The 57,671-nt window shown below is 39.3% G+C and carries 49 protein-coding genes (1 of these 49 running past the window's edge); 20 read left to right on the forward strand and 29 right to left on the reverse strand.

All coding sequences use genetic code 11. The features are described from left to right. The 16 genes from I6E82_RS04750 to I6E82_RS04825 all read right to left on the reverse strand — a co-directional run. Nucleotides 1-2,455, reverse strand: the 5' portion of a protein-coding gene (locus I6E82_RS04750) for a TonB-dependent receptor domain-containing protein (RefSeq protein WP_197116943.1). 248 nt of this gene lie to the left of the window's left edge; only the first 2,455 of its 2,703 coding nucleotides appear in the window; it begins with the start codon at nt 2,453-2,455; the stop codon falls past the left edge of the window. Nucleotides 2,456-2,519: 64 nt separating this feature from the next. Then, complete coding sequence (locus I6E82_RS04755; protein WP_197116944.1) at nt 2,520-6,608, reverse strand: hypothetical protein; 4,089 nt, start codon at nt 6,606-6,608, stop codon at nt 2,520-2,522. 284 nt (nt 6,609-6,892) lie between these two features. Continuing rightward, nucleotides 6,893-8,221: a tetratricopeptide repeat protein gene (locus I6E82_RS04760; RefSeq protein ID WP_197116945.1), complete on the reverse strand. Its 1,329-nt coding sequence runs from the start codon at nt 8,219-8,221 to the stop codon at nt 6,893-6,895. Nucleotides 8,222-8,266: 45 nt separating this feature from the next. Then, nucleotides 8,267-8,872, reverse strand: coding sequence for an energy transducer TonB (locus tag I6E82_RS04765; RefSeq protein ID WP_024591041.1), 606 nt, complete (start codon nt 8,870-8,872; stop codon nt 8,267-8,269). A gap of 9 nt (nt 8,873-8,881) precedes the next feature. Continuing rightward, entirely contained in the window at nt 8,882-9,292 is a 411-nt protein-coding gene (locus I6E82_RS04770; RefSeq protein WP_024591042.1) for an ExbD/TolR family protein, read from the reverse strand. Between the two features lie 54 nt (nt 9,293-9,346). Further along, the gene (locus I6E82_RS04775) at nt 9,347-9,874 is read right to left on the reverse strand and encodes a MotA/TolQ/ExbB proton channel family protein (protein WP_024591043.1); all 528 of its coding nucleotides are present in this window, start codon (nt 9,872-9,874) and stop codon (nt 9,347-9,349) included. Nucleotides 9,875-9,877: 3 nt separating this feature from the next. Then, complete coding sequence (locus tag I6E82_RS04780; RefSeq protein WP_101216932.1) at nt 9,878-11,257, reverse strand: MotA/TolQ/ExbB proton channel family protein; 1,380 nt, start codon at nt 11,255-11,257, stop codon at nt 9,878-9,880. A 10-nt stretch (nt 11,258-11,267) separates the two neighbouring features. Next, on the reverse strand, nt 11,268-12,020 hold the full coding sequence (locus I6E82_RS04785) for a DUF3450 domain-containing protein (protein WP_197100448.1): 753 nt from the start codon (nt 12,018-12,020) through the stop codon (nt 11,268-11,270). A gap of 241 nt (nt 12,021-12,261) precedes the next feature. Beyond that, nucleotides 12,262-12,876 carry a DsbA family protein gene (locus tag I6E82_RS04790; RefSeq protein WP_197116947.1) on the reverse strand — a complete coding sequence of 205 codons (615 nt, stop codon included), beginning with the start codon at nt 12,874-12,876 and terminating at the stop codon, nt 12,262-12,264. Nucleotides 12,877-12,889: 13 nt separating this feature from the next. Then, nucleotides 12,890-13,972 carry a GGDEF domain-containing protein gene (locus I6E82_RS04795; RefSeq protein ID WP_197116949.1) on the reverse strand — a complete coding sequence of 361 codons (1,083 nt, stop codon included), beginning with the start codon at nt 13,970-13,972 and terminating at the stop codon, nt 12,890-12,892. 5 nt (nt 13,973-13,977) lie between these two features. After that, the gene (locus I6E82_RS04800) at nt 13,978-15,867 is read right to left on the reverse strand and encodes a methyl-accepting chemotaxis protein (protein ID WP_197116951.1); all 1,890 of its coding nucleotides are present in this window, start codon (nt 15,865-15,867) and stop codon (nt 13,978-13,980) included. Between the two features lie 257 nt (nt 15,868-16,124). Beyond that, nucleotides 16,125-17,381 carry a sugar MFS transporter gene (locus I6E82_RS04805; protein WP_197116953.1) on the reverse strand — a complete coding sequence of 419 codons (1,257 nt, stop codon included), beginning with the start codon at nt 17,379-17,381 and terminating at the stop codon, nt 16,125-16,127. An 85-nt stretch (nt 17,382-17,466) separates the two neighbouring features. Beyond that, a complete protein-coding gene (locus tag I6E82_RS04810; RefSeq protein WP_197116955.1) occupies nt 17,467-18,360 on the reverse strand; it encodes a substrate-binding periplasmic protein in 894 nt (297 codons plus the stop codon). Between the two features lie 74 nt (nt 18,361-18,434). Next, nucleotides 18,435-18,953, reverse strand: coding sequence for an RNA methyltransferase (locus I6E82_RS04815; RefSeq protein WP_197100458.1), 519 nt, complete (start codon nt 18,951-18,953; stop codon nt 18,435-18,437). Beyond that, complete coding sequence (locus I6E82_RS04820; RefSeq protein ID WP_024591051.1) at nt 18,953-19,465, reverse strand: YcgN family cysteine cluster protein; 513 nt, start codon at nt 19,463-19,465, stop codon at nt 18,953-18,955. Before I6E82_RS04820 ends, I6E82_RS04815 begins: the two co-directional genes overlap by 1 nt. Before the next feature lie 97 nt (nt 19,466-19,562). Further along, complete coding sequence (locus tag I6E82_RS04825) at nt 19,563-21,404, reverse strand: DUF885 domain-containing protein (protein WP_197116957.1); 1,842 nt, start codon at nt 21,402-21,404, stop codon at nt 19,563-19,565. 154 nt (nt 21,405-21,558) lie between these two features. On the opposite strand from I6E82_RS04825, the gene I6E82_RS04830 reads away from it, so the two are divergent. Continuing rightward, the gene (locus I6E82_RS04830) at nt 21,559-22,836 is read left to right on the forward strand and encodes a Xaa-Pro dipeptidase (protein WP_007583265.1); all 1,278 of its coding nucleotides are present in this window, start codon (nt 21,559-21,561) and stop codon (nt 22,834-22,836) included. A 218-nt stretch (nt 22,837-23,054) separates the two neighbouring features. Next, on the forward strand, nt 23,055-25,475 hold the full coding sequence (locus tag I6E82_RS04835) for a TonB-dependent receptor (protein WP_197116959.1): 2,421 nt from the start codon (nt 23,055-23,057) through the stop codon (nt 25,473-25,475). Between the two features lie 79 nt (nt 25,476-25,554). Here I6E82_RS04835 and adhP read toward each other — a convergent pair whose 3' ends face one another. Further along, on the reverse strand, nt 25,555-26,565 hold the full coding sequence (gene adhP, locus I6E82_RS04840) for an alcohol dehydrogenase AdhP (RefSeq protein WP_007583268.1): 1,011 nt from the start codon (nt 26,563-26,565) through the stop codon (nt 25,555-25,557). Between the two features lie 205 nt (nt 26,566-26,770). Between adhP and I6E82_RS04845 the strand changes: the two genes are divergently transcribed. Beyond that, complete coding sequence (locus I6E82_RS04845) at nt 26,771-27,316, forward strand: GbsR/MarR family transcriptional regulator (RefSeq protein WP_010552940.1); 546 nt, start codon at nt 26,771-26,773, stop codon at nt 27,314-27,316. 40 nt (nt 27,317-27,356) lie between these two features. On the opposite strand, the gene I6E82_RS04850 is transcribed toward I6E82_RS04845, so the two are convergent. Both I6E82_RS04850 and I6E82_RS04855 read right to left on the reverse strand, forming a co-directional pair. After that, complete coding sequence (locus I6E82_RS04850; RefSeq protein WP_024594339.1) at nt 27,357-28,373, reverse strand: lytic murein transglycosylase; 1,017 nt, start codon at nt 28,371-28,373, stop codon at nt 27,357-27,359. Continuing rightward, nucleotides 28,366-28,647: a YcgL domain-containing protein gene (locus tag I6E82_RS04855; RefSeq protein ID WP_007583270.1), complete on the reverse strand. Its 282-nt coding sequence runs from the start codon at nt 28,645-28,647 to the stop codon at nt 28,366-28,368. Before I6E82_RS04855 ends, I6E82_RS04850 begins: the two co-directional genes overlap by 8 nt. Before the next feature lie 155 nt (nt 28,648-28,802). On the opposite strand from I6E82_RS04855, the gene minC reads away from it, so the two are divergent. The 3 genes from minC to minE are packed head-to-tail and all read left to right on the forward strand — an operon-like array spanning nt 28,803 to nt 30,587. Continuing rightward, complete coding sequence (minC, locus tag I6E82_RS04860) at nt 28,803-29,507, forward strand: septum site-determining protein MinC (protein WP_007583271.1); 705 nt, start codon at nt 28,803-28,805, stop codon at nt 29,505-29,507. Between the two features lie 5 nt (nt 29,508-29,512). After that, entirely contained in the window at nt 29,513-30,322 is an 810-nt protein-coding gene (minD, locus tag I6E82_RS04865) for a septum site-determining protein MinD (RefSeq protein WP_007583272.1), read from the forward strand. 1 nt (nt 30,323) lies between these two features. After that, nucleotides 30,324-30,587 (forward strand): cell division topological specificity factor MinE, encoded by a 264-nt coding sequence (gene minE, locus I6E82_RS04870; RefSeq protein ID WP_004334706.1) that lies wholly within the window; start codon nt 30,324-30,326, stop codon nt 30,585-30,587. A gap of 64 nt (nt 30,588-30,651) precedes the next feature. Here the strand turns inward: minE and rnd are convergent, their stop codons facing one another. From rnd to I6E82_RS04885, 3 genes are all read right to left on the reverse strand, one after another. Then, nucleotides 30,652-31,782, reverse strand: coding sequence for a ribonuclease D (gene rnd / locus I6E82_RS04875; RefSeq protein WP_007583273.1), 1,131 nt, complete (start codon nt 31,780-31,782; stop codon nt 30,652-30,654). A 51-nt stretch (nt 31,783-31,833) separates the two neighbouring features. Beyond that, the gene (gene fadD, locus I6E82_RS04880) at nt 31,834-33,486 is read right to left on the reverse strand and encodes a long-chain-fatty-acid--CoA ligase FadD (protein ID WP_007580629.1); all 1,653 of its coding nucleotides are present in this window, start codon (nt 33,484-33,486) and stop codon (nt 31,834-31,836) included. A gap of 115 nt (nt 33,487-33,601) precedes the next feature. Next, nucleotides 33,602-34,453, reverse strand: a complete 852-nt coding sequence (locus I6E82_RS04885; protein WP_197116961.1) for an alpha/beta hydrolase — start codon at nt 34,451-34,453, stop codon at nt 33,602-33,604. A 415-nt stretch (nt 34,454-34,868) separates the two neighbouring features. Here I6E82_RS04885 and I6E82_RS04890 point away from each other — a divergent pair, with 415 nt between their 5' ends. After that, on the forward strand, nt 34,869-36,158 hold the full coding sequence (locus tag I6E82_RS04890) for an alkaline phosphatase (protein WP_197111923.1): 1,290 nt from the start codon (nt 34,869-34,871) through the stop codon (nt 36,156-36,158). Nucleotides 36,159-36,415: 257 nt separating this feature from the next. On the opposite strand, the gene I6E82_RS04895 is transcribed toward I6E82_RS04890, so the two are convergent. The 3 genes from I6E82_RS04895 to I6E82_RS04905 all read right to left on the reverse strand — a co-directional run bounded on the left by I6E82_RS04895 (nt 36,416) and on the right by I6E82_RS04905 (nt 39,441). Then, complete coding sequence (locus I6E82_RS04895) at nt 36,416-36,745, reverse strand: hypothetical protein (RefSeq protein WP_197116963.1); 330 nt, start codon at nt 36,743-36,745, stop codon at nt 36,416-36,418. A gap of 68 nt (nt 36,746-36,813) precedes the next feature. Beyond that, entirely contained in the window at nt 36,814-37,515 is a 702-nt protein-coding gene (gene tsaB, locus I6E82_RS04900) for a tRNA (adenosine(37)-N6)-threonylcarbamoyltransferase complex dimerization subunit type 1 TsaB (protein WP_197116964.1), read from the reverse strand. A gap of 9 nt (nt 37,516-37,524) precedes the next feature. Further along, a complete protein-coding gene (locus I6E82_RS04905) occupies nt 37,525-39,441 on the reverse strand; it encodes an ATP-dependent DNA helicase (RefSeq protein WP_197116965.1) in 1,917 nt (638 codons plus the stop codon). Nucleotides 39,442-39,773: 332 nt separating this feature from the next. Between I6E82_RS04905 and I6E82_RS04910 the strand changes: the two genes are divergently transcribed. After that, nucleotides 39,774-41,057 (forward strand): cation:proton antiporter, encoded by a 1,284-nt coding sequence (locus I6E82_RS04910; RefSeq protein WP_007580638.1) that lies wholly within the window; start codon nt 39,774-39,776, stop codon nt 41,055-41,057. Between the two features lie 283 nt (nt 41,058-41,340). Next, complete coding sequence (locus I6E82_RS04915) at nt 41,341-43,197, forward strand: cytochrome c/FTR1 family iron permease (protein ID WP_197117306.1); 1,857 nt, start codon at nt 41,341-41,343, stop codon at nt 43,195-43,197. 112 nt (nt 43,198-43,309) lie between these two features. Here I6E82_RS04915 and I6E82_RS04920 read toward each other — a convergent pair whose 3' ends face one another. Continuing rightward, entirely contained in the window at nt 43,310-43,546 is a 237-nt protein-coding gene (locus tag I6E82_RS04920; RefSeq protein ID WP_024594333.1) for a hypothetical protein, read from the reverse strand. 419 nt (nt 43,547-43,965) lie between these two features. Between I6E82_RS04920 and hisG the strand changes: the two genes are divergently transcribed. From hisG to I6E82_RS04970, 10 genes are all read left to right on the forward strand, one after another. Further along, entirely contained in the window at nt 43,966-44,865 is a 900-nt protein-coding gene (hisG, locus tag I6E82_RS04925) for an ATP phosphoribosyltransferase (RefSeq protein WP_007580644.1), read from the forward strand. 5 nt (nt 44,866-44,870) lie between these two features. Beyond that, nucleotides 44,871-46,172: a histidinol dehydrogenase gene (hisD, locus tag I6E82_RS04930; protein ID WP_007580646.1), complete on the forward strand. Its 1,302-nt coding sequence runs from the start codon at nt 44,871-44,873 to the stop codon at nt 46,170-46,172. Further along, nucleotides 46,162-47,271, forward strand: coding sequence for a histidinol-phosphate transaminase (gene hisC / locus I6E82_RS04935; RefSeq protein WP_101216942.1), 1,110 nt, complete (start codon nt 46,162-46,164; stop codon nt 47,269-47,271). Before hisD ends, hisC begins: the two co-directional genes overlap by 11 nt. After that, nucleotides 47,268-48,329 carry a bifunctional histidinol-phosphatase/imidazoleglycerol-phosphate dehydratase HisB gene (gene hisB / locus I6E82_RS04940; protein ID WP_197116966.1) on the forward strand — a complete coding sequence of 354 codons (1,062 nt, stop codon included), beginning with the start codon at nt 47,268-47,270 and terminating at the stop codon, nt 48,327-48,329. The genes hisC and hisB overlap by 4 nt, the downstream gene beginning before the upstream one ends. Next, nucleotides 48,326-48,916, forward strand: coding sequence for an imidazole glycerol phosphate synthase subunit HisH (gene hisH / locus I6E82_RS04945; RefSeq protein ID WP_002960265.1), 591 nt, complete (start codon nt 48,326-48,328; stop codon nt 48,914-48,916). The genes hisB and hisH overlap by 4 nt, the downstream gene beginning before the upstream one ends. Nucleotides 48,917-48,949: 33 nt before the next feature. After that, nucleotides 48,950-49,684 (forward strand): 1-(5-phosphoribosyl)-5-[(5-phosphoribosylamino)methylideneamino] imidazole-4-carboxamide isomerase, encoded by a 735-nt coding sequence (locus tag I6E82_RS04950; protein WP_010552951.1) that lies wholly within the window; start codon nt 48,950-48,952, stop codon nt 49,682-49,684. Continuing rightward, on the forward strand, nt 49,666-50,445 hold the full coding sequence (gene hisF, locus I6E82_RS04955) for an imidazole glycerol phosphate synthase subunit HisF (RefSeq protein ID WP_024611092.1): 780 nt from the start codon (nt 49,666-49,668) through the stop codon (nt 50,443-50,445). Before I6E82_RS04950 ends, hisF begins: the two co-directional genes overlap by 19 nt. After that, nucleotides 50,436-51,050, forward strand: a complete 615-nt coding sequence (gene hisIE / locus I6E82_RS04960; RefSeq protein ID WP_197111931.1) for a bifunctional phosphoribosyl-AMP cyclohydrolase/phosphoribosyl-ATP diphosphatase HisIE — start codon at nt 50,436-50,438, stop codon at nt 51,048-51,050. The genes hisF and hisIE overlap by 10 nt, the downstream gene beginning before the upstream one ends. Nucleotides 51,051-51,158: 108 nt before the next feature. Then, nucleotides 51,159-51,713 carry a hypothetical protein gene (locus tag I6E82_RS04965; RefSeq protein ID WP_197116967.1) on the forward strand — a complete coding sequence of 185 codons (555 nt, stop codon included), beginning with the start codon at nt 51,159-51,161 and terminating at the stop codon, nt 51,711-51,713. 2 nt (nt 51,714-51,715) lie between these two features. Further along, nucleotides 51,716-51,904: a DUF1289 domain-containing protein gene (locus I6E82_RS04970; RefSeq protein ID WP_002960277.1), complete on the forward strand. Its 189-nt coding sequence runs from the start codon at nt 51,716-51,718 to the stop codon at nt 51,902-51,904. A gap of 40 nt (nt 51,905-51,944) precedes the next feature. On the opposite strand, the gene I6E82_RS04975 is transcribed toward I6E82_RS04970, so the two are convergent. Continuing rightward, nucleotides 51,945-52,493, reverse strand: a complete 549-nt coding sequence (locus I6E82_RS04975; protein ID WP_197116968.1) for a gluconokinase — start codon at nt 52,491-52,493, stop codon at nt 51,945-51,947. 150 nt (nt 52,494-52,643) lie between these two features. Here I6E82_RS04975 and gntU point away from each other — a divergent pair, with 150 nt between their 5' ends. After that, a complete protein-coding gene (gene gntU, locus I6E82_RS04980) occupies nt 52,644-53,987 on the forward strand; it encodes a gluconate transporter (protein WP_197116969.1) in 1,344 nt (447 codons plus the stop codon). 92 nt (nt 53,988-54,079) lie between these two features. Here the strand turns inward: gntU and gntR are convergent, their stop codons facing one another. Continuing rightward, nucleotides 54,080-55,090, reverse strand: coding sequence for a gluconate operon transcriptional repressor GntR (gntR, locus tag I6E82_RS04985; RefSeq protein ID WP_197116971.1), 1,011 nt, complete (start codon nt 55,088-55,090; stop codon nt 54,080-54,082). Between the two features lie 225 nt (nt 55,091-55,315). Next, nucleotides 55,316-56,587 carry an O-acetylhomoserine aminocarboxypropyltransferase/cysteine synthase family protein gene (locus tag I6E82_RS04990; protein WP_165722041.1) on the reverse strand — a complete coding sequence of 424 codons (1,272 nt, stop codon included), beginning with the start codon at nt 56,585-56,587 and terminating at the stop codon, nt 55,316-55,318. Nucleotides 56,588-57,671 lie beyond the last annotated feature (1,084 nt).

The raw sequence follows: 57,671 nt of genomic DNA on the forward strand, positions 1-57,671 counted from the left end.
AAGTAGAATGAAATCCATCATCCGAGTCATAGCCCATTTGTAAGTTTGCAACCCACTCAGAATGACCAACTAAACGACGCTCATTGTTAGTTACAATATTCGATACCGTATCGGCCTCAAGGGCTTCTTTAAGCTGTGTTTCAAACAGTGAGTCAACACCGTCTGAATCATTAATCCCCAAATTAACACTTGAGTCAGATAGCGTAACGTTGCCTGACAAGAATGCTGAGGACCAATCTTTATTTATAAAGCCAAAGTCAGTTAAAAAATCAACTTCAATACCCGACAATTTACCCGACTGAGCATTTGCGGTTAATAACTGTGGAGATGCTCCCCCTACGCCCGCAAGCTCAACCATTTCAATTGGGTTTTCAATGTCTTTATAAAACAATGCAACAGAAAGGTTATTACCTGATGGCATATACCATTCAAACCTAAAATCAACATTTTTTAAATTAGAACTTTGTAAACTAGGAGAGCCTCTCACCAGAAACTCAGTTAACGGGTCAACAAAGAAAGAAGAGCTTACATCACGTAGATCAGGGCGAATGGTTGTTTCACTTAAATTTAAGCGAAATTGCATTTCTTCATCCATGATGTACGTAACAGCTAAAGAAGGAAAAAAGTTATCTTCATTAATAGCTACATCTTGGATTTCTTGTAGCGTATTTTCAAAGAAATTAGTATGCGCTTCATAACCGACTGAGACTTGCGAAAAATCTTCCCATCGAACGCCACCAGTAAAACGCCAAGTGTTTTGATAGAAGTAATCGGCCATAAAATAATAAGCATCTAATTTATGCGCTGCACTGTACTTATCACCATCAGTGGTGCCATCATCAAAAATACCTGAGCCAGTTACACTTGCATAAAAAGCGTCATTCGCCGTGTTTTCATCAGCAAAAATATCGCTTACGTTAGAACCGAACGAGTACTCATCGCTTATACCACGGTGCGTAATGCCAAACTTCACATTACTTGCATCACGTTTTTTCTCTGAAAAATCGCCGCCTATTTTTAACTCAAGCTCATAGCCGTCACCATAAAAAGGCATACCCATATTCCAACCAAATGTTTCAACATCGTCGTGTAATACTTGATACTCACGGGTGATATTTGTTGCAGCTACATCTTGTAGTTGTTCAGATTCAAGCACGCCATCAACTAAGTTTTGCTGATAAACAACATCTAAACCACCTGGTGCATTACGGTTTGCTCGACTTAAACCTCCATACCAATCAAAAAATAAATTATTTAGCTCTGGAAAGTTGTGCGTCCCCTTAAGCTGAGTCGAAAACATTTCGCGCTCTTCGTACGTAATATCTACTCGGCGTAATTCGGTGACACCTTCTTCGGTTTCATTTGCATCAAAGTAATCGCGGTTACGTACGCGGTCACTCATGTCATGAAGTGCAATATTAGTAAGCTCAAACTTATGGTTTGAATTTAACTCATATCCTAAATTTAATGTGCCGCTCCAACGTACATTTTGCTCAGTCGATGTACCATCGTAATACTGGGCAAAACATTTGTCTTCACAGCCTAAGCTACCAAGGCTTGAGCCGCTTTGCTCTTGAACTACTTCCCACTCGTTATCGTAAGATACGGCTGCAAGCACACCAAAAGTACCGGCCTCACTTTCAAATCTATCACCTAAGGCAATAGAGAAGTTCATGGCAGGGTCAACATCCTTTTCTGAAATACCTACATCCCAATCAAGCGATTGAATCAGGTTTTTACGCTCAGCTAACGTAGTGTTTATATTGCCCTCAAGACCAGCATCACTGGTAAGCGCAGTAGTAAACACATCCGATAATGCTCGCGAACCATCATCTCGACCCATCCAGTCATCATCACCGCCACTGTAAAAGTGACCGGTATCGCTATTAGAAGTATTGTACGATGTACCCACTTGTACTTTTAATAAAAAGTCAGAAGGAATTGATTTAGTCCGAATATTTACATTACCACCACCAAAATGCGCTGGCATATCCGGTGAAAATGACTTTTGTACACTCAAGCTTTCAATAATTTCAGATGGAAATAAATCCAAAGGAACCACTGAGCGAGTAGGATCAGGACTTGGTACATACATGCTATTTAGCTGAGTACTAGAATAGCGTTCACCTAAACCACGCACATAAATAAATTTGCCATCGACTAACGTTAAACCAGTAACACGACGAAGTGCAGAGGCGGCATCGCCATCACCAGTACGTGATATTTGATCTGCACCCATAATATCAGCAACAAACGCTTGGTTTTGACGTTCTTGCAGTACCGCACCCGCACTGCCCTTTAATCGTTGCCCTACAGCAACAACTTCTTCTATTTCTTGCTCTTCTACTTGCTGCTCAGCAGCCGTGGCTGTATTTACTGATAAACCAAGTAACGCAGCCATTACAGCGTAGTTTAATTTTGATAAAGCAAGTGTAGAGGGTTTAAAAGATTTCATTTTTATACTCCGAAACAAAACAAGACATTAGCCGAGCTTTCGCTCGGCTATAATGTGGTGTGGGTTAAAGGCCTACTTTTACCCAACCTGCTGTCCAGTCTGTTTGTGCATCCATCGCACCAATGTAATCTACAGAATCAAAGTAACTATCTAAGCTTGATGAATCAAAGCCATTACCAAGTAATAACGACTCAGCAGTTGGCATATAGCCATTATCTGCAAGCCCAAGGTCAGCGGCTACTTGAACTGAATTGCCTGTTTGTCCTAAGAACCAAGATTCAACATTCCCTGTACCAATTGCTTGCGTACCAAAGTTGTTAGCGGTTTCACACGCAACGATTGAGTGAGTAACAGTTAATGTACCGTCCTCTGCTCGCGGCGCTGAATCAGAGCCTACTCGTAAACAATTTGAATAATCTGCCCCGCCTGTAACCACTACATTTTTAAGCATACCCGCAGTACCTGCACGTAGGCGGATACCATTTACACCCACATTACCAATAATTGTTACATTAGAGATAGTTGGCATTGTTAGCGGCGTTGCACTTGAATCAAACTCAGAGTTATCAGCTTCAATTGCATTGTCGCCCTCAGAGTCTGATTGTTTAATCAGTACATATTGCGCTTTACCCGTCCAACCGAATGACCAATCAAGTGAATCATCGCCTATGCTTGTTAAAACAAGGTGACTAATATTTGCAGTACCACCAAAAAATTCAACACCATCGTCTAGATTTTCATGAACGTGAATGTAATCTAGTTCAGTCTGACGACCAACACCCGCAAGTGTAATACCGTTAAGTTCATCGCCATTACCCAGCGTTTTACCCGCTTGCTTAACTGCAACATATTTTAGCGTACCTGAATTATCTTCAGGGTCATTACCACCGAACTGGCCTGCGTCACCTTCAGCAGACACACCGCAACTGGCAAGTTCTTCTGCGGTTGCTTCACCTTGTTGGTCGCCACATGAGTTAGCAGGTGCATTACCCAATAATACTAAACCGCCCCATTGACCAATCGTAGTTTCGCCGCCCGTCATATCTTGGATTGACGTCATAGTAATTGGTTGATTTACACTGCCTACCGCTTCAATTTTAGAACCACGGCGAACAACTAAGAAGTCATCACCCGACTCACCAATTAACGTTGTACCAAACTGAACATAAAGTGTTGTGTTGTCAGCGCGGTCATTACCAACGGCTGTACGTCCTTTTAAAATCCAATGCGCATCGTTAGTCAGTGTTACATCAGATGTAAATACAACATCAGAGGTTAATTGATATACAGGTTTGTCTGTAATTGTAGGGAAGCTAGCAGAAACATCTGTTGCAAGTCCTTGTGCTAATGCATTAGCAATATCGTCAGGAAAGCTTGGTGTAATAGCAACTGTCCAACCATCCATCCAATTATTATCGCCATCGAATGCGCCGATGTAATCTGTTTTGGTAAAGAACGAGTCAAGCTCAGATGAATCCCCACCAGCACCTAATAAAGGTGAACCCGATTTTGGGGTAAAGCCGTCTGTCGCTAAATTAAGTGCTGAAGCCGTAAGCGTTAAGTTACCCGTTTGACCTTCAAACCAAGACTGCACATTGCCACTACCAATTGCTTGTGAACCAAAGTTATTATCTTCACTACATGCAACAGCTGAGTTTTCGATAGACAACTCACCCGATTCTGCATTAGCAGCAGAGTCTGAGCCTACACGTAAACAGTTTGAGTAACCTTCAGGGCCCGTTATAACAACATTTCGTAGAACGCCCGCTGTACCTGCACGTAAACGAACACCGTTAGTACCATCAGCACCAACAATTGTTACGTTAGAAATAAGCGGTTTAGTCAATGGTGTCGCATTTGAATCGAATTCTGAGTTATCAGCTTCTATTGCGTTATCACCCTCAACTGAACTTTGTTGAATATAGATATTTTGTGCACGACCCGACCAACCAAATGACCAATCGAATGCATCGTCGCCAATATCAGTTAGTACAATGTTACGAACATTAACTGTGCCACCAAAAAACTCAACACCATCATCTAGGTTTTGGTGAATTTGAATGTATTCAACTTTCGTTTGTGAGCCAACACCTGCAAATGAGATACCGTTAAGTTCATCGCCATTACCCAGCGTTTTACCTGCATGTTTAACAACAATATAACGAAGAACACCTGAGTTATCATCGCTAATATCACCACCAAACTGACCAGCGTCACCTTCAGCTGATACACCACAGTTAGCTAATTCTTCAGCTGTCGTTTCACCGGTTTGATCGCCACACGAGTTAGCAGGTGCATTACCTAATAATACTAAGCCGCCCCATTGACCAATCGTTGTTTCAGCGCCTGTTACATCTTGAATAGATGTCATAGTGATTGGCGCAGTTGCATTACCATTGGCATTAATTTGTGAACCACGACGTACAACTAAAAAGTCATCACCTGTTTCACCAATTAGCGTTGTACCCGCTTGAACATATAATATAGTTGCATCTGCACGGTCATTACCAACTGCAGTACGACCATTTAAAATCCAATGTGCATCGTTAGTAAGCGTTACATCTGCTGTGAACGTTGTATCTTCAGTTAAACGGTATACTGGTTTATCTGTAATTGCTGGAAATTCACTAGAAACATCTGATGCTAAGCCTTGTGCGAGCGCGCTATCAATATCAGTAGGGAAGCCGCCATTAATACCGACAGTCCAACCTTCCATCCAGTTAGTTGATCCATCAAAAGCACCAATTTGACCATTTGCGATAAGCGGTGAACCAGCAAGTGGCGTGTAACCGTCATCAGCAAGCATAAGCTCTGCCGGCGTAAGTACTTGGTTACCATCTTGTCCTTCAAACCAAGATTGTACATCGCCACCGTTAATTACTTCACTACCAAAATTATTTGCCGTTGTTTGACACGCCACAATAGAGTTTACAATCGTTAGTGTGCCATCTTCAGCGCGAGGAACTGAATCAGACCCTACACGTAAACAGTTTTCGTAAGTAGCAGGACCCGTTACAAATACATTTTTAAGAGCGCCCGCAGTACCAGCGCGTAGACGAATACCATTATTACCTTCTGCACCGACGATTGTTACGTTAGAAATAGTAGGCAGTGTTAATGGCGTGGCGCTTGAATCAAACTCAGAGTTATCCGCTTCAATAGCGTTATCGCCTAAGTTAGCGGCTTGTTGAATGTAAACATTAGTAGCCGAACCCGTCCAACCAAAAGACCAATCTAGTGAATCATCACCAATGTTAGTCAGCACTACATTACTTACATTAACCGTACCACCAAAAAACTCGATACCGTCATCCAGGTTTTCATGAACCTGGATATAATCAACTGTAGTTGCAGAGCCAACACCGGCAAATGTAATACCATTTAACTCATCACCATTACCAAGCGTTTTACCTGCTTGCTTAACAAGTACATATTTTAGAGTACCTGAATTATCATCACTGATATTTCCACCGAACTGACCTGCATCACCTTCAGCTGACACACCACAGTTAGCAAGTTCGTCTGCTGTTGCTTCACCTTGTTGGTCTCCACATGAATTTGCAGGTGCATTACCAAGTAATACCAAACCACCCCATTGGCCAATTGCTGTCTCGCTACCCGTAACATCTTGAATTGATGTCATCGTAATTGGCTGGCTTGCAGTGCCTACTGATTCAATTTGTGAACCTCGACGCACAACTAAAAAGTCATCACCTGACTCACCAATAATCGTTGTACCTTGCTGAATATAAAGCGTTGTACTATCTGCGCGGTCATTACCCACAGCAGTACGACCACTCACAATCCAATGTGCATCATTAGTTAATGAAACATCAGCAATCAATGTTGTATCAGCACTTAAGCGATACACTGGTTTATCTGTTATTGCTGGAAATTCACTTGAGACATCCGTTGCTAAGCCTTGAACAAGTGCATTGTCGATATCAGCAGGAAAACCCGTAGTTCCATTTTGAGAATCATCACGCGATGATGTTTCATCTACTGTATCACTGCCACCTTCAACAACATTAGTAACTGTGTCGCCTTCATTTATTGTTGTGTCGCCTTCAGATACAACTAAGTCACCACCACAACCCGCTAATGATATTGCAGTTGCAATCAAACTAACTTTAAATAAGTCAGATAATTTCATTGTTCACTCCGTTAAAGTATTTAATTATTTTGTTAAGTGCTTTAAATAAACTCAAGTCACCTTAAAACATTAAGTAATGCTTTAAGGTCACTTGAGTTATCAGCAGCGCCTACCTTACGGTAGCTATATGACATTACAGTTACACTTTAATAAACATAAGATGACAAAGTTATTTACATAAAATTCAAGTAGTTAATTTATTAAAAACATAAAAAAACCACACTAAAAATAGTGTGGTTTGGATTTGCGATCATGAAATTATATTTAAACGTTATTACTAAAGCTTAAAGCAGTGCCGTTCTTAATGTTTCTGCATGCACTTTCTCGCGCTTTACATATTTAATCCATTGTTGTGCTAAACGCTGTGATTTTTTATGTTTTTCTGCCTGTTCAAACGCTAAAATTGATGCATCAAAATTTTGTAAGTTGTACTGAGCCATACCCAAGGCAACAAATGCATTTGATTCAAAATCAAGTGAGCCTTTATCGAGCGCTTTACGCGCTGCATCGGCCGCTTCCTCGTATTGCTCAGTGTTAACGTAAACTTCAGCTAAGCGTTGGTCATACTTACCACTGGATGATAAATCAGCTGCTTTTACAAAGTATTCTATTGATTTTTCGTCTTCTTTTGCTTGGATCATCGCCTCAGCTATAAAGGCATAGTTTTTAGCGTTCTGCTCTGCGACACCTTCTTTAATCGCTTTACTCATTACAACGCCTGCTTTGTAAGCCAAACCGTTATATAAATACACTTGCGCTAATTGGCGTAGATCAGATTTAGACGTTAAAAAACCTTGCTGGTAAGCTGCTTCAATAATGGCTAGCTGCTTTTTTTCTTGCCCAGTTTCGCCATACATACCCGATAACTGTACCCAGTACTCAGGTTTGTTATAAAGCTTAACCATACGCTCAAGTACTTCAACTACTTTGTCAGCTTGATTAAGCGAGTAATACATTGCACGCTGAAGTACTAACCAGTTTTCCTTAGGAATTTTACCTTCGCTATCACTTAAGGAGATAACTTGGGAGATATACTCAAGCCCTTTTTTATAATCCTTTAACTGATAGTATGTTTGAGCCCTTAGCAAGTAATAGCCTTCTGTTTTAGGCTTAGTGTTAATACTGTCCCAGTCATCTAAAAATGCGATAACTTTAGTGTAATCACTATTAGCCATAGCTAGTTGCGCCAAACTAAAGGTAGTACTTAAACGAAGCGATTCAGGAATGGCCTCCTCTGCTACGACCTTTTCAAACGAAGCTATCGCTTTTGGTAAATCGTTTTCGTTGTAATAAATAAATCCATAAAAATTATGCATCATTGCAACTTCGTACGAATTCATACTCGAGGCTCGTTCTTTAATGCTATCGAGCGCTTCAAGTCCGCCTTTAACATCGCCATCGTCAGCAAGTTTTTGGGCACGAGCCAGTTGACTATAAACCTTTTCACGTAGCGCTGGGACACGTTTTGTTTTTTGCTCTTGCTCTGCATATGCCGTAGCTACATTTAACCCTGGTATTAGGCTTAGGGCACTTGGTGCAACAATACTTGTACTGATCGCAGCAGTACAAAATAGTGTTAATTTTAAAAATTTAGCTATAGGTAGTAATTTCATAATCGCCTCGCATTTCTGTCCGTTTACTCGTGGTTAATTACTAAATTAACCGCTAATTTGGAAAGATATTTTGTTCTGAACACCCGCAACTTCAACGGCTTCACCATTTACTACGCGCGGTTTATATTTAAATTTAAGGGCTGCATCCATCGCCGCTCTATCAAAGAGAGACTCAGGCTCTGCTTTAATCACTTGTGGGTCTCGCACCGTACCTTGCTTAGTTACTGTAAATTCAACAATAACGTAGCCTTCAATGCCACGTGATAATGCGCGACGAGGATAAACAGGCGCCACTTTAACAATAGGTAAATACTCACCATCACTTGTTTCAAGCGCTAAACCACCGGCTAAATTTACATCTGCATCCACATTGGCGCCAAAGTCGAAGTTATTAGCGTTCGCAGTCGCGTCGCTATTTTGCATTTGCGGCGATTCCATTGGCGGAGGTGGCTCTTTAGGCGTTGGTGGTTTTTGTGGTTTGCGTTCTTTTTTTTGCACGCTTTCTTCTTTTTTAAGCCTGACAAAATCAAGTACGTTACCCTTGGCGGGTTCACTCATTACACCTTCGCCACCAGTAATAAGTGCCTGCATGCCTAAAAACAACATAAAGGTCACTACACCGGCTATAACTAATGCTACTAAATAACGCATTGCCTGCCCTTATGCTTCTTGAGCCGCAATCGACACATCAAACACACCTGCTGCGCGTGCTGCATCCATTACTTTTATTAAAGTATCGGTTGTTGATTTTTTATCAGCTTGAATAACAACACTACCTTGCGGGTTTTCAGCTTTTAAACGCTCAATATTGGCTTGCACTGCACGTATGTCTATTTGACGTTTATTAATCCAGATTTCACCCGTGTCAGAAATCGCCACTAATATGTTTGCACGTTCTTTTTTAACAGCTGTTGCTGCTTCAGGTCGGTTTACGTCAATACCCGATTCTTTTACAAACGACGCTGTAACAATAAAGAAAATAAGCATGATAAATACAACATCTAACATAGGTGTCATGTTTATTTCTTCAGCTTCGTCTTCTTGCATTAAATTACCTAAAGGGGCTCTCATTTTTTATTCTCCTAGGATGAACGGCTTTAAATGGGCCGCTTATCAAAATTTTGCTTAATGGTCTAAAACCATGCTGTCTTGTAGTAGCTCTACTTCTCGCTTGGCTTTGCGTTGTAAATACGTTGATGCAAATACACCCGATAACGCACCTACCATACCCGCCATTGTTGGAATAGTTGCTTTAGATACACCCGATGCCATTGAGCGCGCACTGCCTGTGCCTGTAATTGCCATCACATCAAATACTTCAATCATTCCTGTTACTGTGCCCAATAAGCCAAGTAACGGGCATAACGCAACCATTACGTTAATAAGCGGTAAATTAGTATTTAGGCGCATACTTGCACGCGAGATCATCGCTTGACGAATTTGCTCTGCATTCCAGCTGTTACGCTCACAGCGAGAACTCCATGTGCTTTTAGCGTCTTTTTTATAACCACGAAAACCATTAAAAAAATAAATAAATCGCTCGAGTATCAATAACCACATCGCGAAGATTAACACCCCAATGACCAAGAGAACTTGGCCACCAGTGTCGAGAAAATCACGGATAGCATTGATTGAGTCAATCAATAGCACCATGGCTTATTCTCCTTTCTCACTTCGCTCTGCAATAATACCGGCGCTTTGCTCTTGTAATATAAGCAGTAAACCTTTTGAGCGAGTATTAAGTAGCGTGTAAATAAATACGGTTGGTATTGCAACAACTAAGCCTAATACGGTTGTTACTAGTGCTTGAGAAATACCACCAGCCATTAGTTTAGGGTCGCCAGTACCAAATAGTGTAATTGCTTGGAAGGTATTGATCATACCGGTTACCGTACCAAGTAAACCTAATAGCGGTGCAACTACCGATATAATTTTGATAAGTGTTAAGTTACGCGTTATTTTTGGCATTTCGCGTAAAATAGCTTCGCTTAATTTAAGCTCTAACGTGTCGTAGGCAACATTTGGGTAGTCATCTTTAACTTTCATAACACGACCTAGTGGATTGTCATCTCTCGCTACGCTGTCTTTTAGCTGGCGGCGAATTTTCCCACCAACAAGTAATAGCGATACAAAACGCTCAATTGCAATTAATAATGCAAGTAAACCTACACCTAAGATTACGTAACCAACAGCGCCACCTTGATGTACTTGCTCTGCAGTATCTGGGGCTTGAACGAGTAAACCTAAAATTGAACCACCTGTTGGGTCAAGTGCAAACTGCACAACACCTGTTTTAGCGTCTTGTAAATCGCCCGCTGTTGATGTGTAGCGCGATACTGGTTGGCGAGTTAGTTCGCTTAGTGTATTCGTACCTGGGTTGTATTCTAAATATTTACCGCCCGATATAAGGTTAAAAGCACCTACGCGAACAACTTCTTGCTGTGCTTTATTACCACCTTCGACTATAACCGTAGTATTAAAGCGACTTACTTTGCCTTGCTCGGTCATTTCGCGTTGCAGCTCGTACCACACTTTTTCAATATCGTCGATTGAAGCAAGCTTTGATGTTGAGCCCATTTTTTGAGCGAGATCGTCCATAAAAGCACTTCGCCCCGGAATTTCTGCCGATACAACCGATGTTGCAAATTTATTGCTTGAATCACCAGCAACTTGCTGAAGAACGCCATATAGTTCTTTAAGTGATCCCATACGCTTTGATAAAGTATCGGTTAAATTAGCAAGCTTAATTTCGTTTTCTTCAAACTGTGTTTCTAATCGCTCTGATTCACCAAGCATTTGACTGCGTTTTGCTTGTGTATCTTTTAGCATTTGCACTTGTTCGTTTTGACGCGAGGTAAATTCTTGCTCTCGTTGCTTGTTTTGTGCGCTTTGAACCGATTTCCCGTCTTCAATTGATTTAAGTAACGAGTCAAGATTCATTGACTCTGCCGCGATACTATTACCTGTAAAACCTAGGCTTAGTGTAAGGCTTGCAGCAAAAAGAGCCTTTTTTGTCATTTGAGTAAACAATTTCATTTTTAACCTCTTATTCTGCTGCGTGTACTGGCAGAGTTAACATATCTGGGGCAAGTTGCTTACGCGCTATGCGAAGACCTTTGTTAATTTGGCTTATAGTAGAGTCAGGAAGCGCTACAAACGTTTTTGTGTTTGTATCCCAACTACCTGCTTGCTTGCCATCGCGCGTTAAATAAATAAGCTCTAAACGACCAATGCGTAAAAAGTCTACTTCTCGCTCTTTACCACTTACTTCTAATAGAGCGGTATATGCTTCAATGGTACGCCCGTAATCAACTTCCACTTGATAAGCTTCTAAAACACGGCGAAATTTCTCGCTTGAGGTGATATCAGCGCGATCCATCATGGTTTTTAATGAGGCTAAACGTTTTGCACGCTCATCTTGTAGAAATGGCACGTCGAGTGATACAAACTGCTCAAGGCCTGTGATCATACGCATCATTAAAGGTGTAATTTGACGTTCAATAATAGAAACCTGATCCATTGACAGGTTTAACGATTCCATCTCTTCTATTTGATTATTTAACTGTTTAGTTAGCTGAGCGTTGTAAACAGCTAAACCGTCAATTTCTTTATTGAGGGTTTTAAACTGCTGTAAACGCCCTTGCATTGAATCTGCAATCTTGTCTATTTTTGTTTGTGATTGCGCAGCTGATTTATTAATTTCACTGCTTTTATCAATAACCTTATCTAAATCGTTTGCGTGTACTGCTGCACTTGCGGCCACAATACCAGCTAAGATTAATGGTTTAACGCCTTTCATCGCATACACCTTTACTCGTTAGTTAGCGGATTTGCTAGTTTGTTTTCTTAGGTCATAAACTTTGTTATATAAATAATTTATGACTTAATAATTTCAATGAGCAGGAGTTTATAGATGTAACATGACAAGGATGTTGCGCAAAAAAGTCGCTTTTATGACAATGGTAACAATTAAGACTTACGAGGAGATTTTTAAGATGATAAGAGCATTTGTTAACCAAATGCCCTATAAACAAGCTGGGTTATTTTAAAATTGAATTAATTTGATTAAGGGAATAGTGCCAATCGGTATAATTAATTTCTATTGGGTGTGCTTTATTGTCTTTTATAAGCACGAGTGAGGGAAAACCTTGGATTGGTAGTGTACGAACAAAGGATAACTCAGCTTTAAATTCATCATTAAGCTCGCTTGACGTTAGCTGCACGGTAAACTCATTTTTATCTAAGCCAATCTTTTCAGCCAAACTAATTAATGTACTTTCATCTGACGGGTTTTGCGCATTTAGGTAATAAGCATTTTGAATTGCAGCCACCATTTGAGCTTCTTTATCCGCTTTACGCGCTATAAGTGCGGCTCTACATGCGGGATACGTTGAACGCCTTGGCTGGCAATTGCGCCAAAAATCATAATTAAATTGAGTGCCTAGCTGCGCTGAAATTTTATGCCAAGTCCCCTCAAGCATCTCTTTCATATTTTGTGGCATTGGGTCTTGGCTATCGGGTGCTAGGCCACCTACTCTATATTCTATTGCCACTTTACCAGCAAGCTCTGATTTTAGCTTAAGCCAGGTTGGTGAGTAACCCCAACACCAACTACACATTGGGTCATGAACATATATTAATTTACTTTGAGACATATTAATCCTTCAACTAGTTCGAGACGACACTATTACGACCAGCAGCCTTTGCACTATAAAGAGCTTCATCAGCTTGTTTTAACGAATCATCATAATCAGTTACTTTATTTACTTGGGAAATACCAATGCTACAGGTGATTGAAATACGCTGCTTGTCATCAGTAAATATAACGTGCCCTGCAACAGCCTCTCGAAATTTGTTTGCTATTACAGTGGCTGTAGCAACAGTAACCTGCGGTAAAATAACAACAAACTCCTCACCGCCATAACGGGCCTTTAACGCAGTTGCCAAAAACTGAGATTCAAGGAGCTTGGTAAATTCAATCAATACCGTATCACCAAAATCGTGACCATGCGTATCATTTAAAGATTTGAAGTTATCTAAATCAATTAACCAAATTGAAAAAGGTAAGTACTGCTCTGGGCGTGCTTGGGCAAGCTTTAAAAAATGAGAGGTAATAAAACGTCTGTTTGCTATACCAGTAAGGGGGTCGGTATAAGCATCTTGTTTTTGCTCTAGCGTAATATCGGCAATAGCCATGTGGCTTTTATACCTAAAATACTCACCAATAAATGAGAATAAAAACACCATAGAAAAGGACGCTATAAATCGTGTTTTTTCTACGTCGCCATAGCTAACTTGACCAAAATCAGGGCCGTATAAAATAACAATACAAGAAAACAGTAAAGTAAAACCTAACCAAGCACCTAATCTGACCCCTAAAGATGCAAACGTCACTACAGGATAAAACATAAGCCAATATAGCGCGGTGTTATCTTTACCACCGGTATAAACAAGTGCAACAAACATCATGCACACAATGCTCATACTTATTAATGCCACTACTTGAAGATTACCCGTTCTTATAAAGTAGATAGAACAGCTTATATTTGTAATATTAACGATAATTAATGAAGCAGTGAGTATCGGTGAGTAAACCTTATAATTCAAAAACACTAATACAGCAATCACCACAATTGATATCCCAATCATGGTAAATAAAGAAAACGCTTTGCGTTGCATGTCTGAGCTATAAACACTGTCGATATTTATTAGACTGAGCCAGTTTGGTTTATTTACATTTTTTTTAGTCATTAATTTTATACTTTAAACTTTTGAACCATATTTTCTAAGGCACTAAACTGCTGTTTTAATTTGGTACATTCGTTAAGTGTCTCATTTAAGTTAGCCTTGCCTTGTATAGAAAGCGCACTAATTGTTTGAATATCAGTATCTAATAACTTAACAACTTGGTTTTGCTCATCTGTTGCACTGGCCACAGAATGATTTGCATCGTTAATTTGCTTAATAGCTTGTATAACATGACTCATTAAATTGCCGACGGCATCTGCTTGTTGTACGCTTTTTTCACTGTCTTGAAGGCTTGTTTTCATAAGCTCTACAGCAAGGTTTGAGCCTTTTTGTAACTGGCTCACCGTGTCTTCAATTTCTTGCGTTGATTGTTGAGTGCGGTGTGCTAATTGGCGTACTTCATCTGCTACAACGGCAAAACCGCGTCCTGCCTCTCCTGCTCTAGCGGCTTCTATTGCTGCATTGAGTGCCAATAGATTAGTTTGCTCGCTTACACCTTTAATAACTTCAAGCACTTGCCCAATACTGGCTGTGTGTGTATTTAAACTGTTTATAGTTTGCTGAGCTTTCTCCATATTAGCTGAAAGCTGGTGGATGGTTGCAACACTGTGGCTTAATGCTTCTTGGTTTTGTGTTGAGTGCTCATCTGCATTTTTAGCAAGCTGCGATGCACTCTCTGCATTACTTGAAATATCCATTGATGTAGCTGAAAACTGATTAATAGCCGCAGCAACGCTATCCGTTCGTTTACTTTGATCATCATACATAGACAGTGATGAATGTGTTTGTGATACCAAGCTCTCTATGGCTGTATCTAATTGCTCAGTGGACTCTTTTACTTGCTCTATTGAATGCTGAATTTTTTCGATAAAAATATTAAATGAATGACTTAAGTCGCCAAACTCGTCATCATTTTCAACGGTTAGACGCCTTGTTAAATCGCCTTCGCCTTGTGCTATATCTTTAATGGCATCATTTAAACGGTTCATAGGCTGCATTAAATAGCGTAATAAAAGCTGCATCATAATAATGATAGCAATGATCCCTATCACCATAAAAACAGCCGCAGTTTGGCCAAAGTTAGAAACGCTGACATACGCTTTATCTTTATCTATAACAACACCTAGGTACCAATCTACATTTTCAATGCCACTAATTTTTGTAAACGAGATAAGTTTAGACTCTCCGTTTATTTCGTATTGGGTAAACTCACTTTGCAAGGGCGTATTAGTACCAAAAATATCTGCTGTATTTTTTAAGTTTAACTTAGCATTAGGATGGCTTAACACTTGACCTTTGTTATCGAGTAAAAAACCATAACCAAGACCTAAAAAATCAATATCGTTGATAATTTTAGTTACAGTTTGCATATCAATATCGGCACCTGCAACGCCGCTAAACTGCCCATTTTGTAAAATGGGTACTACCGCTGAGATTGTAAGCTCGTTAGTTGTTACATCAATATAGGGAGTTGTAAAAGCGGTATTTGATTTGTTTTCGACTAATTTGTACCAAGGCCGAGAGGTCGCATCAAAATCAGCAGGTAAAACAACAGATTGATCGTTTAATATAAACGTGCCGCTGGATTTACCGATATAGGTATTTTTAAAGCTTCCGGCAAGTTCTGCAGTATTTAATTGTGAAAGGGTGAGTGCTTTAGAATCATTGGCTTTGTGGGTTTTAGCAATTGATATAACAATCGCCAACTTTGCATTTAACCAACTCGCTATATTTTGTGAAACAGATTCTGAGTTTTGTTGTAATACTAGGCTTAACTGCTGCTCTGTTTGCTTGCGCATTGCAATGTAGTTATTAAAAGTAAATAACCCTAGCACCAAAACCAAAATTAAAGAGGCTGCAATAGTCACTTTGGAAGTAAATTTCAACGAGTTAAGCATATACATCCTTTTTATTATTTATCTTTATTATCCATACAGTTTTAGCAAAAATTTAGCAAAATGTCCTAATAAATAAGGCTTGCAACTAGATTATTAGATAAAAATAAGGATAAAGGATTAAAAAACAAAAGGCTGTAGGGGGTAACTGACTAATATTGAGATAAATTATGACTCGTATTAATTACTTGTGGAACGTTCCTATTAAGTATAGCTTTATAAGTGACTGAATACGTATTCAGTCACTTTTGTATAGTCTGTTATTTCCACTTATTTGCTAAGCGAACAACATTTAATCCGTACCATGCTATAAATACATAACACACCAATGGTACAAAAAAGCTTTGTTGTATATTAACTGTGTCAGCTATAAACCCTTGCAGTAATGGTACAAGTGCCCCCCCTACAATAGCTAAGCATAACCAACCAGAACCCTTACTAGTCAATGATCCTAGTCGCTCGATAGCAACCGAAAATATAGTCGGGAACATAATTGAGTTAAATAAACCAATTGCCAAAACTGAATATAAAGCGACGTCACCTTGAGTAAAAATTGTGATCAATAATAGCGCAATAATACTAAATGCATTAAATGCGATAGCCTTAGAAGGCGCTATTTTTTGTAATAAAACAGAGCCAATAAAACGCCCTACCATTGCCCCGCCCCAATAATAACTAATAAGTGCGGCCGCGGTATGCTCTTCAAGCCCTGCTATGTTTGCCTCACCAAAGTAATTTACTAAAAAGCTGCCGATGGCAACCTCCCCGCCTACATAACAAAATATAGCAAGTACACCCATAGTTAAGTGCGGTGCTTGAGTTAATGAACGAGATTCTACTGAAGCGTTATTTTCTTCTTTATGGGCTTCAATTTCTGGAAGCTTTATAAAGGCAAATATAATAGCGATAAGCAATAATGCGCCAGCAAGCATTAAGTAAGGAACTTTTACAGACTCAGCAGTTGCTGCAGAAGCGGCTAGACTACCTGCTGTACCAAAAAATAATAAACCACCCACATAAGGCCCAACAGTAGTACCAAGCGCATTAAGTGCCTGTGCCAAATTTAAACGAGAAGAAGCTGTTTTTTCAGGCCCAAGAGCAGCAACATAAGGGTTAGCAGAAACCTGAAGTACCGTTACACCAGCGGCAAGTACAAATAAAGCGCCTAAAAATAGCCAATACTCATGTACTACAACAGCAGGGTAAAACAACATACAGCCAATTGAAGCCACAATTAAACCGGTTAAAATCCCTTTTTTGTAACCAAACTGCTTAACTAAAATACCCGCAGGGATAGAAACAATAAAATAAGCACCAAAAAAGCAAAACTGTACTAGCATCGCTTCAAAAAAGCTTAAATCAAATACGCCTTTTAATCGTGGTATTAGTACATCGTTTAAAACAGTAATAAAACCCCATAAAAAAAATAGGGTCGTCATTGCAGTCAGCGGAAACAGGTAATTTTTATTTGGCTGTTCGTTGACCGCGAATGATTGATTTGTATTTATTTCACTCACGTCGTTTTCACTCCATTAACAAGTTGAAAACGATTCTACATGTTTATATATAAATTAGTCAGTGCAACAAAGGAACGTTCCAATTTTATGGTTTGCATTGAGTATTGGTCGTATTGATAATACGGTCTATCTCACCACTATTATGGAACTGATAAAGCCCTTCGTTTATGTCATCTAAGACTAAAAGCCATTTAGGTGTAAGCTTACTAATAGCAAAATATAAAGGGTTGTATTGCAGAGGAATGCTTTCTTGTTCAATGGAAGAAAGCAAAGATTGTTTTTCAGGTTTAGTTAAAGAAGAATAAGTTACTGAGAATTTAAGAACTTGAGGGTCGCCTATAATCAAATCAACACGTTTAGCAACCAGAAGCTGAACAAGCTGTAAATCATCAACAGAGGTAATAATTTCAAACTCAGCATTGTCCATCATGGCATCAAACTCAGGCGTATTTTGATACCCACGAACAACACCAATCTTTTGCCCTTTAAGCGATTTTAAGTTTCCAGTGAAACGGTCTGTATCGCCTTTCCTTTTTAAAAATGCAATTTCGCCACCTTTAAACGAATTAGATAAACCGAGTAATTCTCGACGTGTTTTACCATTAACATAATCGGAGGGGGCTGTATCTTCTATAAAGTATTCAGGCATTAATATATCAGCTTTGCCTAGTTCTACATTTCGTACAGCTCTTGCCCAAGGCAAAAATTCAATATATACGCTGTAGCCCTTACTATTTAATAGAGCAATTGAAAATTGATAAACCCAGCCTTTATTACATAAATTATTACCAATATAAGGAGGCCAATCGAGTGTGGCTAAATGGAGTGTTTGTTTGGGGTTTTTCGCTTCATAGAGCACTCCTGATTTGTGATAATGTCCAGTTAAAACATGTTGAGTACCATTTTGATAATACTCAACTGATGTTTCAGCAAAACAATTACTACTTGTCAGTAATAATATAAAATAAAACCAGCGCATTTTAGTATCTATTTATGATTTATAATGTTTTTAAGCTTAGCCAAAACTAACATTTTTGCACAAATAAACCTCGATTAATCAGATGCTTTTTGCCATTTCATTTTATTATTTGTATCACGTGAGCTTATAATTGTTGTATCGCTGCTCTCAACGCCGCCTAATTTAGCTAAGCGATCGTACAAAACCACATTACAAGTAGCCGCTAAGTTCATGCAGCCAATAGTTGGAATATATACCACTTCATCACACCACTTTAAAACGTCTTTTGGTACAGAGCCATCTTCGGGGCCAAAAACATAAAACGCATTTTCAGGATGCTTAAACTCAGGTAAAGGTGTTGCACCTTCAATAAGCTCAATGACAACAACGGTTGCGCCCTCTGGTTTTACCGCTTCTAAACTATTAGTTTCAGTTAAAGGGATACGCTCAAGTGCGTTCTTAGTATCGGTATGAAACTTTTTAGCGTTTAAGTAACGATTACCGGTAAAAAACACCTGTTTGGCATCGTAACAACCTGCTGCACGTAATACACCGCCAACATTAGTCGGGCTTTTAGGATTGATTAAACCAATTACCGCTTGTTGTTTGCTCATTACTCAGCGTCCTTTGTTGGCCACTCTGCAATGTACAAATCAAAGTCGTCTAGCTTTACATCGCAATCTTTGACTGTTTTGTCTTTTACAGAAATACCTAGCTCATGCATCTTTGTTTTATCGCCACTGTTTAATAATGGGTGCCAAGAAGCCAAACCACGACCTTCATGTAAACGACGGTAACTGCAGCTTTGTGGCATAAAAAAGATGTCTTTAAGGTTTTCTTTTGTGAGTTTTACACAAGAAGGAACAAGCGTTTGGCGGTTTTCGTATTCGCTACAACCACAGGTGTTGTTATCAAGATACTGACATACAATATTAGTAAATATTAATTGCTCACCTTCGCGTAACTGATCGGTGGCGGTAAATTCGTCTTCATCTTCGCTATCAATAAACGTATTTAAACAACATTTTCCGCATCCATCACAAATGGCTTCCCATTCGTTTTGACTCATGTCGCTTAAGCTTTTTTTAAGCCAAAATTGTGTATTTGCTAATTGTTGATCAAACATAGTTTACTCGTGCCCCCTAAAGAGCGCGCATTCTACCGTATTGCTGTAAATGGCGCAAAGCCAATACCCTTTCAAAGTACAGGCTTTGCGCTACAAATTAGCTTTGAGATTTAACCCAACGCTTAATTTTTTCCTCAAGGATTGGCATTGGCAATGCGCCATCAATTAATATTTGCGTGTGGAACGCTTTAATATCAAATTTATTGCCGAGTTCTTTTTTAGAAAAATCACGTAATTCTTGAATTTTAAATTGCCCTAACTTGTAAGAAAGCGCTTGGCCTGGCCATGCTATATAGCGCTCTACTTCAGCAATTACATCACTTTTAGCCATAGACGAATTTGCAAGCATGTAGTCTATACCTTGTTGACGCGTCCACCCTTTTGCATGAAAACCAGTATCAAGCACTAAACGCATAGCGCGTAATTGCTCATCCGATAAACGTCCGTACCACATATAAGGGTCGGTAAATAAACCTAGCTCTTTGCCTAAGCTTTCTGCATAAAGCGCCCAACCTTCTGCAAACACAGTGTAACCACCAAATTTGCGAAAATCAGGTAAGCCCTCTATTTCTTGCTGAAGTGCTATTTGAAAGTGATGGCCCGGGGCTGCTTCGTGAATCGATAAAGTTTCGAGTAAAAATTTAGGCTGCGCTTTTAAGTTATAAGCATTGATATAAAAAATACCAGGGCGAGAGCCATCAGGCGCCGGAGATGCGTATGAAGCACCTGCTGCAGACTGCGCTCTGTATGCTTCAACAGCTTTTACAACATAAGGTGCTTTGGGTGCGATGTTAAAAAGCAGAGGCAAACGCGCGTCTATTTTTTTCTTAACGTTTTCATATGCCGCAATTAACTCCTCGGGCGTGTCGTAGTAAAATTCATCTGAATCGCGTAAATGGTCAAAAAATTCTGATAACTCACCTTTAAAGCCCACGGTTTCTTTTACTTTTTTCATTTCGCTTAAAATACGCGACACTTCACTTAAACCAATGTCATGAATTTCATCTGCAGATAAGCTAAGCGTCGTGTTTTTCTTAATTTGGTATTCGTACCATGCTTTACCGTTTGGTAAGTCACTATAACCAACGCTTTCTCGGCTATTTGCAATATACTGATTAGCTAGAAAGTCACTCATGCTTTTATAAGCTGGTACTAAGTGCTTCATAATCAATTCACGATACTGTGCTGTAACTTTTTGCTTTTGCTGTGCGCTAAACGAGTCTGGTAATTTTTTAATTGGTCCCCAAAATAGTGAGTCTTCGGCATTTTTAACTACATGAGCTGCAAATTGTGGCTGCAGTTTTTCAGCAAGTGGTTTTGGTAACGTAATACCTAGTTTAATGCCTTGCGCCATTGAACGCTCTACACTGGCAAGCCACTTTACAAAACCTTCGCTGCGCGAGATAAAAGCCGTGTAATCTTCAGCGGTATTAAACGGCTGAGCACTTTGACCTGAACCAAAACCTGCAAAGGTGTTATGCGCCCCCGCCATTTGGTTAATTGGTAGTAAATAATCAGGAAACTGCATGCCTTCTAATTTAAGTGCAAGGTCGCGCTCTAATATTTCAAAACTTAAAAGCGACTGCCCTGTTAACTGTGCTTTATCTATAAAGTTTAAACGCTGTTGATATTTTTTATAAAAAGCCGCTTTTTTAGCTCTATTTTCTTTTGAAATCTCAGGCGTAAATTGATCGTTAAACTCGTTACGACCATTATAAGTTGCGCTGATGGGGCTATATGTAAGCGATTCATCGTAATACTGTGCAACAAGTACATCGAGCTGTTGCTCTGCCGAAAGCTCTGAAACAATACCTGCCGATGCGTTAACGGTGTTTAACTGCGCACTGGTATTAGTGTGTGTACTAAGCTCAGTATTCATACAGCCACTTAAAGCAAACATAACGCCACTGGCAACTAATGCTAATTTAATTGATTTCATGATAATCCTTTTTAATATCGTTTTTTGATTATGCGCATTAAGCCTTACTTAATAAAGTAATTACGATAGATTGCGTTCATCGTATTAAATTTGCACTTTTATCTGAGCTTGTTACATTTCTATTAATTCAAATATGATTTAAAAGAAAAATAAAATGAAAAAACAACTACTCAGCACCTCTATTGCCTTACTTTGTTTAACTACTTTTAATGCCCATGCCGTTACATACCTATCGGCTAAAGCCATGGTTAATGTGGAAGATGGCAAACTCATTAAATCGCCCTTGATTACTATTGATGATGGCGTAATTACAAACATCGAACAAAATAAAAAACCAACGCTGACTAAAGATGATAAACATATTCAACTACTTGATTTAACCCTTATGCCAGGTTTAATGGATATGCATGTGCATTTAACAAGCGACCCTACGGTTCCACGCAGTGAACGTTTAGGCCAGTCAGTTCCTAGAATGGCAATTAAAGCGGCTCATTTTGCTAAAAGAACCTTAGAAGCCGGATTTACAACAGTTCGTAATGTTGGCGCAGAAGGTTACAGCGTTATAGCGGTGCGTGACGGCATAAATGCGGGTGACATAGTTGGCCCTCGTATTTGGGCTGCGGGGCCATCACTCGGAATTACCGGCGGGCACTGTGATAACAACCGATTACCTCCTGAGCTAAAATATACTTCAAGTGGCGTCGCAGACGGTCCATGGGCTGCGCGTATAAAAGTACGCGAAAACATTAAATACGGGGCAAACGCTATTAAGTTTTGCGCCACAGGTGGAGTATTTTCAAAAGGGACTAAAGTAGGTGCACAGCAGTATTCTTTTGAAGAAATGAAAGCCATCGTTGATGAAGCCCATATGCGAGATTTACCTGTTGCAGCTCATGCACACGGTACAAGCGGGATTAAAACAGCCATTAAAGCAGGTGTTGATAGCGTAGAGCACGCCAGCTTTTTAGATGACGAAGCCATAGCCCTTGCCAAAGAGCATGGAACTTGGCTTTCTATGGATATTTATAACACCGAATACACTTTGACTTATGGCGAGCAAAATGGTGTTGACGAAGAAAATCTAAATAAAGAACGCCAAGTATCAAAAAGGCAACGTGATAGCTTTAGCCGTGCTGTAAAAGCGGGTGTGAAAATGGTCTTTGGAACGGATGCAGCAATTTACCCGCACGGAGATAATGCAAAACAGTTTAGCCGCATGGTTGAATTTGGCATGACAGAACTACAAGCCATTCAAGCATCCACAATTAATAGCGCTAAGTTATTAAAAATGGATACTCAGTTAGGACAAATTAAAACCGGATTTGCTGCTGATATAATTGCTGTAAAAGCAAACCCTCTTAAAAACATTAAAACCTTAGAGTCAGTACCCTTCGTAATGAAAGCAGGTGTTGTTTATAAAAACCAATTGTAAATACACGCTATTAAGGCTGAGCTTACTTAGCCTTAATAAACCCCTCACCCATCTCAAACATCCTATAAAAGGTACAACGTACCTTTTATAGGCGTAACTTTGTTTATTAATTATCCGAACAGTTTTATTTAATCAAATAAAATGAACTTTCTATTCACTTTAAAAACAATAACCATTATCATTCGCGCAAATTCAATAACGCGAATAGTTATCACTCTATGAAAACGTTTAAGTACTCTCTTATTACTCTTGCTTGTTTAAATGCAAATATGGCATTTGCCCAAAATACAAAAGTTGATGCTGATATTGAACGCATCAGCGTATACGAAAAACAAAACCGCGTGGTGATGAGCTCAGGTCTTGCTACTAAATCAGACATGTCTTTAATGGAAACACCTGCACCGGTTGTGATTATTGACCGTGAACTTATTGAATCTCAAGGTGTAGATAGCCTACAAGATTTAGTTAGAAACGTAAGTGGTTTAACACAAGCAGGTAATAACTACGGTATTGGTGATAACTTAGTAATTCGTGGTTTAGATGCAAACTACACCTACGATGGTATGTATGGTGGTGCAGGCCTGGGTAATACATTCAACCCAACTCGTTCACTTACAAATGTTGAATCTGTTGAGGTTTTAAAAGGCCCAGCAACAGGTTTATATGGCATTGGTAGTGCGGGTGGCGTAATTAACCTAATTGAGAAAAAGCCAGAGTTTGAAGAGAAACACAAAGTATCGGCTGAGCTTGGCCAGTGGGATAGCTATTCATTATCGTTTGATAGCACTAACGCTATAACAGATGACTTGGCCTATCGTGTAATGGCTAAAACAGCGTCAAGTGACGGCTTTCGCGATTTAAAAGAAGATCGCGACGAAATTTATACCTCGCTTAAATACGTACTAAACGACAGACAAAACATCATGCTTTCGGCAGCCTATATAAAAGATGAAATAGCGGTTGATTCTATTGGCCACCCTATTCGTATTTACAATGCAGAAACTGCAAATGGTTTAAGCGCGGGTGAAGTAACCGGTGCCGATTTAGTAAACGATCCGACAGGAAGCGGCGTACAGTTAAGTGATGCACAACGCGACCAACTTGCTAATTCGCTATCTGCATCTGATGGATTAACACCTTATAGCTTTGGCACAAATGGTATTATTTCACCAATGGCTGATGCTAACGAAGGTGAAGAACTGCGTTTTAAATTAACGCATAACTATTACATTACTGACGATTTGTTTTTAAACCAGCAGCTACAGTACCGTAACTACACATCAAGTTTTGCGCGCCAAACAGGTGCTTATAACTACGTTTATTCTACTCGTGATGGGATTATTAATAACGACCCTCGTGCTCCATTAGTTGAAGACGGTGTACTTTACCCGTATGCAGCACGTCGCCAAGAATACCGCCAAGTAGAAGCAGATGAAAAATCATGGCAGTACTTTTTAGATTTACGTTATGACTTTATGTTAGGCGACGTAGATAACGAATTACTTGTTAACGCCAACTACGAAGATAGAGATATTCGTTTTAAACAATTCTCAATATGGGATCAAGATTACGTACTCACAAACAATGATGGTGATGTAACGTACCAAGGTTCATTGCCGTATATTTACGATATAAGAGAACCAAATTGGCCATCTGGCAGCTTTGATGACTTCGATCCACTTAAAACCAGCGACTACAATAAAAAAGTACAAGCATGGGGCTTAGGCATTCAACATGTTGGTTATCTTACTGAAGAGCTTACAACGCGTATTGGTGTAGCATATAACCGAATTGAGCAAACTTACGAGCACTTTGGTGTAGATGAGCGCTATAGCTCAAGCCGTGCAGAGCCAACACCTGAAGCGAGTACATCAGATTCTGGCTTAACGTATAACCTGGGTGCGACGTATCAGCCATCTGAAGATTTATCTGTATTTGTAAATCATTCAAAAGGTCGAACGGCGTATAGTGTATTAGGCTCAGTTGCGGGTAATGAAGCAGACAGAGAAGATTCTGAATCAATGAGTAACGATTTAGGTTTTAGATTTAAAGCGTTTGATGATCAACTACTAGCTTCTGTTGTTATATTCGAAAGCTCTCGTACTAATTTAGAATACGCAAATCCGCTTTATGACGCTTTAACATCAGGCTCAAATGTACCTGAAAGCTATTATGATGGTAAAGAAGAAACAACAGGTATTGAACTTGATTTAAACGCTTACTTAAATGATAAATGGAAAGTAAACGTAAACGGTATTTATCAAGATGCACGTGACAAAAGCAATCCTAACAGCAGCAGTTATGACACACGCCAAAAAGGTGTGCCTTACGTAACAGCAAGCACGTGGGTAACTTATTACGCAGATATGTTTAACTTACCTGAAGCTGTAAATATAAGTGGTGGTATTACATTTGTAGATAACAGAAGTACTAATTCAAGTTCGTTCTCGATTCCTGATGGTTACGTACCAAGTTACACGATTTACGATACAGCGGTATCGTATACAACTGATAAATGGCATATGCAGTTAAACTTAAATAACTTGTTTAACAAAAAATATTACTCAAAAGCAATGTTTTTAGGTGGCATGCCAGGCGAAGAGCGTAATGCAAAACTAAGTTTTAGTTACACACTTTAATTGGTTTAGAATTTAAAAAGCACGGTTTTCTAATTTAGAAGCCGTGCTTTTTTTGTGTTTTATAAACGCTTAATCTAAATTAAATAGTAACCACTATGCGACCGTTAATTTCACCTTTGAGCATATCATCAAAAATCTCGTTAATGTCCTCTAAGCGTTTTTCTTCAATAATCGCTTTTACTTTACCTTGCGCTGCAAATTCCAAGCATTCCTGCAAATCTTTACGTGTACCAACAATAGAGCCCACTACTGACACGCCATTAAGCACAGTATCAAAAATAGGAAGTGGCATATCCTCTGGAGGTAATCCCACTAATACACATTTACCGCCACGGCGTACACTTTTATAAGCTTGTTCAAACCCAGCTTTAGATACCGCAGTACACACAACGCCATGCGCGCCACCTACTTGTTCAAAAATAGCTTCGCTAGGAACAACTTCTTTAAAGTCGAGTGTTATATCTGCGCCAAGCTCTTTAGCAAGCGCGAGTTTTTCTTTACCTGTATCAACAGCTATTACATTAAAACCCATTGCTTTAGCGTACTGTACTGCTAAATGACCAAGGCCACCTACACCAACAATAGCAACCCACTGCCCAGGTTTAGCACCGGATACTTTTAATGCTTTATAGGTTGTAACACCTGCACAAAATAATGGAGCAGCTTCAGAAAAGCCTAATCCCTCAGGTATTTTTACAACATAATCACCATGCGCTAAACAATATTCAGCATAACTACCATCAATAGAATAACCCGTATTATGCTGCGATAAACACAGTGTTTCTTTGCCATCTAAGCAAAACTCACAGTGCCCACATGCACTATAGAGCCAAGGAATACCCACTCTATCGCCAACTTCTAAGTGCTTAATGTTGCTTCCAACTTTATCAATAACACCAACTCCTTCATGCCCTGGAACTAATGGCATTTTTGGCTTTACCGGCCAATCACCATGACAGGCATGTAAATCGGTGTGGCAAACGCCACAAGCGGCTATTTTTACTAAAACGTCGTTTATTCCAACCTCAGGAATTGGCAGATCTGTTATTTGTAATTTACCTTTGTATTCATTATTAATTGCAGCTTTCATAGTCATTCCATCGTATGTGAAAAAAATTAAAAATAAGGATTTATTTACGTATTGTTGTGTACAACATATCCCAATATAGATGTATAAATATTAATCTAAATCATACTTTAGTCGTTAAAATCAATTTATAAAATGGCTAAGAACTTGCTATCCAAAATGAGCGTGCTAGCATTTACTTTCTGAAATTACTGAAAGTTACTAAGCTATGAGTTTATCCGAAAAGAATTTTGCCTTTGTAATGCATTGTGGTGAGATGGGCAGCCGCTGGGGATTCAATCGTACGATTGGGCAAATGTGTGGTTTGCTGATTATTACTAAAAATCCAATGACAGCCAATGAGATTGCAGATGCGCTTAGTATTTCTCGCGGTAATGTAAGCATGGGTATTAAAGAGTTGCAATCGTGGCAATTAATTAAAGTGCAGCATATTCCTGGCGATCGAAAAGAGTACTACGCCCCTGCTGGCGATATTTGGGATATGGCAAATCGCGTATTTGAAGAACGTAAAAAGCGCGAAATTGAGCCCACCTTAACATTACTACGCGATAACTTATTAGACGAAGCCAGTAACGACGATGAGCTTTATGCACAAAAACAAATGGGGGAAATTCACAACCTACTTGAAACTGTCACTAAATGGTCATCAGAGCTGCAACGTTTAACGCCAGAGCAACTTAATAAGCTGATGAAGCTAGGTTCTGGAATTGGTAAAGTTATTGACTTAAAAGATAAGATATTCAAAAAAGAATAAAGCCGCAATTGCGGCTTTATTTATATGTATATTTTAATAATTAGATTTTTGGATAACCAATTCTATCCGACAAGTAACCTACGCTAGTAGCAAAGTAATACGAGCGATTCCAATGCATAAACACTTTGTAGTTATCGTACGCTAAGTACATACGGCCATTTATATCATCAGGCATAACCAGCGCAGCACGTACGTCTACATTAGGTAAATCAGAGCCATCAGCTTTACGAACACCCAGTGCTTGCCAATCAGCTAATGAGCGCTCAGAATCATTCCAATATTCTAGCCACTGCTTGCGCGTTTTTGTACCACGCACTAAAACGTATTTACTATCAAAGTTTTCAGGTAACTGTACTTGGCGACCCCACGTAAGAGAGTCGTTCCAGCCTTCTTGCTTTAAATAGTTAGCAATTGAAGCAAAAGCATCTTCCTTTGTGGTCCAAATATCTTTACGGCCATCATTATTGTAATCAACCGCGTAAGCATTAAATGAAGTTGGCATAAATTGCGTTTGCCCCATTGCGCCTGCCCATGAGCCTTTAAATTTATCAAGCGTGATATGGCCCGATTTTAAAATGTCGAGTGCAGCCCAAAGTTGGCGCTTATAAAGCGCTTCTCGGCGTCCATCAAAAGCAAGCGTTACTAACGATGCGATAACATTATGGCCACCTTGAATGGCGCCAAAATTACTTTCAAGTCCCCACAAGGCCACTATAAAGCGTGCTTGTACGCCAAACTCTTTCGCTACTTTTTCAAGTACATCTTTGTTTTCTGCATAAAGCTTGCGTGCGCGGTCTATTTTCCACTGTGGTACACGTTTTGGTAAATACGTTTCGAGGGTTTCTTTTACTTCTGGCTGGTTTTTATCAGCCGAAACCACTTTTTCTTTATATGTTGCTGTTGCAAAAGCATCATCAATAAGTTTGGCTTCGTAACCTTTTGAGATGGCTTCTTGCTTTAAATTTGCTAAATAATCTTGAAATTCGGCCTGTGTTTTTGCCATCACAGATGAGCTTAAACATACACCACATAATATAACGATAAGTTTTTTAATCACTATCAACTCCATTTTCTTTTCGTAACTGACTTAGCAAATTTTGTTCCGGTGGAGGAAGTTGTAAATAATAACCCTGATCACTTAGTGCACCTTTTACTGCTTCTAAATCAGACCCACCTAAATGCTCACGTTTTGCTAAGTTGATGATCATCACATAAAGAGGTTGACCAAACATAGCCATTAAAGGTTCCGGAACTTTGTCAAAATCATCTCTTTTTTCAACAAATAAGAACGTATCCGCTTTTTTCTTACTTTTATATACTGCAGTGAGCATTATGACCCTATAAATTCTTGCTTAACAATGCCGCACACTATAACATGAGAGTAATAATAAGTTAGAAAAATTAGATTAGAAATTTCAATAAAGGCCCTATTCAGCCTACGTTTATCTAAAATTAATTTCTAATCAGACAATTCAATTGAGCGTGTATGTCGGACCAAATTTTTGAGTTAAAAGGGAATCTTTTTACGTTATCAGTTTTACATCTTTATAGTACTGATATAAACCTTTTAGCAGAACAACTATATATAAAAATAGCCCAGGCCCCTAAGTTTTTTGAGGGTGCTCCTATTGTTGTTAATTTAATTGAAATTAAAAACAGTTCACTTGATTTTGTACACTTAAAGTCATTAATCGAGCGTATGAGCTTTAACGCTGTTGGTGTATGTAATGGCTCAGATGAGCAACATACACAAGCTAAAGCTGCTGGCTTATCTGTTTTGAATTATTCACAAGACGTCAAGAGCGAACCTGTTAAACAAGAGGCTAATACGTCGATTGTAGAAAAAACAGTGCATTTACCAGCGCAAATTATTAGCGGTACAGTTCGCTCTGGACAACAAGTGTATGCAAAAGATAGAGATTTGATAGTACTTGGCGCGGTTAGTCATGGTGCTGAAGTTATTGCCGATGGAAATGTGCATATTTATGGCACGCTACGCGGTCGCGCTATTGCAGGCGCAAAAGGTTTTAAAGAAGCACACATTTTTTGCCAAAAACTTGAGGCCGAGCTGGTTTCAATAGATGGTAACTACTGGATCAGTGATTCACTACAAGGTGAACATTGGGGAAATGCAGTGCAAATACAACAAAAAGACGAATCATTAGAAATTTCAGCTTTGGTTAAAGGATAAATCTCATGGCAAAAGTAATTGTCGTTACCTCAGGTAAAGGCGGTGTTGGTAAAACAACATCAAGTGCTGCAATTGGCACAGGCTTAGCGTTAAAAGGCTATAAAACAGTTATTATCGACTTTGATATTGGTTTACGTAACTTAGATTTAATTATGGGTTGTGAACGCCGTGTTGTTTATGACTTTGTAAACGTAATTAATGGTGAGGCAAACCTTAACCAGGCGCTTATTAAAGATAAACGTGTAGATAAATTATTTTTACTACCCGCTTCACAAACTCGTGATAAAGACGCATTAACTCGTGAAGGTGTTGAACGCGTATTAAACGAATTAAAAGAAGACTTTGATTACATTGTGTGTGATTCACCAGCAGGTATTGAAGCTGGCGCTATGATGGCAATGTACTTTGCTGATGAAGCAATTGTTACAACAAATCCAGAAGTGTCGTCAGTTCGAGATTCAGATCGTATTTTAGGTATTTTACACAGCAAATCAAAACGTGCTGAAGAAGGCCTAGAAAACATTAAAGAACACTTACTATTAACACGCTATAATCCTAGTCGTGTTGAAAAAGGTGAAATGCTATCGGTAGAAGATGTGCAAGATATTCTGTCAATCCCACTATTAGGTGTTATTCCTGAATCGCAAGCGGTATTAAGTGCTTCAAACTCAGGCCAACCTGTTATATTGGATACAGAATCTGATGCAGGCCAAGCTTATTCTGATGCAATTAACCGCTTACTAGGTGAAACCGTCGATTTTCGCTTCTTAGACGTTGAGAAAAAAGGCTTATTTAAACGGATTTTTGGAGGTTAACGTGTCTTTACTTGACTACTTCCGCTCAGAAAAGAAAAACAGTGCGTCACTAGCAAAAGAGCGATTGCAGATCATTGTCGCGCACGAGCGTTCTCAACGAGGAACGCCGGATTACTTACCACAATTAAAACAAGACATTTTAGATGTGATCCGTAAATACGTGAACGTAAGTACCGATGCAGTTCAGGTTCAGTTTGATCAGAACGAAGACGATTTAGCCGTACTTGAGCTAAACGTTACGCTACCTGATGAAGAAAAGAAGTAATTGAAGAAAGGGCGCTTTATAAGCGCCCTCTTTATTTTCGCAATAACTTTCTAAATATCTAGTCTTAAGTATCCCATTCTTTTAAAGCGTCTTTAACGTAGGTATATCGCCAAGAGCTCAGTAAGTCAGGCTTTATATGACTCTGTTTTTGCTCATTAGTTAGCTTCCAATTCCAACTAATCAGTTGATTAACTTGCTTTTTAGAGGCCATAACGTCTTCTGGTATATTGTGCTCTTTAGCTACTTTAGTGATTTTTTGTTTTATATCTTTTGCTACTTTTTTATAAGTAGGAAAATCAATTAAGCGCTTAAGTACATCAGGGTGCTGAGCATCTGGAACTTCTTTGGCAGCTTCAATACACTTTATTATATCGACACCAGAGCGATTAACTTCAATAGCTTCAACACCTGGAATTTGACGTAGAGCGTTTAAACTTGAAGGACCACGTTTGGCAATTTCAGTCATGTTATGTTCTTTTAACACAAAATTAAGCGCCAAATTTTTCTTGATAGCTTTATTTCTTCGCCATACAGCAAGCTCTTTTAACACCGCCAGTTCGTGCGGTTTAAGTTGCCATGCATTTTTAATATCTTTATATAAAAGTTCGTCAGGTGTTTGAAATGCACGTTTTTTGGCAATCAATTCACTTTCGTTTATTACAATGTCAAAGAAGCCAGCGGCATTAATGCGATCAATAATCAGCTCAAAACACGGTAATAAGTAAAAAGTATCAGCAGCCGCGTAGTCTAATTGTTTTTTAGTTAACGGGCGTTGCAGCCAGTTAGTGCGTGACTCGCTTTTATCTATTTCAATACCTTGCAGCTCTTTTACCATAAGAGCAAAACCCATACAGTTACCTTCACCGAGTAGCTGCAACGCAAATTGTGTATCAAATAATGGGGCTGGGACAAAGCCTGCGTACTTTTGAAAAACTTCAATATCTTCTGAAGGAGAATGCAGTACTTTTAAAACTGCAGGATCTTTAAGTATTTCCCAAAAATCAAATAGTGAAAGTTCCGCTAATGGGTCAATAAGCGCTAAATGCTCACCATCAAAAACTTGGATAAGTGCAACTTCTGGATACAAAGTACGACGACGCATAAACTCAGTATCAATAGCTAAAATAGGTTTATTTTTTATTTGTTCAACAAAAGTGTTCAGTTGATTTTGGGTTTCGATCAATTGGTATTGCACTTAATCTCCTACAATAAAAAAGCCGACATATGTCGGCTTTTTTATAGGTTGCTAATCTTTCAAGGCTCTTCGGAGTATCTTACCTACGTTAGTTTTAGGTAACTCATCCCTAAACTCTACCAGCTTGGGGACCTTGTAATTAGTTAAATTATCACGACAGTGACTTATTATATCTTTTTCAGTTAAAGAAGGGTCTTTTTTCACAACAAAAACTTTAACTTGTTCACCACTTACATCGTGAGGAATACCGATAGCAGCTACTTCAAGCACACCTTCGTGCATAGCCACTACTTCTTCAATCTCATTAGGGAAAACATTAAAGCCAGATACGATGATCATGTCTTTTTTACGATCTACAATAAAGAAGAAACCTTCGTCATCATAAGTCGCAATATCACCTGTAGCAAACCAGCCGTCTTTTAAACATTCAGCGGTTGCATCTGGTCGTTTGTAATAACCAACCATGACTTGCGGGCCTTTAACACAAAGCTCGCCAGGTTCACCTTTAGCGGCTTCTTCGCCGTTATCTAAAACCAATTTAATATCAGTGTTAGGCGCTGGTAAACCAATAGAGCCATTATATGCTTTCAAATCAAAAGGACTAATAGTAACTAAAGGAGAACATTCTGTAAGGCCATAACCTTCCATTAATTTTGAGCCAGTCACTTTTTGCCATTTTTCAGCAACAGGACGTTGAACGGCCATACCGCCGCCTAAAGACATTTTTAAATGACTAAAATCAAGTTCAGCAAAACCTGGTGTGTTTAATAAACCGTTAAATAATGTATTAACACCGGTAATAGCTGTGAAATTATGTTGACCCAACTCTTTAACAAACCCAGGCATATCTCGTGGGTTTGTAATTAATATATTTAAACCACCGTACTTCATAAATGTTAGGCAGTTAGCTGTTAAGGCAAATATATGATAAAGCGGTAAAGCAGTCACAACCACTTCTTCACCACGGTTTAACACTTTGTCTAAACAACCTGAAACTTGTTCAAGGTTACCAACCATGTTGCCATGGCTCAGCATTGCCCCTTTAGATACACCTGTTGTGCCGCCGGTGTACTGTAAAAATGCAAGATCAGACAAGCTCATTTCAGGGCGCGTATATTTAGCTTCATCTGCAGCTAAAACGTCTGAAAATTTAATTGTGTTAGGCAAGTTGAACTTTGGCACCATTTTTTTAATGTGCTTCACAACAAAGTTAACGACATGCTTTTTAAGCCCGCCAACCATATCGCCTACTTGCGTAACCACGATATGTTTAACATCAGTATGAGCAAGTGACTTTTCAAGTGTGTCAGCAAAGTTTGCTAGGATGAAAATAGCCGTAGTGTCAGAGTCTTTTAGCTGATGCTCTAATTCACGTACTGTGTAAAGTGGGTTAACATTTACAACCACACAACCTGCACGCAAAACACCTAAAATTGTGACTGGTGTTTGTAGTAAATTAGGCATCATTACGGCAACTTTGTCGCCTTTTTTAAGACCCAAATCATTTTGAATATAGGAAGCAACTTTTTTTGTTGCTGTGTCTATTTCATCGTAAGACATCGTTTTACCCATATTCGTAAATGCAGGTAAATCGGTGTAGTCACTAAAACTTTTTTCGAACACTTCGAGTAACGAGTTGTAATGCTCAGGATCGATTGTTTCAGGCATACCCTCTGGGTAGCGCTTAAGCCAGATTTTTTCCACTCTTAGCCCCTGTTTATAATTATATTTTTATTAACCTTAATCTAAGTAAGGCGCTTTAACAATTGAGCAAATACTCTAATGCAGGAATAATCCCACATTTAACACAAACTTACAATTAACATGCACCATTTTGCAGCATAAAGTCTTGAATATGCTCAAAACAGTGTTCACTGCTTTGCATGTGGCAATGATGCCCACCATCTACATTAATGACCTTCAAGCTATTGTAATAACTAATATACTTTGCCAAATTTTGTTTTACAAACGAATAACCTTCGTTACCTAAAATTAATTGACATGGTGCAATTAAATCTTTTATTGCACCAATACATTGCGCCTCATCAAACCTAAAACCTGAGTGATTTTTGAGCTTTGGATCTGTTGTTAGCGCAAAACCATCTAAAACCTGTTTTATATTTCGCTGCATTAATAGCGTAATAAGCTCGCTATTTAAATCGGTTGTTTGAGCGCGTGCTTCATAAATAAGTTCTTTCGATTTATAAATTCTCGACTTTTTATTTTTTAAACGCGCTCTATTTAGTACCGCACTTTTAAACTGTTCACACACGCCTTCACTAGGGGTTGTAACACAACCAATTCCCTCAATAAAGGTAACAGACTTTACATAATCGCTAAAGCAGCTAGCAAAAAGACCTGCAACCATAGCTCCCATTGAATGACCTACTAAATGTACTTTTTTAACACCAAGCGCATTTATAAGTTGGTACACATCGTCAATATAATCAACAAAATAATAGTGTGCATCATCACTTCGCCAAGACGATAAACCGTGCCCAACAAAGTCAATGCAGTACCAAGTGTGTTTTGGGTTAACGTTGTTTAACATTGGCATAAAGCTATGGCAGTTGTCTAACCACCCATGCAACGCTATTACTATTTCGTTCCCTAAACCTACTTTTAAGCCATGAATATTTAAATTATTGGTTTCAATATTAAATGGCTGCACGGTAAGTCCTTTATTAATTTAGAGCATCATTATTTATAGCATACAAGTTGTCAGACCACTAACTTAGAAAATGGTGCCAAATTCACGATTTAATTATCTTCCTGGTATCAAATATAGCACTGAGTAGAAAACCAAACTCAATATTTTCAATAACTTAAAAATGGAGTAATAAGCAAAGTTTTTTTAACATATTAATTTTGAGTACCTTTTAAACAAATAAAAGGTGAGAGCACCATATATAGATAGCTTATAACTAGTATAATTTAAATAAATAGAACTAACAGCGTTAACTACAATTCTATGTATATAAAATCAAAGTATAAATTATAAATATCTCAGATATTCATTTATTTATCATCCTATCTGTATACAATATCAGCGGCTATTAAATAAGGTACACTCATAAGGTACAACCATGAAAAAACAGATCAGCTTATTGGCACTTTTATGCACCGCTTCTGGTGCCTACGCAGAATCAGCACCTAAAAATGTAATTTATATGATTGGTGACGGCATGGGTCCGGCTTACACCACGGCTTATCGCTATTTTAAAGATGACCCTGCAACAAAAGAAGTAGAAGGCACGGTTTTTGACACTATTTTAAAAGGCATGGCTCATACCTACCCTGACGACCATACTTATGTAACAGACAGTGCAGCGGGTGCTACAGCGCTTAGTAGCGGTCATAAAAGTTATAATGGCGCGGTTGGTGTAGATACAGACAAAAAACCAGTTAAAACTATGCTTGAAATAGCAAAAGAGCGTGGTATGACAACAGCGCTTGTTGTAACGTCACAAATAAACCATGCAACACCTGCTAGCTTTACAGCTCACAATGAATCTCGTTACAACTACGATGATATTGCCAACGATTATATTGATAATAAGATTGCTGGTAAATTACCCGTTGATTTAATGCTAGGTGGCGGTACTAAATATTTTATTCGAGATGACCGTAATTTAGTTGAAGAATTTAAAGCGGCAGGTTACCAATACGGTGACGATATTAATAATCTGGGCCAAATTACACAAATACCTGCCATAGGTTTGTATGCAAGCAAAGGCCTGCCATTTGCACTTGATATAAACCCAACTCGCCTTACTCAGTTAACATCTAAAGCGCTTGGTTTACTAGATAACCAGAACGAAGAAGGCTTTTTTGTGATGATTGAGGGCAGCCAAATTGATTGGTGTGGTCACTCTAACGATATAGCCTGTGCGATGGCAGAAATGGACGACTTTGCTAAATCAATCGAAAAAGCAAAAGCGTACGTTGATAAAAATAAAGACACGATACTTGTAGTTACAGCCGATCACTCAACGGGCGGTTTAACTATTGGTTCGCACGGCCAATTTAAATGGGAAACAGACGTAATTAAGGGTGTTAAGGCAACTGCTAGTAAGTTAACTGACAAACTTATGGAGTCTAAAGACTTAAAACCAGTATGGACTGCTAACACCAATATTGAATTTACAACCGAAAACCAAATCAAACTTGAGCAAGCTAAAAAAATGGGCGAAAAAGCGCTTAATTTAGCTGTTAAAAGTATTATTAGTGATGCGAGCTTTACTGGCTGGACAACCGGCGGACACACCGCTGTAGACGTTCAAGTATTTGCCTATGGCAAAGGCAGTGAGCAATTTATTGGCTCACAAAATAATACTGATATTGCCGATAAGCTAATTGGCTTTATTGAACAGTAATACCAATCCGCAATAATACTTAATCAATTTGAGGGGTTAAATCTGACGTTAACTACGTTAAAAATTTCTGATATCGAACAACTAAATAACGAAATTTTTGCCTTGTTATCGACACGATTTTCTTCCCTCAAAATAGATCACTTAATTAAGCTAATTGGTATAATTTCACCTCGTTTTTAACACAAAAAGCCCGAACACATGTTCGGGCTTTTTATTAAATTTTATAGCTGTATTTATGTAAAGTGCTTGAATGCGCTTTAAGCGTATATATCAACGCCTATTAAATTTTGTACTTCGGCTCTGCGTTCTAAATTGGCAAATTCAGTATAAGTAGAAATCGCTTTGCTTACTTGAGCCGTCGGTTGGTCGTAAATTGTTTGGCTGTATTCATTGCTTTTAGCACTGTTTTTAAACAGTTGATTAGCCAGTTCGACGCCCTCGACACTGCTTTTTACATAATCGGTATTCGTTTTTTGAGCAACCGGCTGGTCTAATAAACTCTGTGGTTTATTAGTAACAACTTTAGTAGGGCTAACCCTACCCGGAATATCTCCGGTAAAAAAACCTGAACCAATAGGCAGCGTCATTACGCGTCTCCAACCTTAATATTGCATAAAATTATGATTTAAAAACAACCAATTTGCAAATAATATGATTACTCACGTCCTGGTAGCTTTTTCCACGTTACCGTATCGCGCACATATTTAGGTTGAGCGTCACTCGCTTTTACAACGTCACCCGCTAAAAACGCGGCTTCAACATGCGCTAACATATAACGCGCATCAGGCAATGTAATATCAGTATTAATTGTCACGTTTTCAAAGTCATTAAGCGCATCAGGATAGGTTTTAAAGCCTGTGCCCACGGCTATAGATGGCTCAGTAGTCGCTATATAGTCATTGTTTAGTAAATCAGGTTTTATAACGCACTCTTGGTTAACTAAAAGCATTAGATTATTTTGCGCTTGGTAATGTGCAAAGTATATCTCCCCCATACGCGCATCTATGCTTGGATAAACACTAAGACTACCGTTTTGTTCAAACGCTTGTTGCGCCATAATAGCCAAAGTAGACACACCTACAAGCGGCAAGTTAGTTGAATACGCTAAACCTTGTGCTATTGCTACACTAATACGTACACCAGTAAAACTGCCCGGGCCTTGCCCAAAACCAATGACATCTAAGTCTTTTAATTTACAGTTTGCTTTAGTTAATAGCTCATCCACAAGTGGAAGTATTTTTTGGCTATGTTGCTGCGGACATTCTTCAAAATGATGAAATGTTTGGCCCTGAAAATGTAAAACAATTGAAAGTGCTTCAGTTGAAGCATCAAGGGCAAGAATATTACTTTTGATCATTTTATTACTCTAATTAATTTGTTTTAAAAATGTATTGGCATCTTCTAAGCTTCGCGTGCGGCGCATCGGCGGTAAGCTTTTTAAAAATACTTGGCCATATTGGCGTGTAACTAAGCGATTATCGCATATTACAAGTACGCCTTTGTCTTTACTATCTCGAATTAAACGCCCTACACCTTGTTTTAGCGCAATAACAGCCTGCGGTAATTGTATGTGTGAAAAAGGGTCTTTTCCCTGCATTTGGCAATCTTGCATTTTAGCTTGAAGCAATGGATCGTCAGGGGCCGCAAATGGCAATTTGTCTATAATAACACAGCTTAACGTGCTGCCGCGTACATCAACGCCTTCCCAAAATGAAGCCGTGCCCAGTAATACAGCATTACCATGGCGGGTAAATTTCTCTAAAATAATACGCTTAGACATTTGCCCCTGCATATAAACTGGGTAGTCAATTTGTGTGGTGAGCCCTTCGGCAACTAAGTGCATCATTCGATAGCTCGTAAATAACACAAAACAACGCCCTTGCGCTGACTTTATAAGCTCAAGTGTTAATTTTACAATCGCATGCGGCATATTATCAGCGTGCGATTCGGGTAAGTAACGCGGTAAACACAGCAGCGCCTGATTAGGGTAATCAAACGGGCTATCTACCATCATGCTTTGCTTTGGTTTTAAACCAAGGCTTGCATTAAAGTGCTCGAGTTTGTTATCAACCGAAAGTGTTGCTGATGTAAATACAAAGCCTGCCCCCGTGTCTTGCATCATTTGAGCAAATTTAGCTGATACATTTAATGGCGTTATATTAATCGTTAAATAACGGCGCGTTGTTTCATACCAGTAACTAAAGCCAGTTTGAGCAGTATCAAAAACCCGCTCTAACTGCCCTTTAAACGCAAGTGCACGCTCAAACGGATGCTCAATTTTGTCGCTTCTATCTAGGCAAAGTTTAAGTACTTGATAAACAAAATCTAAATCACTAATGACGCGGTGGAGCGCCGAACATATTTGTTTATCACTTAGCTTTTCTCGCCAATCGCCTCTACTGCCATCAACACCAAACTGCAATCGTAAATCAGCAACGCTCGTCTCAAGCTTATTTAAACTTTTACCAAGTTGCAGCATATCGGGTATTTCAGCTCTATAAATAGCACGTAAATCATTAATTAAATCCACCAGCTTTTTAGTGCTTACACTCTCACCAAAATAATCACTGGCTATTTCACTTAACTGATGCGCTTCATCAAATATATATGCGTCGGCTTTTGGCATAAGCTCAGCAAAGCCACTTTCTTTTACGGCCATATCAGCAAAAAATAAATGATGGTTAATAACAACCACATCGGCATCGGCCGCAGTTAGACGTGCTTTGCGTATATAGCAGCTTTGAAAATCTGGGCATTCTTTGCCTAAGCAGTTATCAGCTGTTGAATTTACATAAGGCAGTACTTTGGCATCATCCTCTATACCAATACAATCGGCTAAATCGCCCGATTGCGTTTCACTGGCAAACTTAGCCACCATAGCTAGTTGATGCATTACGTCGGAGTCATCAGTAGGCACATGTGCAACATGCTGATTAAGTCGATAGGTACATAAGTAATTGGCACGCCCTTTTAATAAGGCGGTTTTTTTAGAAGCACCAAGCGCTTTCACTAATTGAGGTAAATCGCGGTGATATAACTGTTCTTGTAAAGCTTTAGAACCAGTCGATATTATCGTTCGGCCTTTTGATTTAAGTGCAGGGGCTAAATATGCAAATGTTTTACCAGTACCCGTGCCTGCTTCAACAACTAATTGCGAACTGTTTTTTAATGCATCTGCAACAGCTACTGCCATATCAATTTGTGGTTGGCGAGGCGTATATCCATCTAACGATGACGCCAAAGGCCCGGTTGCACTAAACAGCTGTTTGATAATACCAATCACTTTAAAATAAATAATAGCGGGATTTTACGTAAGCAAAGCATTTAGGGCAAGTAATTACAAAATCGACTTTTATTTTATGATGCAACACACGTTTCAATAATGTGATTAACCACTAAAGTTTACAACAAACACTGTATTTATAACGTACATTTAATTTAATAATGACAATATTTACAAAGCCACATTTCCTATTAACTCTTACTAAAAACAATCCGTATTAAAAGCTATATTTAGGCATAAATACTGTGACTCTCAAATATTACAGGAGTAACATACGCGGGTTTATAATCCTCCTTTTTGTGTGTCGTTTAAAAAATAGTTAAGGTTAATCAATGAATGCTTGGTACCTCATTTGTTTTCTCTCTGCAATTGCAATTTTTATAGCCTTTGCAAACCAGTACATCCTCAAAATGCAAACTACTATTGCCATTACTACCGGCTCTGTGGTTATTTCTTTATTACTGATTATTGCAGTAAAATTATTAGGCGATCAGAACGCATTAGCAATGACCCAAATTGTTTCCAGTATTGACTTTAACGAGTTACTACTTAAAGGCATGTTGGGGTTTTTACTTTATGCGGGTGCGCTCGAAATAAACCTACTTGCCCTGCGTAAGCAGCGGTGGGAAATTACTGCTCTGGTATTGTTTTCAACTATTGCTTCCACATTTATTGTGGGTTATTTAAGCTTTTATTTATTTTCAGTTTTTGGTTTTGATGTCCCTTTTATTTATTGTTTACTGTTTGGCGCGCTTATTAGCCCAACCGACCCTATTGCTGTACTTGCTATTATTAAACAAATGCGAGCACCAGAAGGTATATCGGTTCAAGTTGAAGGTGAGTCGCTATTTAACGATGGTATTGGTTTAGTAATATTTACCACTATATTTTCTGTTGCTTTTTATGGCACAGATGCACAATTTGGTGACATAGCAGAGCTATTTTTTGTAGATGCAATAGGGGGTATTGCATTTGGTTTAGTGATTGCATTAGTTGGCCATTTTTTAATTATTAATAGCCGCGATGTAAACATTCGCTTATTAATTACTTTAACTATCCCAACAGCAGGTTTTGCTGCTGCAAATATTTGGGAAATATCTGGCGCACTTGCCATGGTAACCAGTGGCATATTAATGGGTAATATTACCCGCACTAAAGCAACCGAGCGCACAGGGCCTGAAGATACCCGCTACGTAAAAGATTTTTGGCATGCAACCGACAGCTTTCTAAATGCTCTACTGTTTTTAATAATAGGTATGCTAATAGTCACTATGCCAATCACGCTTGGAGAAATTGGTTTAGGCTTATTAATGGTACCTGTTGTATTACTAGCACGCTTTATAAGTGTAGGCGCACCATTTGTAATTTTTAAACGCTTTAGAACTTACGATAAACACAGTGTTAAAATTTTGACCTGGGGTGGACTACGTGGTGGCCTTGCTCTGGCAATGGCGGCAGCAATCCCACGCGAGCAAGTTTTTGTAGGCGGTTCAGACCTACATAACCTAATCGTTATTGTTACTTACGTAGTGGTTATATTTTCTATTATTGTACAAGGCTTAACTATTTCGCCGCTTATTCAAAGTAGCATTAAGTCAGCTGAGCAAGCCAAGTAATAAATGCTTTGTCTGCAACACATTCAGTAACCAAGTTATTATAAAAATCACTTGGTTACTGTTACTCATGTGTTACAAAAACACTTTAAAGTTCTATAAATTGTTATCCTTTTTATTTATCTGCTTTGTTTAAATTAATCCGCTTGAAATGCAAATGAAAACAATTATAATTTTGACTTTTCCTCTACAGGGCTTTTCGATGTCCATAAATAATTCTCACATGTTTTTAAATTTTGTGTCTCTGAGCAAACGACAATTTCAATGTTTTTTTATGCTTTTTATAATGGTCATGGCAAGCTTTAGTGTTTCAGCCTCGCCTAATGAGCAAACAAAAATAAAACAAATTGCACAGCTTGCAGAGTATGTAGGTGTTGATTACGTGGCAGCTGTTGGGAATGGTGAAATACTTGATCCTGACGAATATCAAGAAATGACTGAATTTTCGAACGTCATTATTGACCAAGCTGGGCAGCTATCAAGCCAAACAAATGAGTTTGATACAGTAAAGGCATACGCTAAAGCACTGCATACAGCGATTGCTAATAAAGCGAGTGTTGTAGATGTACGTGCAGCAAGCTCAGCACTTCGTGAGTCACTACTTACCTTTATGCCACAACTATCGTTACCTACATCGCTACTTCCTGTTGAGCAAACCAAAGCGCTTTTTGCTGCTAACTGTTCAATGTGTCACGGCCCAAGTGGTCAAGGCGACGGCCCGCTTGCAAAAAACTTATCACCAGAGCCTACCAACTTTAGCGATGAAGAGCGCGCAACCAACCGCTCATTAATGGGCTTGTTTGACGCCGTAAGTAACGGCATTAACGACACACCAATGGTTGCCTTTACACAATTTAACGAACAACAACGTTGGTCTTTAGCTTTTTATGTAGGCAGCTTGGCATTTAAAGATGTTCAAAAACCACAAAATTTAGAGCAAAACATTACCGCTTCGCAGATTGTAAACCTAAACCCTGCACAATTATCGGCAGGTCAAAGTGAAACACAAGCACATTACGTTAAATGGCTTCGTGGTAATCCAGAGCAACTATTTACCGGTAAAAAGAATCCGATAACGGTTACTCGCACGCAGTTGCTTGCAGCGCAAGCCGCGCATGCTAAAGGCAATTACTCACAAGCAAGTGACTTAGCAATTAGTGCATACCTAGATGGCTTTGAGCTTGTTGAAAATAACTTAAATGCTTACGACGAAACTTTGCGTAAAAACATCGAAGTACAACTGATGAACCTGCGCCAAACATTTAAAAACGAAAAAGATACGGCCGTCGTTGCCGAAAAAGTAAATGCCGCACTAACCCAACTCGCTAAAGCAGATAGCATGCTAAACGAAACTAAGCTAACTGACGGTGCGCTACTTTCAGCAAGTTTAGTTATATTACTGCGAGAGGGCTTGGAAGCTCTACTTGTTATTATTGCCCTTATGACTGTGCTTATTAAAACTAAACGCAAAGATGCTCTAAAATATGTACATATTGGTTGGATAACAGCACTTATTGCTGGTGGTTTAACATGGGCTGCGGCGCAAACATTAATAGAAATAAGTGGTGCAAGTCGCGAAGTAATGGAAGGTGCTGGAGCATTGTTTGCCGCAGTAATTTTACTGTATGTTGGCGTATGGATGCACAGTAAAACCAGTGCGCAGCAATGGCAAAAATACATAAAAGACAATATAGATAAACGCCTTGAGTCGGGTACATTATGGGGTTTAGCAGGGCTTTCATTTATAGCCGTATACCGAGAAGTATTCGAAACCGTACTGTTCTATCAGTCTTTATTAACGCAAAGCTCGCCTGCCCAATATTCATCTATTGCATCGGGTTTTGCGATAGCTGTAGCAATACTGGCTATTATTACGTGGGTATTAATTAAGTACTCAATTAAATTACCGGTTGCTAAGTTTTTTGCAATTACCACTTACCTATTATTTGCACTCTCGTTTGTACTTATGGGCAAAGCCGTTATTGCATTACAAGAGGCCGACATAATAGGTATTGCGCCGCTACCAATGAGCTTTGATATTGCATGGCTTGGTATAAAGTCAACATGGCAAGGTATTGTGGCTCAAGTATGTGTGTTCGCTATATTTAGCTTTTATATATTTAAAAGCAAAAACCAAGAGTAATGCCTATCTGCTTAAGAGTTTAAGCTAATTGGCATAAGCAAAATACATAGTAAAAAGGCCCGCAAGGGCCTTTTTGAGTTAATTGCTTATGTATTTAGTAAAGTTGGTATTATCAAGCCCATGTATCTAAATGGGTGTTTTCGTCATCATCTAGGTTGGACTTTTTTTTACTATTTTGATCATCAAGCATATTGAGCTTTTTCTTTTTTTGTAACTCACGCCTTTTTTTATTCTCTAGTTCAACTTTTTCAGCGGCAGCCCCACTTTGCACACCCGCAATATGAAAAGCACTTTTTGACTCAACTTCTAGCCTAGTTATTCTTCCTAAATAAGGGATCATAATATCCATAAGTACTTCCTTATTTTTTCATTTTATTCATTAACCACTTGGTTTGAGTGATAAACAACCAATTATTGGCGAAAATTGCGCTTATTATCTTAATATTATCGACAGTTATAACATATGCTTTAATTAAGCTAAAAAAAACTTGCCATAATATAGCTGTTTATGTTTTTATGAATGCGAAATTTATTTAAACAGATAACAACTGAACGTTACTATATCAACGAGCAGTTACATAGGATAAAAAATGCGCTTAAACCTGACAACAGTACATCATCACCACCATTCACCGGAATAACCTGTCAGGTCTTTCGCTGAGAGGTTATTCCTAAAAGGAACCTCTGGCGATTCAAATAACATTGATTCATTTTCGCCCTGAGGTTCCCCTCGGGGTTTTTAGTTTTTAAATTAAAGGAAAATGAATAATGAACAACAGTAATCGTCTACGTATCGCCATCCAAAAAGGCGGCCGCCTATCTAAAGATTGTCAAGATCTGCTTAAACAGTTAGGTGTTAAACTTAACCTTCGTGAACAACGCTTAATTGCACACTCAACTAATATGCCAATTGACGTACTACGTGTGCGCGATGACGATATTCCGGGTTTAGTAATGGACGGTGTATGTGACTTAGGCATAGTTGGCGAAAACGTACTTGTAGAAGTTCAAGCAGAACGTGAACGACAAGGTGTTCCAAGTGAAGTAACCAAACTTTCAAAACTAGACTTTGGTTACTGTCGTCTTGCACTTGCATGGCCACAAGAGCTTGGCGCTCGCGATAAGAGCTGGTTTGAAGGCAAACGTATTGCGACTACCTACCCAGAAATCTTAACTCAGTGGTTAAAGCGCGAAGGTATTAACGCAAGTACAGTAATGCTTACGGGTTCTGTTGAAGTAGCACCGCGTGCGGGTTTATCTGATGCAATTTGTGATTTAGTATCTACTGGCGCAACACTTGAAGCTAACGGCTTGATTCAAGGCGAAACAATTTTAGAATCAAACGCGTGTTTAATTCAAAATAAAGATCTTCAAGATGCTGACAAACTAGCACTAATCAATAAGCTTATGCCGCGCCTACGTGGTGTTAGACAAGCTAAAGAAAGCAAATACATCATGCTACACGCACCAAAAAACAAACTTGATGAAATTTGTGAAATTTTACCAGGTTCTGGTCAACCTACTCTACTTGCCCTTGCTGGTAACGATGAATACGTAGCACTTCACATGGTAAGCAGCGAAACATTATTTTGGGAAACAATGGAGCAGTTAAAAGCCTTAGGCGCTAACTCTATTTTAGTTATGCCAATTGAAAAAATGATGGAGTAAGTGCCATGCTTCGTTGGAATGAGGAATCTTCACAAGTACAAGCAGCGGCGCTAATGCGCCCTGCAGTTTCTGCCAGTGCCAAGGTTGAAGCTATATGCAAAACTATTTTAGCTAACGTAAAAGAGCAAGGCGATGAAGCCTTACTTAGCATGGCTAAAGAGTTTGATAATAGATCTAACCCTCGCTTATGTGTTCCGCTTGATGAAATTAACGCATCAGAGCAAGCACTAAGTGCAGAGCTTAAATACGCAATTGATACCGCTTATGCAAACGTTAAACGTTTTCACGAAGCGCAATTGCCAAAAGATATTAAATTATCGACCCAACCAGGCGTTGTATGTGAACTGAAATATCAAGCCATCGAAGCAGTCGGTATTTATGTACCCGGTGGCAGTGCTCCACTGCCATCGTCGGTTATTATGCAGGGTGTATTAGCGCAGTTAAGCGGCGCAAAAACCGTTGTACTTGCTACACCAGTACAAGGTGATAAAGCGATTAACCCTGCTATTTTATATGCAGCTAAGTTATGTGGCATTACTACTTTGATAGAAAGTGGTGGCGCAGGCGCAATTGCAGCAATGGCTTATGGCACCGAATCGGTTCCTAAAGTGAACAAAATATTTGGCCCAGGTAATAGCTTTGTAACAATGGCTAAACAGCTCGTTGCGCAAACTATTCCAGGTATGGCAATTGATATGCCAGCAGGTCCGTCTGAAGTACTTGTTATTGCAGATGAACGTGCAAACCCAGAATTTATAGCCGCCGATTTACTCTCACAAGCAGAGCACGGTGCAGACTCGCAAGTTATTTTATTATGTAACAGCGAAAGTATAATAGAACAAACTCAGCAGGCACTTACACGCCAGTTGGCTAATTTGAGTCGCAAAGAAACAGCCGAGCAAGCGCTCGCTAATTCATCGCTTATTTTAGTTGATTCAATTGAGCAAGCATTTGATGTATCGGCGCAATACGGGCCAGAGCACTTAATTTTACAACTAGGCGATGCAACACCATACCTAGATAAGGTTAAAAATGCAGGCTCAGTATTTGTAGGTGACTACACGCCAGAATCTGCAGGCGATTACGCATCAGGTACTAACCACGTGTTACCAACATATGGTTACAGTGCAACATATTCTAGCTTAAACTTGCTTGATTTTTTTCGTACATACACAGTGCAAACAATTACTAAAAGTGGTTTAACACAGCTTTCAAAAGCTATTTTACCACTTGCAGATGCAGAAGGCCTTGATGCCCACGCTAATGCGGTTTCAATTCGTTTAGAGGCAATTAAAAATGAGCAATGAGAGCGCACAAGCGTCTAGCTTATTACCTAAGAATATTGCAGCCCTTGCTGCATACAGCTCTGCAAAAAGTGAAAAGCTAACCGGTACTACGTGGCTAAATGCTAACGAAAGCCCGTATGCTAAAAACCTTGAACTGAGTATTGAAGATTTAAATCGCTACCCTGATCCTCAACCGCAACTGGTTATTGACCGTTACGCCGCTTATACAGAGCTTGAAAGCGAAAATGTATTAATGACGCGCGGCGCAGATGAAGGCATTGAGCTTTTAGTGCGCACATACTGTGAGCCAGCCAAAGATAGTATTGCGCTATTTTTACCAACCTACGGTATGTACAAAGTAACCGCCGATACACACAACGTTGGTATTAACGCGCTTACCCAAGAATTATTATTAAGTGGCAGTGCTGACGAAATAGTTGCAGCTGTTGGCAGCTCAAAACTGGTATTTATTTGTAACCCAAATAATCCAACGGGCAGCCTAACACCACTTGATAAAGTAAAAGCGATTGCAACAGCACTTGCAGGTAAGGCACTGGTTATTGTTGACGAAGCCTATATAGAGTTTTGCCCAAAGCAAAGCGCGACTAAGCTTATTAATGAGTTTAGTAATGTAGTGGTTTTGCGTACGCTTTCTAAAGCCTTTGCGCTAGCGGGGCTCAGAACGGGCTTTACGCTTGCACAAGCGAGCGTACTAGCGCCAATTCGTAAAGTCATTGCGCCGTATCCGGTATCGGGCGTAGTAGCAAGTATTGCAGCGCAAGCAATTGCACCTGATGCAATTACATCAATGCGCCGCCAAGTTACTATTTTAAATAGCTTAAAAGCTAAGTTAGTGGATTGGCTAAACGCATCCCCTGCTGCATTAAAAATTCTCACTGGTGAAGGTAACTTTGTTACTTTAAAATTAGCCGATAAAAACTACTTTAAAATTGCACTTGAGCAAGGTTTGGTTATGCGCGCTTTTACGCTATACGGTGAAGACGACTGGCTACGAATTTCAATTGGCAGTGAACAAGAACTTGAACAAGTAAAAATTTGGTTAGATGGCTTACAAACGCCAGCTTCCACAGCATCTTTAGCAGGAAACGAAGTATCATGAGTAACCCCTATTTATTTATCGACCGCGACGGCACTATCATTGAAGAGCCAATTACCGACAAACAGGTAGATAGCCTTGAAAAGCTAGCATTTTTACCTGGTGTTATTCCTGCGTTGTTACAATTACAAGCTGCAGGTTACCGTTTAGTTATGGTATCTAACCAAGATGGTTTGGGCACAGATAGCTTCCCTACTGCTGATTTTGACATAGCACAAGACAAAATGATGGACATAATGCAAAGCCAAGGCATTAGCTTTGAGACCGTATTAATTTGCCCTCACTTTAACGAGCAAAACTGCGATTGCCGTAAACCTAAAACAGGCTTACTTACCGAGCTTATGCGCTCTGGCAAAGTAGACTTAGCGCGCTCTTTTGTTATTGGCGACCGAGAAACTGATATTGGCCTTGCTCAAAACCTATGTTGTGAAGGCATTTTATACGACGGCGATTGGAGTACGATAGTAACAAAATTGACCACTGCAAACCGCGAAGGTCGTGTTACACGAAACACTAAAGAAACCCAAATTGATGTAGCCATAAACTTAGATCAAACTAAAAATGGCAGCATAGACACCGGCCTTGGCTTTTTTGATCACATGCTTGATCAAATCCGCACGCACGCAAACATTGGTTTAAACATTAAAGCCAAAGGTGATTTACACATAGACGAGCACCACCTTGTTGAAGACATTGGTATTGCTTTAGGTGTCGCACTTAAACAAGCGCTTGGCACTAAATCACAAATTGCACGCTATGGTTTTGCTCTTCCTATGGATGAATGTAAAGCTGAAGCACAAATTGATTTATCAGGTCGTGCATCATTTGTATTAAACGCTAACTTTAGCCGCGAAAAAGCCGGTGATTTAGACGTACAAATGGTTGAGCACTTTTTCAAAAGCTTAAGTGATAACGCCGCCATTAGCCTTATTTTATCGGTAAGCGACGGGAACTGCCATCACCAAGTAGAAGGCTTATTTAAAGCGTTTTCACGTGCACTTCGCATGGCAGTAGCACAAGATACGACCCAACAAACAGCCAGCTCTAAGGGATGTTTATGATTGCCATAATTAATACCGGTTGTGCCAATATAAATTCAGTACGTTTTGCGTTTGAACGCTTAGGGCAAACGCCAACAGTAATTACTTCACCAGAGCAATTAGCGGGTTTTGAGCGCGCTATATTACCAGGTGTAGGTCATGCGTCGGTTGCTATGAAACGCCTAGTCGATAACGGCTGGCAACAAGCTATAAATGAATACCAGCGCCCGCTTATGGGTATTTGTTTAGGTATGCAGTTACTGTGCGAAAGCACCGAAGAAGGTAACGTACAGTGCCTAGGTAAAATACCAGGGCAAGTAAAAGCGCTTGATGTAGGCAATTTAACGTCGCCGCATATGGGTTGGAATAACTTAAGCGTTAATAAAGAGCATGCATTAACTAAAGGGCTGACGCTCGATGAGCAAGTGTATTTTGTTCACAGCTTTGCGCACACCGTAAACGACGCCACACTCGTGAGCGGCGAATATGGTCAAACCTTTTCAGCCATTGTTGCTAAAGACAATTACGCAGGCATGCAATTTCACCCAGAGCGCAGCGCAAAAGTTGGCGCACGTTTATTACAAAATTTTGTTGATTGGCAGTTATAAGCTGCCCATTAACTAACAAAAAAGAGATTATTTGTGATTATTCCAGCATTAGACGTATTACAAAATCAAATTGTGCGCTTGTATCAAGGTAAATACGACACAGCACAGTTTTACCCTTTCGAACTTGGCGCGCGTTTAAAAGAATACGCCGACAGCGGCGCAGGTAAACTACACCTTGTTGATTTAGAAGGTGCACGCGATCCAAGTAAAAAGCAGTGGAAACATATTCAAGCTGCAACCAAAGCACTTAACGTACCATATCAAGTGGGCGGCGGTATTCGCTCAGAACAAGATGTAAGTGATTGGCTTAAAGCCGGTGCAAACCAAGTTGTTATTGGTTCAATGGCAGTAGAAAAACGCGAACAAGTAAAAGCCTGGATTGAACAATTTGGCGCAGAGCACTTTGTAATTGCCCTTGATGTAAATAAAACAGCCACGGGCTGGGCACCTGCTACACACGGTTGGTTAAGTGAATCTGAATTTGGTTTACTTGAGCTGGTAGATTTTTACGTGGGCTTAGGTGTTATTGACTTTTTATGCACGGACATCAGTAAAGATGGCACCATGACGGGTCCATCGTTTGAGCTTTACGAAGATCTAACTCGCCACAACAGCACAATTAAAGTGCAAGCCTCAGGGGGCGTAAGCTCACTTGACGACATTAAAAAGCTTAAAGAGCTAGGTGTAGGCGGCGTTATTTTAGGTAAATCATTGCTTGATGGCGCATTTAGCGTTGAGGAGGCATTGGCATGTTATCAAAACGCATAATCCCATGTTTAGACGTTAAAGACGGCCAAGTAGTTAAAGGCGTTAAGTTTAAAGGTCATGAAGTTGTTGGCGACATTTTGACAATGGCTAAAGCCTACAGCGAAGCTGGCGCCGATGAACTGGTTTTTTACGAAATCAGTGCAAGCGTTGAAAAACGCCTACTTGATGTAAACTGGGTAGAAAGTATTGCACGCAATATCGATATTCCATTTTGTGTAGCCGGCGGTATTAAATCAGTAGCTGATGCAGCGCGTGTTTTAGAGCGCGGTGCTGACAAAATAAGCATTAACAGCCCTGCTATTGCGCGCCCTGAACTTATTAAAGAATTACACGATGAGTTTGGCAAGCAATGTGTTGTTGTTGGCATAGACAGCTTTTTTGATGAAACGACTGGTGAATATTTAGTTTACCAATTAACTGGCGATCCTAATGCATCAAGCCGTACGCGTTATAAAACACAAGAATGGGTTAAACGCGTACAAGACTTAGGCGCCGGCGAAATTGTATTAAACTGTATGAACCAAGATGGCGTTCGTAACGGTTACGACAACGAGCAACTCAGTAAAATTCGCGAGCTATGTAACATTCCTTTAATCGCCTCTGGCGGTGCGGGTAGCATGCAAGATTTTGTTGATGTATTTAAACAAAGCAAAGTAGATGGTGCATTAGCCGCCAGCGTTTTTCATAAAAATGTGATTAACATTGGCGAACTAAAACAATTTTTAACAGATAACCAAGTGGCAGCAAGATTATGCAAGTAACACAACAAAACCAAGCTCAAGTCGATTTCGCTAAAAGTGAAATGATCCCTGCTATTATTCAAGATGCCCGCTCTGGTGTTATTTTAATGCAAGGCTTTATGAACAGCGAAGCACTAAACGTTACGCTTGAGAGTAATAAAGTAACGTTTTACTCGCGTTCAAAATCGCGTTTATGGACTAAAGGTGAGTCATCACAAAACTACTTAAATGTAGTATCAGTTCATACCGATTGTGACTACGATTCAATTTTAGTACTTGCCAACCCAGAAGGCCCAACGTGCCACTTAGGCACACAAAGCTGTTTTGGTGATGAAGCAAAACCAAGTTTAAGCTTTTTAGCACAGTTAGAAGATGTGATTGTAGCGCGTAAAAACGACGACCCTGAAAAAAGCTACACAGCGTCATTATTTGCAAAAGACTTAAGCCGTAGTTGTCAAAAAGTAGGTGAAGAAGGCGTAGAAGTTGCCCTTGCCGCTATGAAACACGATAACTATGAGCTAACAAACGAATCTGCTGATTTAATTTATCACCTTACCGTATTGCTACAACGCCAAGGCTTAGCCCTTGAAGATGTAGTTAAATGCTTGCAAGGTCGCCATAAATAGCATTAGTTGTGACTGACAAACAGGCTCATATTTATGTGGGCCTTTTTATTTTTACAGTAAATCACGTGTGATATAGTGCGTGGCTAAATTAATCGGTTACTGTGAACTATGAAAAACTATATTATTCCTTCTATTGTCGCATTTATTTTAGTTATCGCGTTTATTTTAGCGGGCTGTACCAGCAAAACTAATCAGACTACAACTACAACAACCACTACTACAACGAATCAGTCTGTAAAAACCGCAGTAACACCCGATGAATGCAGCACCATAAATAACCTAATAAATGGTTATGAATCTGGTTTTAATTCAATCAAAACAGATAAAGTAAATAACCAGTTTACTAATCAATGGCGTACTAATACTCATATTATTGGAGCAACCTGTACGGTTACTTTAAATAAGTCAGAGCAAGCAAGCTACCAATGCCAAACACCTGTTAATACACAAACGCAAACCGTAAAGTCTCATCAAAAACTGGCTAAGAAATTACGCCAATGCTTGACCACAACAGGTTGGTTTGAAAGCCAAAAAGAAACAGCAAGTTCAATTTACAGCACCTTTGTACTTGATACTAAAACCCCTGTCATTACACTCTCTACCAATCAAGAAGGTAATGGGTTCACTACTCGCTTTGAAATTGCACCACCGTTAGGACTTTAATAATGCGCCAATTAAATCAAAACAAAAAACCATCTAAATTTAAAACCGATTGCTTAGGAATATGTGAAAGGCGCAGCGGTTACTGCACCGGGTGTGGGCGTACCAACGAAGAAATTTTTGATTGGATAATATTATCTGAAGATGAAAAAAAAGCGATTTTAGAAACACCACGAGCAGATGCTAACTCATAACAAATAAAGCCCCTAAATGTTAAAAGTAACAGTTAACTGATTAACTAAAAACTTTTTGCTTGTTGTTGCTATTCATTTTAGTTGCGCTAATACAGCTTTCGACTACTTGCTCGAATGAGTTATTAATATCTATATTTATAACATTGGGCTCATCTTCTTTTGGAACTTCTAGCGCTTCAAATTGGCTTTTGAGTAAGTCAACAGGCATAAAATGCCCTTTTCTGTCCTGCATACGGCTTTTAACCAGCTCAAAATCACCAAAAAGATGTAAAAAGGTAATGCCTATATTTCCGTCACATATTTGCTCTCGGTATTTCTTTTTTAATGCTGAGCAGACTATTACCGCGACTTCATTTTTCTTTTCAATGCTAAATGCAGCATCACGTATTCTTTCTAGCCAAGGCACACGATCAGCATCGTTTAAAGGCTGCCCAGATGACATTTTTAATATATTAGCTTTGGGATGTAAGTCGTCTCCGTCGATAAATTTAGCGCCAATGCGCTTTGCTAATGCATCACCCACACTTGACTTTCCTGTGCTTGAAACCCCCATTACAATATAAACACGACCTACATTTGTGTTACTCATGTATTTACCCTCGCCTTAATTTAATAATTAATTATTTTCAATGTATATATTATATTGAGTTACGGGTAACATGTTACGCGTAACAAATGCGAAAGTGAAGTTAAACACACACTAAACATCATAATTCACACTGAATATAAGTAGGGAAAAATGTCAGATTTATCATTAATACTAACAGCGGCAGGCTCCATATTTTTATTGCTTTTCTTAGTAATGAAAGTACGACTACATGCTGTCGTCTCTTTAATCCTTGTTTCTATGATTGCAGGATTATTCTCAGGAATGAGCCCTGAAATAATTGCCGCTACAATTCAAAAAGGAATGGCCGGAACGCTAGGCTTTGTAGCGGTGGTGGTCGCTTTAGGCGCCATGTTTGGCAAAGTAATGGAAGAAACCGGCGCGCTGGATCGCATTGCCCACACACTTTTACACCGTTTTGGAGAAAAAAACGCTAATTGGGCGCTTACCTTTACGGGCTTTATTTGTGCCCTCCCCCTCTTTTTTGATGTGGCCGTTGTACTTTTAATCGGTATTGTTTTTGCAGTGGTAAGAAAAGGCGGTGGCAGCGTTGTTAAAATTGGTATTGGGCTACTTGCTGGGATAGCGTCTTGTCAGGCGTTTCTTATTCCTGCGCCAGGGCCGATTTTGGTTGCCTCTCAATTAGGCGCTGACTATGGTTATATGATTTTATTTGGCCTTATTGCTGCCATACCGGCAATGATTATAGGAGGTCCAATTTGGGGCTCTATTATTTCTAAATCTATTCATGTAGAACTCCCACAGCACGAACAAATCGACGATAACCAAAGAGTTGGTAAAGGGACGCCTAGTTTTGGATTAGCATTAGGTTTGATTGCTTTGCCATTAATTATGATTAGTTTAAATACTATTGGTAGCCGCTTTGTTGAAAAAGACTCTGATTTATATAATTGGTTAGCCTTTATAGGTCATCCATTCACAGCAATTTTAGTTGCCTGCCTAATGGCATTTTATTTGCTCGGCGCAAGGCGCGGTGTCTCTAATGCTAAAATCATGGAAATTTGTGGTAGTGCCTTACAACCTGCGGGAATTATTATTCTTGTCACTGGTGCCGGAGGGGTATTTAAACAAGTATTAGTTGATTCAGGAGTAGGTACTGCACTGGGTAATTACTTAGCTGGCTCAGGCTTACCGATTGTAATACTCGCTTTTGTATTATCAGCCGCTGTGCGGGTCATTCAAGGCTCTGCGACAGTAGCTATGCTTACAGCGTGTGGCTTAATTATTCCAATGCTTCAGCCTTTAGGCCTTGATGGAGCGCAGCTTGCAGCTGTCACCATCGCTATTGGTGGGGGATCTATTGTGCTCTCCCATGTAAACGACTCAGGATTTTGGTTAGCGAGTCGCTATCTCGGTTTGAGCGAAATGCAAACTCTTAAAACGTGGACGGTAATGGAAACCATTATTGGTACTGTTGGCGCACTTGTCGCTATGATTATTTCTCTGTTTTTGTAAATTTATAGTGCGTAGAGCTATCACACATATAAAAATTACCTGAGCCTTTTGTTATTTAGGCTCAGGTAATTAGGCTCATATAATTAGAGTATTTAAACACTTTTACCTAGATGAACTATATAACCAGTATCAATTACTTGCTTATAATTCATGCTAGTATCCAAATCGGAATTAATCCGGCTCAACAACTCTCTTCCCGCAACATTACCTATCTGATAACGAGGGGTGATCACACTTGCTAATTGAGGCACCATTGCTTGGCCAATATCATGACCATGAAAACCCACAACCCCCATTTGGCTAGGCACTAAAATATTGTTTCGCTGGCACTCAAAAATAGCCCCAATTGCTAAATCATCATTAGTACAAAACAAACAGTCAGTATTTGGGTAGTCAGTACGCGCTTTTTGTAAAAGTTCAGCGCCTAAACTGTAAGATGAAGCTTGATCAGTCATCACACTTTTAGGCGTAAAGCCTTTAGCTAACATAGCATCTGAATAGCCTTGAAATTTTAGGCGTGTTCGTACATCGAGCCTTGCACCTATATAAACAATATTGCGATAGCCTTTATTTAAAAGTGCTGTCGTCATATCAAAAGAGGCTTTAACGTTATCAAAACCAACCGCTTGCTGCATAGGAGAGTGATGAGTATCCATTATTTCAATCACAGGTACGCCTGACATTTCAATCATTTTTAGCGTTCTGTCTGTGTGTGTGGTTTCTGATAAAATTAAACCATCAACGTGGTACGACAATAAATACTCAACCCGTTTTTCTTCAATTTCAGGGTTGTAACCATAATGGGCCAACATTGTTTGATACCCTGCAGGCCCTGTTACATCTTCAATCCCTCTTATAACTTGAGCAAATACGTGGTTCGTTAACGATGGAACGAGTACACCTATAGAGTAGCTTTTAGCATTAGAGAGTAAATCAGGGGCTTTATTTGCAATGTAACCTAGCGTATCAATAGCTGCACTAATTTTTGTGCGAGTAGACTCTGATACTTTTTCGGGATTACGTAGATAACGACTCACCGTCATTTTGGTTACACCAACCGCATCGGCAATATCTTGAAGAGAAGAACGTTTGTTTTTTTTCATCACACACAATTAAATAAAATGTTACTTGTAACATACCAACTATTGTGAAAAATCACTACTTTTAGCCCATTTTATTTAGGTTAAAGTAATAAATATTTAGCCTACCGCCTGTATTTAAACTGTAGCTAAATGAATGGCTAAAAAGGTTTAGAAAACCTAAACCTTTTTAACAAACAATACTGTATTTACAGTAAAGCTGAACAAGCATTTCTAATTAATGTAATTTTAAGCTTTATCGAGCGCTTGGCTTACATCGGCAATTATATCTACAATGTTTTCAATACCGACCGACAAACGAATTAAATCGCGACTTACGCCCGCATTAGCAAGCTCTTCATCATTTAATTGGCGGTGTGTGGTTGACGCTGGATGACATGCAAGCGACTTGGCATCGCCAATATTAACTAAGCGTAAAATCATGTTTAGCGCATCAATAAAACGAGTACCCGCTTCTAGGCCACCAGCAATACCAAAACTTAAAATACCCGATGCTTTACCACTGGTAATTTTTTGACTCATTTCGTTATACGGGCTTGATTTAAGCCCTGCGTAATTAACCCAAAGTACTTTTGGATGATTTTCTAAATATTCAGCTAACTGCTGTGCATTTTCGCAGTGGCGATCCATTCTTAAGCCTAAGGTTTCAAGGCCGATTAAAATGTCAGATGCGTTTTTAGGCGCAAGCGCTGCGCCGGTATTTCTAAGTGGCACTACTCTGCAACGTCCAATAAATGCAGCTTCAGCAAAAGCTTCGGTATACACCACATTGTGATACGACGGATCGGGCTCGTTCATCATTGCAAAACGCGTAGCATTCGCTTTCCAATCAAATTTACCTGAGTCGACAATCATGCCGCCAATGGCAGTACCGTGCCCGTTTATATACTTTGTAAGTGAGTGAACCACTATATCGGCGCCCAGCTCAAATGGGCGGCATAAATACGGCGTAGCCACAGTATTATCAACAATAAGCGGCACACCTTTACTGTGTGCAATACGTGCTAAACGTTCAATATCAACAATATTACCTGCAGGATTACCAATAGATTCACAAAAAACAGCGCGGGTGTTATCGTCAATTGCATTCTCGAACGCGGTAAAGTCATCGGCTTTAATCATGCGCGCTTCAATACCTTGCCTAGGTAGTGTATGAGCAAATAAGTTATACGTGCCACCATATACTTGGCTGGTGCTTACAATATTAGTGCCTACTTCGCACAGGCATTGAATAGCATAAGTAATAGCGGCCATCCCAGAGGCAACAGCTAGCCCACCAATACCCCCTTCCATTGCAGCAATACGTTGCTCAAGTACGGCATTAGTTGGGTTCATTATGCGGGTGTAAATATTTCCAGGTACTTTTAAATCGAATAAATCAGCGCCATGCTGCGTATTATCAAATGTATAAGAAGAAGTGTGATAGATAGGCACGGCTGCCGATTTGGTCGTAGGCTCAGATTCGTAACCGTGGTGCAGTGCTAATGACTCTAATTTCATAATTATTTCCTTCAATTAATTTACCACTAAGCTAGCACTTCTTGGTTATAAAATGCACATGAAATATATTAAAGGGTGTTGAGGTGATTTGATTTGATTTGATTTGAGTTAAAGGCGGTGATTAGCAGACATTCAAAGGCTAAATAACAACTAGTCAGCCCTTTTACTAACAATATAATAACCCACCCCAAGTATAATATTTATTATTGGTAATAATTTACACAATTTGCTATTAATAGAAGCCCATAAAATAAGGTTATTCCAGCGTAAAAAAGAAAAGTATCCTTCAATAAACCTGCAGTGCTATAAAAGGAGTTATTAGTATGTCAAAAATGTTCAAGTTAAAATCAAACAGAAATATTGCTATAAAAATGAGTTGTGGAGTGACATTAATTTGCGCTACATACATATCATTTAGTAACATATTTATAGGGCTAGGTTTAGCTGTCATCTCTATTCTAATAACTTACTCTGTATTAAGTAAGAAAGGCAGTTGGTTCTCTTAGTTATAACTTGAAACTATTGGCGTAACGTTATTCATATAAGAGAGCAGACGCCATAAGCTTCTAGCACTCTTTCTAAATACAGCGATGTGCGGATACTTATAAATTATGATGTATGAAGTCAAGATTTGGGCCTTTACTGAGGCCGCTAATTTTACAATTCGTTATAACCCGACAGTTAAAAAGTATTATCAACGAAAGTTGGCTAAGGCACACAAGGTAGTCGCTATTAAAACAGTTGGGCATAAGCTCGTAAGAGCGTGTTATCACGTGCTTAAAGACAATGTACCATTCAGTGAAAACAAGGCTCTTGCTTAGCGTCTATAAAACAAATTAGGTTATCGTGTTGAGCTAGTAATGGGGTTGTTAAAACCATTAGATTTAATTGAGCCTGCACGTTAATCGCTCACATTTTAAACACTGAATATGCCCAATGTTTGAGCCACAAAGGGTCGGTTATGTGTAAGCATAAACCACAGAGTTCTTACAGCTCAGTGTGTAAACACAGCCATAAACTGGCCTGACATTGCGACTAAACGATGACTGAGGCGAAAGCCAATGGCCTTAATTAATCATTAATA

This window comes from Pseudoalteromonas sp. NZS11 (assembly GCF_015864765.1).
GTDB classification, from domain to species: Bacteria; Pseudomonadota; Gammaproteobacteria; order Enterobacterales; family Alteromonadaceae; genus Pseudoalteromonas; species Pseudoalteromonas arctica.

Excerpts from the sequence above, each read along its gene's own strand:
- I6E82_RS04755 (WP_197116944.1), bottom strand. The coding sequence starts at position 6,608 with ATGAAATTATCTGACTTATTTAAAGTTAGTTTGATTGCAACTGCAATA.
- I6E82_RS04760 (WP_197116945.1), bottom strand. The coding sequence starts at position 8,221 with ATGAAATTACTACCTATAGCTAAATTTTTAAAATTAACACTATTTTGT.
- I6E82_RS04765 (WP_024591041.1), bottom strand. The coding sequence starts at position 8,872 with ATGCGTTATTTAGTAGCATTAGTTATAGCCGGTGTAGTGACCTTTATG.
- I6E82_RS04770 (WP_024591042.1), bottom strand. The coding sequence starts at position 9,292 with ATGAGAGCCCCTTTAGGTAATTTAATGCAAGAAGACGAAGCTGAAGAA.
- I6E82_RS04775 (WP_024591043.1), bottom strand. The coding sequence starts at position 9,874 with ATGGTGCTATTGATTGACTCAATCAATGCTATCCGTGATTTTCTCGAC.
- I6E82_RS04780 (WP_101216932.1), bottom strand. The coding sequence starts at position 11,257 with ATGAAATTGTTTACTCAAATGACAAAAAAGGCTCTTTTTGCTGCAAGC.
- I6E82_RS04785 (WP_197100448.1), bottom strand. The coding sequence starts at position 12,020 with ATGAAAGGCGTTAAACCATTAATCTTAGCTGGTATTGTGGCCGCAAGT.
- I6E82_RS04790 (WP_197116947.1), bottom strand. The coding sequence starts at position 12,876 with ATGTCTCAAAGTAAATTAATATATGTTCATGACCCAATGTGTAGTTGG.
- I6E82_RS04795 (WP_197116949.1), bottom strand. The coding sequence starts at position 13,972 with ATGACTAAAAAAAATGTAAATAAACCAAACTGGCTCAGTCTAATAAAT.
- I6E82_RS04800 (WP_197116951.1), bottom strand. The coding sequence starts at position 15,867 with ATGCTTAACTCGTTGAAATTTACTTCCAAAGTGACTATTGCAGCCTCT.
- I6E82_RS04810 (WP_197116955.1), bottom strand. The coding sequence starts at position 18,360 with ATGCGCTGGTTTTATTTTATATTATTACTGACAAGTAGTAATTGTTTT.
- I6E82_RS04815 (WP_197100458.1), bottom strand. The coding sequence starts at position 18,953 with ATGAGCAAACAACAAGCGGTAATTGGTTTAATCAATCCTAAAAGCCCG.
- I6E82_RS04820 (WP_024591051.1), bottom strand. The coding sequence starts at position 19,465 with ATGTTTGATCAACAATTAGCAAATACACAATTTTGGCTTAAAAAAAGC.
- I6E82_RS04825 (WP_197116957.1), bottom strand. The coding sequence starts at position 21,404 with ATGAAATCAATTAAATTAGCATTAGTTGCCAGTGGCGTTATGTTTGCT.
- I6E82_RS04830 (WP_007583265.1), top strand. The coding sequence starts at position 21,559 with ATGAAAAAACAACTACTCAGCACCTCTATTGCCTTACTTTGTTTAACT.
- I6E82_RS04835 (WP_197116959.1), top strand. The coding sequence starts at position 23,055 with ATGAAAACGTTTAAGTACTCTCTTATTACTCTTGCTTGTTTAAATGCA.
- adhP (WP_007583268.1), bottom strand. The coding sequence starts at position 26,565 with ATGAAAGCTGCAATTAATAATGAATACAAAGGTAAATTACAAATAACA.
- I6E82_RS04845 (WP_010552940.1), top strand. The coding sequence starts at position 26,771 with ATGAGTTTATCCGAAAAGAATTTTGCCTTTGTAATGCATTGTGGTGAG.
- I6E82_RS04855 (WP_007583270.1), bottom strand. The coding sequence starts at position 28,647 with ATGCTCACTGCAGTATATAAAAGTAAGAAAAAAGCGGATACGTTCTTA.
- minC (WP_007583271.1), top strand. The coding sequence starts at position 28,803 with ATGTCGGACCAAATTTTTGAGTTAAAAGGGAATCTTTTTACGTTATCA.
- minD (WP_007583272.1), top strand. The coding sequence starts at position 29,513 with ATGGCAAAAGTAATTGTCGTTACCTCAGGTAAAGGCGGTGTTGGTAAA.
- I6E82_RS04890 (WP_197111923.1), top strand. The coding sequence starts at position 34,869 with ATGAAAAAACAGATCAGCTTATTGGCACTTTTATGCACCGCTTCTGGT.
- I6E82_RS04895 (WP_197116963.1), bottom strand. The coding sequence starts at position 36,745 with ATGACGCTGCCTATTGGTTCAGGTTTTTTTACCGGAGATATTCCGGGT.
- tsaB (WP_197116964.1), bottom strand. The coding sequence starts at position 37,515 with ATGATCAAAAGTAATATTCTTGCCCTTGATGCTTCAACTGAAGCACTT.
- I6E82_RS04910 (WP_007580638.1), top strand. The coding sequence starts at position 39,774 with ATGAATGCTTGGTACCTCATTTGTTTTCTCTCTGCAATTGCAATTTTT.
- I6E82_RS04915 (WP_197117306.1), top strand. The coding sequence starts at position 41,341 with ATGGTCATGGCAAGCTTTAGTGTTTCAGCCTCGCCTAATGAGCAAACA.
- I6E82_RS04920 (WP_024594333.1), bottom strand. The coding sequence starts at position 43,546 with ATGGATATTATGATCCCTTATTTAGGAAGAATAACTAGGCTAGAAGTT.
- hisG (WP_007580644.1), top strand. The coding sequence starts at position 43,966 with ATGAACAACAGTAATCGTCTACGTATCGCCATCCAAAAAGGCGGCCGC.
- hisD (WP_007580646.1), top strand. The coding sequence starts at position 44,871 with ATGCTTCGTTGGAATGAGGAATCTTCACAAGTACAAGCAGCGGCGCTA.
- hisC (WP_101216942.1), top strand. The coding sequence starts at position 46,162 with ATGAGCAATGAGAGCGCACAAGCGTCTAGCTTATTACCTAAGAATATT.
- hisB (WP_197116966.1), top strand. The coding sequence starts at position 47,268 with ATGAGTAACCCCTATTTATTTATCGACCGCGACGGCACTATCATTGAA.
- hisH (WP_002960265.1), top strand. The coding sequence starts at position 48,326 with ATGATTGCCATAATTAATACCGGTTGTGCCAATATAAATTCAGTACGT.
- hisF (WP_024611092.1), top strand. The coding sequence starts at position 49,666 with ATGTTATCAAAACGCATAATCCCATGTTTAGACGTTAAAGACGGCCAA.
- hisIE (WP_197111931.1), top strand. The coding sequence starts at position 50,436 with ATGCAAGTAACACAACAAAACCAAGCTCAAGTCGATTTCGCTAAAAGT.
- I6E82_RS04965 (WP_197116967.1), top strand. The coding sequence starts at position 51,159 with ATGAAAAACTATATTATTCCTTCTATTGTCGCATTTATTTTAGTTATC.
- I6E82_RS04970 (WP_002960277.1), top strand. The coding sequence starts at position 51,716 with ATGCGCCAATTAAATCAAAACAAAAAACCATCTAAATTTAAAACCGAT.
- I6E82_RS04975 (WP_197116968.1), bottom strand. The coding sequence starts at position 52,493 with ATGAGTAACACAAATGTAGGTCGTGTTTATATTGTAATGGGGGTTTCA.
- gntU (WP_197116969.1), top strand. The coding sequence starts at position 52,644 with ATGTCAGATTTATCATTAATACTAACAGCGGCAGGCTCCATATTTTTA.
- gntR (WP_197116971.1), bottom strand. The coding sequence starts at position 55,090 with ATGAAAAAAAACAAACGTTCTTCTCTTCAAGATATTGCCGATGCGGTT.
- I6E82_RS04990 (WP_165722041.1), bottom strand. The coding sequence starts at position 56,587 with ATGAAATTAGAGTCATTAGCACTGCACCACGGTTACGAATCTGAGCCT.